Annotated in this window: 54 protein-coding genes and 4 pseudogenes (2 of these 58 running past the window's edge); 36 read left to right on the top strand and 22 right to left on the bottom strand. The window is 68.7% G+C overall.

Features of this window, described 5'->3' with window-relative positions; translation table 11 throughout:
* From ABZ027_RS09630 to ABZ027_RS09615, 4 genes are all read left to right on the top strand, one after another.
* Window positions 1-1,327: the 3' portion of a HAMP domain-containing sensor histidine kinase gene (locus ABZ027_RS09630; RefSeq protein ID WP_356766110.1), read on the top strand. The gene continues 101 nt to the left of window position 1, outside the view; 1,327 of the gene's 1,428 nt are visible here — the last part of the coding sequence; the start codon falls outside the window, past its left edge; it ends in the stop codon at window positions 1,325-1,327.
* Window positions 1,328-1,544: 217 nt separating this feature from the next.
* Entirely contained in the window at window positions 1,545-2,942 is a 1,398-nt protein-coding gene (locus ABZ027_RS09625) for an MFS transporter (protein WP_356766108.1), read from the top strand.
* Complete coding sequence (locus ABZ027_RS09620; RefSeq protein ID WP_356766106.1) at window positions 2,939-4,336, top strand: alpha/beta fold hydrolase; 1,398 nt, start codon at window positions 2,939-2,941, stop codon at window positions 4,334-4,336. Before ABZ027_RS09625 ends, ABZ027_RS09620 begins: the two co-directional genes overlap by 4 nt.
* 130 nt (window positions 4,337-4,466) lie before the next feature.
* The gene (locus ABZ027_RS09615; RefSeq protein WP_356766160.1) at window positions 4,467-5,300 is read left to right on the top strand and encodes a PaaX family transcriptional regulator C-terminal domain-containing protein; all 834 of its coding nucleotides are present in this window, start codon (window positions 4,467-4,469) and stop codon (window positions 5,298-5,300) included.
* A gap of 34 nt (window positions 5,301-5,334) precedes the next feature.
* On the opposite strand, the gene ABZ027_RS09610 is transcribed toward ABZ027_RS09615, so the two are convergent.
* The 3 genes from ABZ027_RS09610 to ABZ027_RS09600 all read right to left on the bottom strand — a co-directional run bounded on the left by ABZ027_RS09610 (window position 5,335) and on the right by ABZ027_RS09600 (window position 7,162).
* The gene (locus tag ABZ027_RS09610; RefSeq protein WP_356766104.1) at window positions 5,335-5,868 is read right to left on the bottom strand and encodes a DUF4396 domain-containing protein; all 534 of its coding nucleotides are present in this window, start codon (window positions 5,866-5,868) and stop codon (window positions 5,335-5,337) included.
* Between the two features lie 70 nt (window positions 5,869-5,938).
* Complete coding sequence (locus ABZ027_RS09605) at window positions 5,939-6,241, bottom strand: heavy-metal-associated domain-containing protein (protein WP_356766102.1); 303 nt, start codon at window positions 6,239-6,241, stop codon at window positions 5,939-5,941.
* 198 nt (window positions 6,242-6,439) lie between these two features.
* Window positions 6,440-7,162: a TetR/AcrR family transcriptional regulator gene (locus tag ABZ027_RS09600; RefSeq protein ID WP_356766100.1), complete on the bottom strand. Its 723-nt coding sequence runs from the start codon at window positions 7,160-7,162 to the stop codon at window positions 6,440-6,442.
* A 146-nt stretch (window positions 7,163-7,308) separates the two neighbouring features.
* Here ABZ027_RS09600 and ABZ027_RS09595 point away from each other — a divergent pair, with 146 nt between their 5' ends.
* Window positions 7,309-8,736, top strand: coding sequence for an MFS transporter (locus tag ABZ027_RS09595; protein WP_356766098.1), 1,428 nt, complete (start codon window positions 7,309-7,311; stop codon window positions 8,734-8,736).
* Window positions 8,737-8,813: 77 nt separating this feature from the next.
* On the opposite strand, the gene ABZ027_RS09590 is transcribed toward ABZ027_RS09595, so the two are convergent.
* Together ABZ027_RS09590 and ABZ027_RS09585 are read right to left on the bottom strand one after the other, a co-directional pair.
* Complete coding sequence (locus tag ABZ027_RS09590) at window positions 8,814-9,482, bottom strand: DUF305 domain-containing protein (protein WP_356766096.1); 669 nt, start codon at window positions 9,480-9,482, stop codon at window positions 8,814-8,816.
* A gap of 91 nt (window positions 9,483-9,573) precedes the next feature.
* Entirely contained in the window at window positions 9,574-9,969 is a 396-nt protein-coding gene (locus tag ABZ027_RS09585; protein WP_356766094.1) for a DUF6153 family protein, read from the bottom strand.
* Window positions 9,970-10,469: 500 nt separating this feature from the next.
* Between ABZ027_RS09585 and ABZ027_RS09580 the strand changes: the two genes are divergently transcribed.
* From ABZ027_RS09580 to ABZ027_RS09565, 4 genes are all read left to right on the top strand, one after another.
* Window positions 10,470-11,213, top strand: a complete 744-nt coding sequence (locus ABZ027_RS09580; RefSeq protein WP_356766091.1) for an NUDIX domain-containing protein — start codon at window positions 10,470-10,472, stop codon at window positions 11,211-11,213.
* Window positions 11,214-12,377, top strand: coding sequence for a 5'-methylthioadenosine/S-adenosylhomocysteine nucleosidase (locus tag ABZ027_RS09575; protein WP_356766090.1), 1,164 nt, complete (start codon window positions 11,214-11,216; stop codon window positions 12,375-12,377).
* A complete protein-coding gene (locus ABZ027_RS09570) occupies window positions 12,374-14,359 on the top strand; it encodes a hypothetical protein (protein WP_356766089.1) in 1,986 nt (661 codons plus the stop codon). Before ABZ027_RS09575 ends, ABZ027_RS09570 begins: the two co-directional genes overlap by 4 nt.
* 81 nt (window positions 14,360-14,440) lie before the next feature.
* Window positions 14,441-14,980, top strand: coding sequence for a hypothetical protein (locus ABZ027_RS09565; protein ID WP_356766087.1), 540 nt, complete (start codon window positions 14,441-14,443; stop codon window positions 14,978-14,980).
* A 234-nt stretch (window positions 14,981-15,214) separates the two neighbouring features.
* Here the strand turns inward: ABZ027_RS09565 and ABZ027_RS09560 are convergent, their stop codons facing one another.
* The 5 genes from ABZ027_RS09560 to ABZ027_RS09540 all read right to left on the bottom strand — a co-directional run bounded on the left by ABZ027_RS09560 (window position 15,215) and on the right by ABZ027_RS09540 (window position 18,568).
* Complete coding sequence (locus ABZ027_RS09560) at window positions 15,215-16,018, bottom strand: aminoglycoside phosphotransferase (protein ID WP_356766158.1); 804 nt, start codon at window positions 16,016-16,018, stop codon at window positions 15,215-15,217.
* 120 nt (window positions 16,019-16,138) lie between these two features.
* Window positions 16,139-16,351 carry a hypothetical protein gene (locus tag ABZ027_RS09555; protein ID WP_356766085.1) on the bottom strand — a complete coding sequence of 71 codons (213 nt, stop codon included), beginning with the start codon at window positions 16,349-16,351 and terminating at the stop codon, window positions 16,139-16,141.
* Window positions 16,348-17,508, bottom strand: a complete 1,161-nt coding sequence (locus ABZ027_RS09550; RefSeq protein ID WP_356766083.1) for a radical SAM protein — start codon at window positions 17,506-17,508, stop codon at window positions 16,348-16,350. Before ABZ027_RS09550 ends, ABZ027_RS09555 begins: the two co-directional genes overlap by 4 nt.
* Before the next feature lie 230 nt (window positions 17,509-17,738).
* Window positions 17,739-18,152, bottom strand: coding sequence for a hypothetical protein (locus ABZ027_RS09545; protein WP_356766081.1), 414 nt, complete (start codon window positions 18,150-18,152; stop codon window positions 17,739-17,741).
* Entirely contained in the window at window positions 18,152-18,568 is a 417-nt protein-coding gene (locus tag ABZ027_RS09540) for a hypothetical protein (RefSeq protein ID WP_356766079.1), read from the bottom strand. Before ABZ027_RS09540 ends, ABZ027_RS09545 begins: the two co-directional genes overlap by 1 nt.
* A 119-nt stretch (window positions 18,569-18,687) precedes the next feature.
* On the opposite strand from ABZ027_RS09540, the gene ABZ027_RS09535 reads away from it, so the two are divergent.
* Together ABZ027_RS09535 and ABZ027_RS09530 are read left to right on the top strand one after the other, a co-directional pair.
* Entirely contained in the window at window positions 18,688-19,731 is a 1,044-nt protein-coding gene (locus ABZ027_RS09535) for a hypothetical protein (RefSeq protein WP_356766078.1), read from the top strand.
* Window positions 19,728-20,417 carry a YdcF family protein gene (locus ABZ027_RS09530; RefSeq protein ID WP_356766076.1) on the top strand — a complete coding sequence of 230 codons (690 nt, stop codon included), beginning with the start codon at window positions 19,728-19,730 and terminating at the stop codon, window positions 20,415-20,417. The genes ABZ027_RS09535 and ABZ027_RS09530 overlap by 4 nt, the downstream gene beginning before the upstream one ends.
* A 441-nt stretch (window positions 20,418-20,858) precedes the next feature.
* On the opposite strand, the gene ABZ027_RS09525 is transcribed toward ABZ027_RS09530, so the two are convergent.
* Window positions 20,859-21,494 (bottom strand): hypothetical protein, encoded by a 636-nt coding sequence (locus ABZ027_RS09525; RefSeq protein ID WP_356766074.1) that lies wholly within the window; start codon window positions 21,492-21,494, stop codon window positions 20,859-20,861.
* A gap of 319 nt (window positions 21,495-21,813) precedes the next feature.
* Between ABZ027_RS09525 and hemL the strand changes: the two genes are divergently transcribed.
* From hemL to ccsB, 7 genes are all read left to right on the top strand, one after another.
* Window positions 21,814-23,130: a glutamate-1-semialdehyde 2,1-aminomutase gene (gene hemL, locus ABZ027_RS09520; RefSeq protein ID WP_356766072.1), complete on the top strand. Its 1,317-nt coding sequence runs from the start codon at window positions 21,814-21,816 to the stop codon at window positions 23,128-23,130.
* A 95-nt stretch (window positions 23,131-23,225) separates the two neighbouring features.
* A complete protein-coding gene (locus ABZ027_RS09515) occupies window positions 23,226-23,885 on the top strand; it encodes a histidine phosphatase family protein (protein ID WP_356766156.1) in 660 nt (219 codons plus the stop codon).
* Window positions 23,886-23,992: 107 nt separating this feature from the next.
* A complete protein-coding gene (locus ABZ027_RS09510) occupies window positions 23,993-25,276 on the top strand; it encodes a hypothetical protein (protein WP_356766069.1) in 1,284 nt (427 codons plus the stop codon).
* Between the two features lie 66 nt (window positions 25,277-25,342).
* On the top strand, window positions 25,343-25,993 hold the full coding sequence (locus tag ABZ027_RS09505) for a TlpA disulfide reductase family protein (protein WP_356766067.1): 651 nt from the start codon (window positions 25,343-25,345) through the stop codon (window positions 25,991-25,993).
* Window position 25,994: 1 nt separating this feature from the next.
* Window positions 25,995-26,765 (top strand): cytochrome c biogenesis protein CcdA, encoded by a 771-nt coding sequence (locus ABZ027_RS09500; protein WP_356766065.1) that lies wholly within the window; start codon window positions 25,995-25,997, stop codon window positions 26,763-26,765.
* 3 nt (window positions 26,766-26,768) lie between these two features.
* The gene (locus tag ABZ027_RS09495) at window positions 26,769-28,541 is read left to right on the top strand and encodes a cytochrome c biogenesis protein ResB (RefSeq protein ID WP_356766063.1); all 1,773 of its coding nucleotides are present in this window, start codon (window positions 26,769-26,771) and stop codon (window positions 28,539-28,541) included.
* Window positions 28,538-29,638 (top strand): c-type cytochrome biogenesis protein CcsB, encoded by a 1,101-nt coding sequence (ccsB, locus tag ABZ027_RS09490; RefSeq protein ID WP_356766062.1) that lies wholly within the window; start codon window positions 28,538-28,540, stop codon window positions 29,636-29,638. The genes ABZ027_RS09495 and ccsB overlap by 4 nt, the downstream gene beginning before the upstream one ends.
* Window positions 29,639-29,678: 40 nt before the next feature.
* Here the strand turns inward: ccsB and ABZ027_RS09485 are convergent, their stop codons facing one another.
* Window positions 29,679-30,704 carry a helix-turn-helix domain-containing protein gene (locus tag ABZ027_RS09485; protein ID WP_356766060.1) on the bottom strand — a complete coding sequence of 342 codons (1,026 nt, stop codon included), beginning with the start codon at window positions 30,702-30,704 and terminating at the stop codon, window positions 29,679-29,681.
* A 122-nt stretch (window positions 30,705-30,826) separates the two neighbouring features.
* On the opposite strand from ABZ027_RS09485, the gene ABZ027_RS09480 reads away from it, so the two are divergent.
* Entirely contained in the window at window positions 30,827-31,711 is an 885-nt protein-coding gene (locus tag ABZ027_RS09480; protein ID WP_356766058.1) for an NAD(P)-binding domain-containing protein, read from the top strand.
* Between the two features lie 10 nt (window positions 31,712-31,721).
* On the opposite strand, the gene ABZ027_RS09475 is transcribed toward ABZ027_RS09480, so the two are convergent.
* Window positions 31,722-32,687, bottom strand: coding sequence for a 2-oxoglutarate and iron-dependent oxygenase domain-containing protein (locus ABZ027_RS09475; RefSeq protein WP_356766056.1), 966 nt, complete (start codon window positions 32,685-32,687; stop codon window positions 31,722-31,724).
* Window positions 32,680-33,138 carry a nucleoside deaminase gene (locus ABZ027_RS09470; protein WP_356766154.1) on the bottom strand — a complete coding sequence of 153 codons (459 nt, stop codon included), beginning with the start codon at window positions 33,136-33,138 and terminating at the stop codon, window positions 32,680-32,682. The genes ABZ027_RS09475 and ABZ027_RS09470 overlap by 8 nt, the downstream gene beginning before the upstream one ends.
* A gap of 209 nt (window positions 33,139-33,347) precedes the next feature.
* Between ABZ027_RS09470 and ABZ027_RS09465 the strand changes: the two are divergent.
* Together ABZ027_RS09465 and ABZ027_RS09460 are read left to right on the top strand one after the other, a co-directional pair.
* Window positions 33,348-34,079, top strand: a pseudogene (locus tag ABZ027_RS09465) (paraslipin); the annotation flags it as partial.
* A complete protein-coding gene (locus ABZ027_RS09460; protein ID WP_356766152.1) occupies window positions 34,062-34,904 on the top strand; it encodes a serine/threonine-protein kinase in 843 nt (280 codons plus the stop codon). The pseudogene ABZ027_RS09465 and the gene ABZ027_RS09460, both read left to right, overlap by 18 nt.
* Before the next feature lie 42 nt (window positions 34,905-34,946).
* On the opposite strand, the pseudogene ABZ027_RS09455 reads toward ABZ027_RS09460, so the two are convergent.
* From ABZ027_RS09455 to ABZ027_RS09435, 5 genes and pseudogenes are all read right to left on the bottom strand, one after another.
* Window positions 34,947-35,210 (bottom strand): annotated as a pseudogene (locus ABZ027_RS09455) (nucleoside deaminase); the annotation flags it as partial.
* Between the two features lie 83 nt (window positions 35,211-35,293).
* Window positions 35,294-36,190, bottom strand: a complete 897-nt coding sequence (locus ABZ027_RS09450) for a transglutaminase domain-containing protein (RefSeq protein ID WP_356766054.1) — start codon at window positions 36,188-36,190, stop codon at window positions 35,294-35,296.
* 53 nt (window positions 36,191-36,243) lie between these two features.
* On the bottom strand, window positions 36,244-37,704 hold the full coding sequence (locus ABZ027_RS09445; protein WP_356766052.1) for a HAMP domain-containing sensor histidine kinase: 1,461 nt from the start codon (window positions 37,702-37,704) through the stop codon (window positions 36,244-36,246).
* Entirely contained in the window at window positions 37,701-38,438 is a 738-nt protein-coding gene (locus ABZ027_RS09440; protein ID WP_356766050.1) for a response regulator transcription factor, read from the bottom strand. The genes ABZ027_RS09445 and ABZ027_RS09440 overlap by 4 nt, the downstream gene beginning before the upstream one ends.
* 78 nt (window positions 38,439-38,516) lie before the next feature.
* Window positions 38,517-38,927, bottom strand: coding sequence for a PepSY domain-containing protein (locus ABZ027_RS09435; RefSeq protein ID WP_356766048.1), 411 nt, complete (start codon window positions 38,925-38,927; stop codon window positions 38,517-38,519).
* A gap of 274 nt (window positions 38,928-39,201) precedes the next feature.
* Between ABZ027_RS09435 and ABZ027_RS09430 the strand changes: the two genes are divergently transcribed.
* A complete protein-coding gene (locus ABZ027_RS09430; RefSeq protein WP_356766046.1) occupies window positions 39,202-39,489 on the top strand; it encodes a hypothetical protein in 288 nt (95 codons plus the stop codon).
* A gap of 36 nt (window positions 39,490-39,525) precedes the next feature.
* Here ABZ027_RS09430 and ABZ027_RS09425 read toward each other — a convergent pair whose 3' ends face one another.
* Window positions 39,526-40,191, bottom strand: coding sequence for a hypothetical protein (locus ABZ027_RS09425; RefSeq protein ID WP_356766043.1), 666 nt, complete (start codon window positions 40,189-40,191; stop codon window positions 39,526-39,528).
* A gap of 110 nt (window positions 40,192-40,301) precedes the next feature.
* Between ABZ027_RS09425 and ABZ027_RS09420 the strand changes: the two genes are divergently transcribed.
* Window positions 40,302-41,252: a helix-turn-helix transcriptional regulator gene (locus ABZ027_RS09420; protein ID WP_356766042.1), complete on the top strand. Its 951-nt coding sequence runs from the start codon at window positions 40,302-40,304 to the stop codon at window positions 41,250-41,252.
* Window positions 41,209-41,328, top strand: a complete 120-nt coding sequence (locus ABZ027_RS09415; protein WP_356766150.1) for a DUF397 domain-containing protein — start codon at window positions 41,209-41,211, stop codon at window positions 41,326-41,328. Before ABZ027_RS09420 ends, ABZ027_RS09415 begins: the two co-directional genes overlap by 44 nt.
* Window positions 41,329-41,349: 21 nt before the next feature.
* Here the strand turns inward: ABZ027_RS09415 and ABZ027_RS09410 are convergent, their stop codons facing one another.
* Entirely contained in the window at window positions 41,350-41,724 is a 375-nt protein-coding gene (locus ABZ027_RS09410) for a PLD nuclease N-terminal domain-containing protein (RefSeq protein ID WP_356766040.1), read from the bottom strand.
* Window positions 41,725-41,811: 87 nt separating this feature from the next.
* Here ABZ027_RS09410 and ABZ027_RS09405 point away from each other — a divergent pair, with 87 nt between their 5' ends.
* The 5 genes from ABZ027_RS09405 (at window position 41,812) to ABZ027_RS09385 (ending at window position 51,439) form a co-directional block, all read left to right on the top strand.
* A complete protein-coding gene (locus ABZ027_RS09405; RefSeq protein ID WP_356766038.1) occupies window positions 41,812-43,269 on the top strand; it encodes a menaquinone biosynthesis decarboxylase in 1,458 nt (485 codons plus the stop codon).
* On the top strand, window positions 43,266-44,168 hold the full coding sequence (gene mqnP, locus ABZ027_RS09400) for a menaquinone biosynthesis prenyltransferase MqnP (RefSeq protein WP_356766036.1): 903 nt from the start codon (window positions 43,266-43,268) through the stop codon (window positions 44,166-44,168). The genes ABZ027_RS09405 and mqnP overlap by 4 nt, the downstream gene beginning before the upstream one ends.
* A gap of 77 nt (window positions 44,169-44,245) precedes the next feature.
* Complete coding sequence (locus ABZ027_RS09395; protein WP_356766034.1) at window positions 44,246-45,706, top strand: AAA family ATPase; 1,461 nt, start codon at window positions 44,246-44,248, stop codon at window positions 45,704-45,706.
* A gap of 65 nt (window positions 45,707-45,771) precedes the next feature.
* Window positions 45,772-46,488: an HNH endonuclease gene (locus tag ABZ027_RS09390; protein ID WP_356766032.1), complete on the top strand. Its 717-nt coding sequence runs from the start codon at window positions 45,772-45,774 to the stop codon at window positions 46,486-46,488.
* A 67-nt stretch (window positions 46,489-46,555) separates the two neighbouring features.
* A complete protein-coding gene (locus ABZ027_RS09385) occupies window positions 46,556-51,439 on the top strand; it encodes a type ISP restriction/modification enzyme (RefSeq protein WP_356766030.1) in 4,884 nt (1,627 codons plus the stop codon).
* Between the two features lie 61 nt (window positions 51,440-51,500).
* Here the strand turns inward: ABZ027_RS09385 and ABZ027_RS09380 are convergent, their stop codons facing one another.
* The gene (locus ABZ027_RS09380; protein ID WP_356766028.1) at window positions 51,501-51,770 is read right to left on the bottom strand and encodes a GntR family transcriptional regulator; all 270 of its coding nucleotides are present in this window, start codon (window positions 51,768-51,770) and stop codon (window positions 51,501-51,503) included.
* A 207-nt stretch (window positions 51,771-51,977) separates the two neighbouring features.
* Between ABZ027_RS09380 and ABZ027_RS09375 the strand changes: the two genes are divergently transcribed.
* The 7 genes and pseudogenes from ABZ027_RS09375 to ABZ027_RS09345 all read left to right on the top strand — a co-directional run.
* Entirely contained in the window at window positions 51,978-52,238 is a 261-nt protein-coding gene (locus ABZ027_RS09375; RefSeq protein ID WP_356766026.1) for a hypothetical protein, read from the top strand.
* Entirely contained in the window at window positions 52,235-52,510 is a 276-nt protein-coding gene (locus ABZ027_RS09370) for a hypothetical protein (RefSeq protein WP_356766024.1), read from the top strand. Before ABZ027_RS09375 ends, ABZ027_RS09370 begins: the two co-directional genes overlap by 4 nt.
* A gap of 230 nt (window positions 52,511-52,740) precedes the next feature.
* Window positions 52,741-53,070 (top strand): annotated as a pseudogene (locus tag ABZ027_RS09365) (flavoprotein); the annotation flags it as partial.
* A pseudogene (ubiA, locus tag ABZ027_RS09360) lies at window positions 53,069-53,191 on the top strand (4-hydroxybenzoate octaprenyltransferase); the annotation flags it as partial. The pseudogenes ABZ027_RS09365 and ubiA, both read left to right, overlap by 2 nt.
* A 364-nt stretch (window positions 53,192-53,555) precedes the next feature.
* Window positions 53,556-53,702 carry a hypothetical protein gene (locus tag ABZ027_RS09355; RefSeq protein ID WP_356766022.1) on the top strand — a complete coding sequence of 49 codons (147 nt, stop codon included), beginning with the start codon at window positions 53,556-53,558 and terminating at the stop codon, window positions 53,700-53,702.
* Between the two features lie 194 nt (window positions 53,703-53,896).
* Window positions 53,897-54,865 (top strand): ABC transporter permease subunit, encoded by a 969-nt coding sequence (locus ABZ027_RS09350; RefSeq protein ID WP_356766020.1) that lies wholly within the window; start codon window positions 53,897-53,899, stop codon window positions 54,863-54,865.
* On the top strand, window positions 54,862-55,819 hold the 5' portion of the coding sequence (locus tag ABZ027_RS09345; protein WP_356766018.1) for a carbohydrate ABC transporter permease. Its footprint extends 47 nt past the window's final position; 958 of the gene's 1,005 nt are visible here — the first part of the coding sequence; its start codon is at window positions 54,862-54,864; the stop codon falls past the right edge of the window. The genes ABZ027_RS09350 and ABZ027_RS09345 overlap by 4 nt, the downstream gene beginning before the upstream one ends.

Genomic DNA, 55,819 nt, shown 5'->3' with positions numbered 1-55,819 from the left:
CGTCCTGGTCGGGGTGCTGTCGTACAGCGCGGCCGCGCGGCTGGTCCGGGTGGACCAGGAGTCCGTGTTCGACGAGGTCGTGCAGGATCTGCGGGCCGAGGTGCGGCAGCACCGGATGACGCCGGAGGACTTCTCCTCCTCGGAGCCCGGTCACGACCTGGTACGCCCGGCCCGGACCGACGTCCAGGTACTGGGGCCGGACGGCGCGGTCATCGACCCGGGGCGCCCGGGCCTGCCCGTGACCGGCGGCGACCGGGAGATCGCGACCGTCGTCCTGGCCGGTCGGGCGGTCGAGCACAAGGACGTCCACGTCGGCAGCGACGTCTACCGCATCGCGACCGTGTCCCTCGGCGGCGGCCGGGGCGCGGTGCAGGTCGCGCAGGAGTTCAGCGACACCGAGGACCTGCTGCGGGCGCTCCAGCAGCGGACCCTGATCCTGATGGCCGCGGTGGTGGTCGGGGCGGGCCTGTTCGGCTGGTGGCTGGCCCGGCGCATCACCCGCCGCCTGGTGATCCTCACCTCGGCGGCCGAGGACGTGGCCCGCACCCGTCGGCTCGGCATCCAGGTGCCCGTCACCGGCTACGACGAGGTCGGCCGCCTCGGTCGCGCCTTCGACCGCATGCTCGGCCGCCTCGCCCAGTCCGAGGAGGACCAGCGGCGTCTCGTGCAGGACGCCGGTCACGAACTGCGTACGCCGCTGACGTCCCTTCGTACGAACATCTCGCTGCTCCGCAGGATCGACGAGCTGCCCCCCGGCACCCGCGAGGAGCTGGTCGCGGACCTCGGTCAGGAGGCGCGTGAGCTCACCGACCTGGTCAACGAGCTGGTGGAGCTCGCGGCCGGGCAGTCCGACACCGAGCCGCCGCGGCGGGTCGACCTCGCCGACATCGCGGAGGACGTCGCCGGGCTCGCCCGCCGCCGCACCGGCCGTCAGATCCTGCTCCGGGCGAGCGGCGACACCACGACCGACGGACGGCCCGGCATGCTGACCCGCGCTCTGTCCAACCTCGTCGACAACGCGGCGAAGTTCGACCGTGACGGTACCGCGCCCATCGAGATCAACATCGCTGGTCCGGCCCGCCCGGGGACCGTCCGGGTCGAGGTCCTCGACCGCGGGCCGGGCATCGCCGACGCCGACCTCGTCCGCGTCTTCGACCGCTTCTACCGGGCCGCCGACGCCCGCTCCCTGCCCGGCTCCGGCCTGGGCCTGTCCATCGTGCGGGAGGTGGCGCTCGCGCACGGGGGAACGCCGTTCGCGATCCGGCGGGACGGGGGCGGGGCGGTGATCGGGTTCACGGTGGGGGGTGGGCTGAGCGGGGAGGGGTGACGCGTCCGTCGGGCGCGGGTTCTCGGTCTTGCGGGGCTCGTTGCTGCGTGACGCCACCAGTACTTGACCCCGCCGCCCTCACCTGATGAAGCCGGTACGGCCCGAGCTAGGGGGTTTCGTCCCGGGCTACCGTCGGCTAATGTTGTGCACTTTCTTGACGGAGGTGACTCAAGCGCCTAACTTCGCGGTGTCCTTCCTCCGCTCAAGGGAGAGCGCGATGCCCTCGTCCCCCATCGCATCACCGCCCGTGCCCCCGTCCCCGGAACGCGCCCGCCAGCTCCGCCGGGTCGCCCTGTCCGGACTGCTCGGCACCGCCGTCGAGTTCTACGACTTCCTGGTCTACGGAACCGTCGCCGCCCTCGTCTTCGGCGAACTGTTCTTCCCGGGTGCCGACCCGGCCGTCGGCACGATCGCCGCCTTCGGCACCTTCGCCGCCGGTTATGTCGCCCGCCCGCTCGGCGGCATCCTCTTCGGTCACTTCGGCGACCGGCTCGGCCGCAAGTCGATGCTGCTGCTCACCATGGGCCTGATGGGCGGCGCGAGTTTCCTCGTCGGCCTGCTGCCCACGTACGACACCATCGGTGTCTGGGCGCCGGTCCTGCTGATCGCGCTGCGCGTGGTGCAGGGCGTCGCCATCGGCGGTGAGTGGGGTGGCGCCACCCTGATGGTCGTCGAGCACGCGGGTGAGCGGCGGCGTGGACTGTGGTCCAGCTTCACGCAGTTGGGAGCCCCGCTCGGCTCCCTGCTGTCGACCGCCGTCGTCACGTTCGTCGTCGCCCTCCCCAAGGACGAGTTCGCGGCCTGGGGATGGCGCGTGCCGTTCCTGCTGAGCGTGGTGCTGCTCGGCGTCGGCCTCTTCGTCCGGCTCAAGGTCGTCGAGAGCCCGCTGTTCGCCGAGGTGAAGAAGGACCGTGCCGAGTCACGGCTGCCGATCGTCGACGTACTGCGTCGCCCCCGCCCCCTGGTGCTGGCCTGCTGCGTCGGCATCGGCGCCTTCACCGCCCAGTCGCTGCTGACCAGTTACCTCATCGCGTACGCCACCGGCATCGGCTACGCCCGCCCGCAGGTGCTCACCGCGCTCACGGTCTCCGCCTGCGTCGCCCTGGTCGTGCTGCCCTGCGCGTCCGCGCTCTCCGACCGGATCGGCCGCCGCCCGGTCGTCCTCGCCGGAGCCGTCGCCTCGGCGGCGCTCGCCTTCCCCGTCCTCGCGCTGGTCGACTCGAAGTCGCCCGGCCTGCTGATCCTCGCCGTCGTCCTCGGTCACGGCATCGCCCAGTCCACGATGTACGGCCCGCTGGGCGCCCTGCTCACCGAGATGTTCGGCACCAAGGTCCGCTACACCGGCGCCTCCCTCGGCTACCAGGGCGCCACCCTCATCGGCGCCGGCTTCTCCCCGATGATCGCCGGCAGCCTGGTGGCCGGGAACGGCGGCTCCAGCACCCCGGTGGCGCTGCTGCTGTGCGGGGGCGCCGTCGTCACCGCGCTGACCGTCGGGTTCCTGCGGGAGACCAGCGGGACGTCGCTCACCGAGACCGACGGACACTCCACCACCCCCCACCGGGACTCCCACAAGGGCTCCCGCCCGGACTCCACCACGGAGGAGATCTCCGCATGACGACCCGCACCCCCACTGCTCGTCGTACCGCCTGCGCCGCCGCCCTCCTGCTCGCCGTCACCGCCCTGCCCACCGCGGCCGCGGCGGCCCCCGCCACCACCACGAGCCACGTCGAGGGCCAACTACCCTCCGGCGCGACGTACATGATGGACGTCCCCGCCGACTGGAACGGCACCGTCCTGCTCTTCAGCCACGGATACAACGAGGCAGGCCGGCCCAACCCGGCGCAGGACGCCCCGGACGAGGCCACGAAGGCCCTGTTGCTCAAGGAGGGCTACGCAGTCGTCGGCTCCTCGTACGCCACCGCGGGCTGGGCGGTGACCGACGCGGTACCCGACCAGCTCGCCGCCCTCTCCACCTTCACCGACCGCTTCGGCACCGCCCACCGCACCCTCGCCTGGGGCAGGTCGTACGGCGGGCTCGTCACCACCGCCCTCGCCGAGCGCCACCCGGACCGGATCGACGGCTCCCTCTCCATGTGCGGCCTGGTCCACGGAGGCGTGGCCAACTGGAACAACACCCTCGACCCCGTCTTCGCCCTCAAGACGCTCCTCGCACCCGGCTCCGACACCCCCCTTACCGGGCTGCCGGATCAGGCGGCCGCCACCGACGCGGCGAACGCCCTGACCACCGTGGTCGACTCGGCACAGTCGACGCCCGCCGGACGGGCCCGCATCGCCCTGGCCGCGGCCCTGCACAACATCCCGGTCTGGAACCAGCCGACGCAGACCCGCCCCGCCGCGACCGACTGGGACGGGCAGCAGGCCAACCAGTACGAGGCCGTCAAGGGTCTGCTGAAGATCGCCGCCTTCAACCGGCGGCAGGAGGCCGAGGTGCGTGCCGGCGGCAACATGTCCTGGAACACCGGCGTCGACTACGCGGCGATGCTCGGCCGCTCCTCCGTCTCCAAGGAGGTCACCGAGCTGTACAAGAAGGCCGGCCTCTCCCTGCGCGCCGACCTCGCCACCCTCAACCGGGCCCCGCGCATCAGCGCCGACCCGGCCGCCGTCGCCTGGATGAGCCGGACCAGTTCCTTCACCGGCCGGCTGGCCAAACCGCAGTTCGACATCCACACCACCGGCGACGCCCTGGTGCCCGTCCAGACCGAGAGCGCCCTGCGCCGCGCCGTCACCGCCGCCGGTTCGGCACCACTGCTTCGACAGGCGTACGTCGGGAACGCCGGGCACTGTACCTTCAGCGCCGCCGAGCAGCTCGCCGCCCTGCACACCCTGGAGGACCGCGTCGCCACCGGCAGCTGGCACGACACCGACCCCGACTCCCTCAACACCAGGGCCGCCGCGGCCGACCCGACCTCGCCCGCCCGTTACGTCGCCTACCGTCCCGCCCCGTACCCGCGGCCGTACGACCTTGCCCATCCGGCCGACCGCCGCTGACGCGGCACGACCGCCCGCCGCACCGCCGGCGGGCGGTCGTACCCTTGCCAGCGTGGAGGACGACGACATCCTGGACACCTCGGGCAGCGACATCGCGGGTGGCGACATCTTGGGCGGCGAGGGCGGCGACATCTCAGGCAGCGACCCTTCGGGCAGCCCGCAGCTACGCCCGCAGTCGCTGATGCTGGCCTTCTTCGGCAACCACGTCCTCGACGCGGGCGACCTGGGGGTCTACTCGGGCAGCATCATCGAGGTGCTCGGCCGCGTCGGCGTCGGCGAACAGGCCGTACGGTCCACCCTGACCCGCATGGTCAACCGGGGCCTGCTGCGGCGTCAGCGCGAGGGCCGCAGGATGTACTTCGGCCTGACCCCGCAGGCGACCCGCGTCCTGGAGGACGGCCGGATCCGTATCTGGCAGAAGGGCGCCGTCAACGACGACTGGGACGGAGCCTGGACGCTCCTGGGCTTCTCGTTCCCCGAGTCCTGGCAGCGTCAGCGCCACGATCTGCGCTCGCAGCTCGCCTGGTCCGGATTCGGCGCGCTGTACAGCGGGCTGTGGGTCGCTCCCGGGAGGGTCGACGTCGCCGGCGTCGTCGCGGACCTCGGGCTCGCCGCCCACGTCAAGATCTTCCATGCCCAGGCCGACGAGGCCACCGACATCGGGCTGATGATCCGGGACACCTGGGACCTGGAGAACATCGCCGCCCGCTACGTCTCCTTCGACAAGCGCTGGACGGCCCATCTGGACGCCGGATCCGGAGGCGACCCGATCGGCACCCGGCTGCGGCTGGTCAGCGAATGGCTCTGGACCATCCGCACGGACCCCCGGCTCCCGGCCCGCCACCTGCCCGCCGAATGGCCGGCCCGCCCCGCCCAGGAGACCTTCCGCCGCATCGCCGAACAGACCGAGGCGCCCGCGGAACGGATGGCCGGCGAACTGCTGGACACGGCACCGCTGCGGTAGCCGAGGGGGCGAGGGGGGCCGGCGGCGTGGGTCCTCAGTGGTAGCCGTGGACGACGGCGTGGCCCTTGCCGCGGCCGATCATCCACTTGTTCACCGGGGTCGTGATCAGGAAGGCGACCGCGAACCCGCCCAGGAGTGCCGACCAGAACAGCCCGTCCGACAGCTGGGCATCCATCGCGCCCGGGACGAGGGCGATGATGGCGTTGTCCACCAGCTCCATCACGGCGATGGAAACGGTGTCGGCGGCCAGAGCCACCTTGATCGCGGACTTGAGGTCCAGACCGGCCCCGCGTACCGCGAACAGGGTGAAGGAGTACCCGAACAGGAACGCCAGGGCGATCGCGGCGACCATGGTGGGCACGTTGCCCCAGCCGAGGGCGGTACCGATGGCCATACCGAGGATCTCGCCGATCGCGCACCCGGTCAGGCAGTGCAGCGTCGCCTTCACCGCCATTGCCCAGGAGGCACCCGCGTGCCCCGCGTGGGAGGCGTGACCGGCGTGACCGCCGTGGGAGTCCTGCTCGTACTGGTCGTGCGGGGTGTCGGTGTGGTGATCGCCGTGGTTCATGAATCAGCTCCGTTCCCGTCGGGTTGCCTGATCTCGTCACCCGGGTCCCGGTGATGTGGGGGAGTGCGGGTCAGGCCCTGCCGGTCAGCTCGTAGCCGGCCTCGTCGACGACCTCGGCGATCACCGCGTCGTCCGGCTCGGCGGCGCTCGTGACGGTGACCCGGCCGGTGTCGAGGTCGACATCGACACCGGTCACGCCGTCCAGCGCACCGATGACCTTGGTGAGCGTTGCCTTGCAGTGGCCGCAGGTCATACCGGAGACGGCGTACGTCGTGGTGGCGCTTTCCGTGGCCGTCGCGGTCGCGGTAGCTGTGGCCTGGTCCGCGGTGCCGGTCGAGCAGGTGCCGTCCGTGGAGCAGCAAGACGAAGACATGGGTTCCTCCTGGTCGGTTCGGTCACAGCCGCATGGGCACGGGTACGGGGTAGGGGTACCCGTGCACGACACTTGAAACTGTATACCCCAGGAGGGTATCCGCGACACCCAATAAAAGACCCAAATCTCACACCCCCTGGGGGTATCTGAAGTGCGCGCGTCTCCCTTCCTTCCGATCCGCGCCGATCGCGCGAGCCGTTACCGCAGCCTGTCGGCCCGCGGACCGTACTGACCGAGGAACATGTCGACGCCGCCGGCGATCAGGCGGTCGGTGAGGTCGTCGTCGATGGTCGTGCCGTAGGTGCTGAACACCAGGTGCGGGAAGAGCAGGAGTGAGTACAGCTGGAGGGTGGCGACCTCGGTGTCGGGGATGTCGAGGCGGCCCTCGTCCGCAAGTCGCCGCAGCGTGTCGGCCACGGCGGGGTGATGTCCTTCCGGTCCCGCCTGGTGCCAGGCGGCGCCGAGTTCCGGGAAGCGGTGCAGTTCACGGCTGACGACATTGCGCAGGGCGAGGATGTCGGGGTTGGAGCGGGTGCCGTGAACCCAGGCGCGCGCCGTGTCGGTGAGGGCCTCACGCAGATCGTCGGCCTCGGCCAGACGGTCCATGGCGCTGACCAGGGCGCCCTCCAGGGGAGCGTCGAGCGAGTCCTTGATGACCCCGATGAACAGCGCTTCCTTGCTGCCGAAGTGGTTGTAGACCGTCACCTTCGACACGCCTGCCGCTGCCGCGATCGCGTCCACGCTCGCCTCGAACCCCTCGCGCAGGAACAGCTCGCGGGCCGCCGTCACGATCGCTCGCCGTTTCGCCTCGGCGCGCGGTCCGGTGGGCGGCTGCTTTGCGGCCCGTGCGGCGTGTGCGCCTGCGGCGGGAGCGGCGGACGTGGCCTGCGTGGCCGGCCGTGCGGCATTCGCTGAGCTCATGGCGTCAGTCTACCCAGCACCTGAACTGAACGGTTGAGTTCATGTGAACTGCCCCGTACAGTTCAGTTCAGGTCGCAGAGAGCCGCCTGCCCTGGCACGGTCCTGCCCCGGCCGCATCCGTCACGGGCTGTTTCGAGGGAGCCGTCATGAGTCACGCCCATCCCACCCTCCACACGGAGCGCAATCCCGCACCGCCCGTACCCCGCCGCGGGCTGATGCTGGCGCTGCTCTGCGTGGCCCAGTTCATGCTCATCCTGGACGTCACCGTCGTGAACGTCGCCCTGCCCGACATGGCCGCCGACCTCCACCTCGGCCGCGAGGCCCTCACCTGGGTCGTCGCCGCGTACACCCTGTGCTTCGGCGGGCTGATGCTGCTCGGCGGCCGTCTCGCCGACGTGTTCGGCGCCCATCGCACCGCACTCGCCGGACTCGCGGTGTTCACGGCCGCCTCGCTCGTCACCGGACTCGCCACCGGCGCCCCGATGCTGATGACCGGACGCGCTCTGCAGGGCGTCGGCGCCGCACTGCTCTCCCCGGCCGCCCTGTCGATCGTCACCACCACCTTCCACGGCCCCGAGCGCAACAAGGCCCTCGGCGTGTGGGCGGCCCTCGGCGGCACCGGATCAGCCGCCGGTGTCCTGCTCGGCGGAGCCCTGACCGACGGGCCCGGCTGGCAGTGGGTGTTCTTCGTCAACGTCCCCGTCGGCGTCGTCACGCTGGCAGCCCTGCCCACGCTGCTGCCGCGCCGCGCCCCGCAGCCGGCCCGGCTCGACCTGCCCGGCGCCGTGCTGGTCACCGCGGGCACGGCCGCGCTCATCTACGGTCTGGTGCGGGCGGGGGACGCGGGCTGGTCCGCCCCGACGGCCGTCCTGCCGCTGCTCGCCGCCCTCGTCCTGTACGCCGCATTCGGTGCCGTGGAGCGGGCGAGCCGGGCCCCGCTCATGGACGTACGGATGTTCACGCGGCGCCCCGTGCTGGCGGGAGCGTTCTTGATGCTCGTGGCCACCGCGCTGCTCATCGGGTTCTTCTTCCTCGGCTCGGTGTACCTCCAGCACCTGCGCGGCTACAGCCCGCTGGAGACCGGCCTCGTCTTCCTGCCGGTCGCCGTGTCCACCGGTGTCGGCGCCCACCTGGGATCGCGGCTGGTCGGCCGGATCGGCAGCCGTACCACCGCGGTGGCCGGGCTCGCGGTCGCGGCGGCCGGAACGGTGCCCCTGGCCATGCTCCCGGCGGACGGCGGCGTGTACGTGAGGCTGCTGCCCGGCCTGGTCATCGCCACGCTCGGCATCGGCGCCGTCTTCGTCACCGCCACCACCACCGCGCTCGCCCTAGTCGCCCCCGGGGAGGCGGGGCTCGCCTCCGGGGTGGTCAACACGTTCCACGAGGTGGGCGGTTCGATCGGTGTCGCCGTGCTGTCCACCGTTGCCGCGTCCGGAATCGAACACGGAACGGCGGGCGGCTTCACCGACGCCTTCACCCTCACGGCCGTCATCGCCGCGGCCGGCGCGTTGATCGCCCTCGTCCTCGTACCGCACACCAAGCCGCAGGCAATCGGCGGCCCGCACGTGCACTGAAGGCGCGGACGCGATCGGAGGCAGAGAGGAGGGACCGGCGCGGACACCGGCCCCTCCCCGTGCACTCCCTCTGACCGTCAGTTCTTGCCGAGGATCTTGTTCATCTCGGTGATCTCGGCGGTCTGCGCGGTGACGATGTCGCCGGCCATGGACGTGGCGGCACCGTACTTGCCCTTGCTCTGCTCGGTGTTGGCCATCTCGACGGCGCCCTTGTGGTGGTCGATCATCATGGTCAGGAACATGGTGTCGAAGTCCGCGCCGGACGCCTTCTCCAGCTTGCCCATGTCAGCGGGATCCATCATCCCGGCCATCCCGGATCCGTCCGAGTGGTCCATGCCGGGCATCGACTCCATGCTGTCGCCGGACGCCGGGACGTCCTCGCCCCAGGACGTCAGCCAGCCGCTCATGGTCTTGATCTCCGGGTCCTGCGCCTTCTCGATGCGCGCGGCGAGGTCCTTCACCTTGGGGGAGGAGGCCCGGCCGGCGGCGAGCTTCGCCATCTCCAGGGCCTGCTGGTGGTGGGGGATCATGCCCTGCGCGAAGGACACGTCCTGGGCGTTGTGCGCGCCGGCCGCGGCATCGGCCCCGGCGCTCGCGGACGACGACGCGGACTTGTCGCTGCCCGCGCTACCGGTGCTCTCGCTGTCACTGCCGCTGTCGCCGCCGCAGGCGGTGAGGACGAGGGCGGCGGTGACGGTGGCGGCCGTGAGGACGGCGCGGCGGGTCAGGGTACGGGTGTTGCGCATGCGGAAACTCCTGTGGTGCTGTACGAAATTGGATGTGGACATGCCGAGGCGCACCGTGTCGCCGTACCGGTGACGTGGTGCCTCGTGGTGTCTAGATCCGCAGCAGTTGGAGTTCCGCCAGAGACGGTGGAGCCCGTGCGCTGTCCGGGGCTTCAGCCGCGTACGCGCAGACGGCGTCGCCCCGTTCGGGGACGGCCACCGGGTCGGGAAGGAGGGCGGGCAGCGACGGTGTACCGCGTACCGCGGCCGCCGCGCAGGTCGGGTCGGCGTGCTGGAGGTGTCCTCCGCCGCAGTCCCCGGCACACTCGCCGTGAGCGCTGACCGAGACGGACGTCATGCGCTGCATGTCGGCGGCCCGTTCATGGCCGCCCATGCCGCCGGGAGCCATGGCGTGCATGGCCAGTAGCCCCGCCAGCAGCCCGAGCACGAGCAGCGCACGCCACGGCCGCACGGGCGGTGGCGCGAGGTGCTGCTCGGGACTCTTCATCGGGATCATCCTAGGCGGAGCCTGTGACACAGGCTCATCGGAGCTGTCCGTGTGGGTACGGGCGCGACGGCGCTCGCGTTCACCGCGATCGCGCTGATCCCGCGCACACGACGAGGGCGGGACCCGAAAGCCCCGCCCACACACCATGAACCGCCCGGCTCACGGCCAGACAAGGCAGTACGGCTGATGCCCCGCCTCATGTAGTTCTCACGGGTCAACGCCGTTTCCCAGGCTCATGCGTCCTGGCTCTCGCTCGTGGGCTGGGCTGCACACGTCCCCGTCCGCCCGAGCCCAGGCAGCCCTCCACACCTACCTGGAGCGCAAGCACCGTTCCCGAGGCTCTTCGAGGCAACACCGAACCAGCAAACCATGATCGGCACACGCTTGGCTGCGGAGCTGACGACGCGTTGACCGCTCGGAGCACCTCCGTCATACAGCACCAGCGGCCTCAGCGGCACACTTATTGTTAAAGTGACAGGAACTGAAGTACCGTAAGAGGCATGCAAGCTGACGTGTGGTCACCCACGCCTGTGCTACTGACGGTCGATCTCGTGATCCTGACGCTGCGTGAGGGGCGACTGTGTGTCCTGCTCGTCGAGCGGGGTGAAGATCCTTTTCAGGGCATGTCGGCTCTGCCTGGTGGATTCCTCAATCACGCTGGCGAGGAGATCCTGGACGCCGCCCACCGTGAGCTGAGTGAGGAAACCGCTCTGGTTGCCGGGTGCGTGCACCTTGAACAGTTGGCCATCTATGGAGACGTAGGCCGTGATCCACGAGGACGAGTCGTTTCCGTGGCCCACTTGGCAATCGCGCCCGGACTCCCCGAACCGGTCGCGGGAACGGATGCTGTGGATGCTGCGTGGGTTCCCGCGGAAGCCGTCCTGTCCGGTGAGGTGGAACTGGCCTTCGATCACCGCCGGATCGTGACCGACGGAATCGAACGCGCGCGTACCAAGCTCGAATTCTCGGCGCTGGCCACGGCTTTTTGTGGAGAAACTTTCACCATAACCGAGTTGCAGCAGGTGTACGAGGCAGTTTGGGGTACCGAACTCGACATCCGTAATTTCTACCGGAAAGTCCAGGCGGCAAAGGGATTCATCGTCCCTGTCGGCTCGGGACGCAGGACGACGGGAGGGCGGCCCGCGCGGCTGTACCGGGCAGGGTCGAAGACGGTGTTGTTCCCGCCACTGATCCGACCTGTGCCGTCCACGACGAAAGAGGACACGAACGAGGAAGGGGAATAGATGTCGAAAGACCTGGTGGTGATTCTCACCGCCCTCAATCTCGAGTACGAAGCCGTGCGTCGGAGCCTTGCCGGTCCACAAATGCACCGTCATGAGCGCGGAACGCTGTTCGAGGTGGGAACCGTGCAGGGCACTTCATGTCGTGTCGCGCTCGGTCTGACCAACAAAGGAAATCATTCCGCCGCAGTGATCGCTGAGCGCGCGATACAGGAGTTTTCGCCGGTGGCCGTGTTGTTCGTCGGCGTCGCCGGTGCGCTCTGGGACACCGCCAGACTGGGTGACGTGGTGATGGCGACGCACGTGTACGCCTACCACGGCGGGACCAGCGAGGACGACGGGCTCAAGGCCCGTCCCCGGGTGTGGGAGACGGCGCACGGTATCAGCCAACTCGGCTCGCACCTGGCTCGCGTGAACGATTGGGCCGACCACATGCCCGGTCGTGGGCGCGCGCCGCAGGTGCGCTTCGGCGCGATCGCAGCCGGCGAGGTCGTACAGAACTCAAAGATCTCGGCCGAGGCGCGGTGGATTCGGCAGCACTACAACGATGCGCTCGCGATCGAGATGGAGGCCGCCGGTGTGGCGCAGGCCGGTCATCTCAACGGGGCACCGGTGGCCATCATCCGAGGAATCAGCGACCGAGCGGACGGTACGAAAAACAGCGCGGAGGACCGCAACTGGCAACCACGGGCCGCGGCGAACGCGGCGGCATTCGCCACACGGCTGGCGGTGGAACTGGTGGGAGAACAGGAGCAGATCGCAATGTCCCAGGCAGACAGGGCCCATACGGCCGACAGACTCAAAGAGCACGTCAGCAATACCGCCCATAACAGCACCATTGGCATCATGGCCGGCTCGGTTAACGAGAGCAGCGTCTACCTGAACACGGACCCGAAGGTGACCGGTCCGGTGGACCTGGTCGCGGAGCTGGACGGTTTCCGTGAGCACCTGAAGCGTTACCACGCCGAGGGTGCGATCGATGACGACACCTATCGAGAGGCACTTGGCGAGCTGGGCTTTGCCCGCCGGGCGGCAAGGGAGACCACTCCCGAGCCGTCCAAGAGGGCGACCATGGCACTCAAGAGGTTACGTGGTCTGATCGCGGAGTTTCCCGAGCTGCTGGCCAGGCTGGCACCATTGGTTGTCGCGGCGGGTGACTTGTCATGAACGACGGCAGCAGTGTCACGCACAATTCGGCCGCATACGACTCCACCGTCGGAATCCAGGCCGAGACCGTACACAATTCCAACGTGTACTTCGTCCACCCGGACGCATCGCCTCTGGAAAAGTACAAGGTTGGTATTCGGTTCCTGGAGGATGGTATCTCCAGCCGTGCTCGCGACATGATCAGTGACGCGATCGCCCACGGGCACGACAACGCGGAGGTCCGTTTCCACTGGGTGCTCGCCATGCTCAGTGCACGCGCCTACCACGACCTAAGCAAAGAAGAACTCCAGCGGCTGCACCACGCCTCCGGGCTCGTACGGACCTACGCCGAGGGAGAGTGGAAAGACGCTCTGCGCGTCGCTTTCGAACTGCTGGCCATGCTCAGCACCGCGGACGGCGAGTCAGGACGCGTACTGGAGCGGTTGCGAGCCCTGTCGCCTCGCCAGCGGGACCTGATCCTCCATCACTTCGACCTCGTACTTACCGGAGGGCTGAAGGACAGCCTGTGGGCCGAGAACCGCGAGGGGGCCGAGACAGCTCGCTTCGGCAACGACCGGGTCCAACGGGTCTGGGCCTACTTCGAACCCGACCCCATCGGGCCACGGGCCCTGCCGCCCTGTCCGAGCACCGCTGCTGCCGCCCGGGCAGCCCTCCCAGTCCGAGTTGGCCTGTTCGTCGTCGTCACCGCATTCCTATGGATCTTGGCGCTGGTCGCGGATCCGGCTGAGGCAGTCATCGAGTTACTGGTGGCGATCGGTGCGGGCCTGACCGCGGCTCACTTCGGCGGCCGTTGGTCGTACCAGGTACATCACCTGAGGGTCAAGAACCGTGAGTTCCACAACCCGTACGTGGGCCATCCCGCCTCGGCCGGGGACGGGTTCACCAACCGCGTCCGTCATTCGTTCGACCACTACTTCAGTACCCGCGTGCCCCACGGATTCGCTCCGTACGAATGGCTCGGTCATACCGTTCACATCCGCAACAGCCTCATTGCCGAGGTCGCGCTTCTCTATCGCGAGAGCCGAATCAGCGTGGACCGGGTTAACTGGCTGATCCGCTATCTCGCTGAGGATGCCCGAGACCGCCACAGCAAAGGGACTCTGTTCGTTCACCGTCACCAGAACCAGATGCCGGCGGTGGCGAAGGTGCTGTGCGTGGTCGCCCTCATCGCTCTCGGCAGCACGACTCTGGCCCTGCTCGGAACAGTGGCCTCAGGTTCCGACGCGTCGCAGATGCTGCTGGCCATCCTGGCCGTAGCCGGTGCAGTCTGGTCCGGACACGCGGCTGCATCCTCGTGGCTGGAGGCCCGGGGTGAAGAGCACCGACTGGCCGAGGAAAACCAGGAATATCAAGAGCGGCTGACCGCGCGGCAAGTCGCGTACCAGAACTGGAAGTCGTTCCTGGACACCACGCGACCCAGTGAGCTGGAAATGGAGACCTGGCTCACCTGCGACAAGACGCTATTCGTTGACGAAGCCCTCCGCCACTACCAGCTCACGTGGCGCGACCTGATCACCCATACCATCCTGATGACACCCGCGCGCCCCTACAAGCGAGGGCGTGTGAAAGGCGGTCCTTGGCGATACTCGCGCTACAGTTTCCGTCTTTTCCTGGTCACACAGGATGGCGTTCGTGAAATCAGCACGGAATTCGATTTCACTGACGCAAAACGTGGGAACGAGCAGCGAAGTAACTATCGGTTCGACGCATTGTCTTCCGTGCAAGTCACGGAACGCACCAATGTCGGCTACGACCTGGAGCTCGTCCTTACCAACGGGCCGGCCAGGAATATTCGCGTCAAAGACGCCGACACCCACCAATTGGCGCCGGACGAAAACGCCCAGGAAATATCCGAAGTCAACCTCAATGCGGCTGGTTTCATCCACACCTTCCGCCTCCTGGAAGGAATCGCGGCGGACGGAAAGGGTTGGATCGAGCGCAACAACCCCAACAACCTGCCGTCCTTCCGTGCTGCCGACTGAGTCTCCTGGGCCTTTCGGGCGAGCAGGAGTCGGAGCGCCGGAGTCCTGCCCACCCAGCCCAGCCGCAACCCGAGCTTAGGAATGTCCGTGGCCGCCACAGAAGACGTCACCGAGAGCAGGCTGCTGCTGACCGAGTACGACCGCATCAAGGAGGAGCAGAAAACCCGCATAGGATTCCGTGACAACTTGCTCTACTTCACGCTCGCCGCATCCACTGCGGTCCTGGCGATCACCGTCCAGAGCAGGCAGGCTCAACTGCTGCTCGCAGTCCCCGTGATCTGCCTCGTCCTGGGCTGGACCTACCTGGTCAACGACGAGAAGATCTCGGCAGTTGGCTGCTACATTCGCGATCAGCTGGGGCCGCGGCTGGCCGAACTCAGCGGCGCCCGCGGCGCAGTGTTCGGCTGGGAGATCTACCACCGCGGCGATGCGAGCCACACCACGCGCAAGCGAATACAGACCGCTGTGGATCTGTTCACGTACTTGGCCTTGCCGATGATCTGCGTGACCGCGTTCTGGTGCTCTCCCGCCGTCCAGCCTTTACTCGTGATCGTCTCCCTCGCCCAGACACTTGCCCTGGCAGTATTGGGCTGGCAGTTCCTGCGCTATGCGGGGCGGTAGTGCTGCTTTTCCGCCCCGCTTCATGTTCAATTCGCCGTCCCGACCGGCACGGTGGAATAACCGCCTCCGCAGCGCTGGGCTGCCCGCCGTGCAGCTCGGACAGTGAACCGGCTGCCGCCACCTGAGACGGCGCAATTACGTACGCCGAAGGGCCACAACGTGACCGGTGTGCCCTTCGGCATCGTGCCCGATGATGCACTGGTGGAGGTTAGGACAGGTCAATACACCTAGCGCCTACAAGTTCCCGTCTTCGATGCTCGCGAGGGTCGCCGCCTGCTCCGCCATCCCCAACTTCCATGGTGTCCGCTCCACTTCAGCAATCTCCCGCCACAGTGCCGCCGTGGCCGAGCTGAACGCTGCGAGCGCCTCGGTCTTTGCCTCCCGCCAGGATGGAAACCGACGAGCGAAGGCGAGCGCCTCCTCCACGGAATGCCCGGCGTCCATGAGCTGAAGGAGAAGGGCGCCAGGGTCGATCCAGGCCGCCCCTCGGGTCGGCCAGGCCCAATCGATGAGTCGCGCACGGTCACCGGTGACCAGAACGTTGTCCGGGGCGAAATCGGTGTGCAGGAGAGTGTCGCCCTCGAAGTAGTGCAGGGAGCCCGGCGGTGCATAGTCCGCCCACCGGTCGACGGCGTCCTTGAGACCGATGCCCGGGGGTGCTGTGACGTCCTGCAGCTCGACAAGCGCGGCTTCCACGAGCGGCAGGTCGGGCGAGCCTGGCGCGTAGTCGGCGTGGCGTCCGTCGACCACCTCGTAGCCGAGCAAGCTCCAGCCGCCGCACTCCAGGTGCCAGTAGAGGCGCGGACAGGATGCCGGCAGGTACGGAGCGACAGCCGCCTCGCGGCGTTGGGCAGCGACCTGGGGATGGTCGGCAGGAATGCCCTTCACGAAGACCCTGCCGCTGTTCGTCTCCAGGACGGAGGCGATGCCGGAGTTCACGCCGCCCGGCGCGGTGGCCGCCTGATGGACGGTGCCGGTTTTGTCGGCGATGGCCCGGTGGATGCTGGCCGGAAGCTGCTCGTAGGGGATGCGGGACATGGACACGCGCGGTTCCTCAGGAGTGCTCGGATACGGGCAGTGCCGCCCCGGCCAGGGTACGGCCGAGGCGGCACTGAGGGATGGAACGAGAGGGTGGCACTGGCGCCACCCGTGGTGGATCTAGTACGGCTGGTCGTCACCGGCCGAGCAGCTGCACTCGGCGCCCTCGGCAGCCTCGTCCAGGTCGGCGATGATCTGGAACTCGTCGTCCTCGATCGACACGGCGATCAGCGGCACCGGCAGGGCACCGGTCGGGGTTTCCATCGGTCGTCGGCCGATGGTGAGCATGACCGGTTCGCGGGGCGGGGTCAGGATTGCGGTGGACGGAGTCATGATCCGTAACCTCCATGTTGGCAGTAGAGCTCTCGTCGGTCCCCCGCCTCCTGGTAGAGCCTGGCCAGCGGTCGGCACGTGCGGCACGTGCCGACCTTCGTGCAGCCGGAGCATCCACCGGTGCGGAGCTGTAGGGACTCGGCGACCGCGCCGAGTCGGGGGAGGGCTTCGACGCCCTCGGTGATGAGGTTCACGCTCGGGTCACGGCCGACCTTGCAGATCGACGCGATGCCATGCGGGTTGACGTGGAAGAACGTGTGGCCGGCGTTGCAGCCGGTGAAGACGCTGCGGGCCTTGAGATGGCTCAGTGCCTGCGTCGCCAGTGGGTTCGACGCTCCGTCGATCGTGGGCGACATGTTCGTGAAGACCTGGTGCGGGAAGCCGTACGACTTCGCGAGGCGCACCATCGCGTCTGTCTCGTGCGCGTTGCCGTCCGAGACGATCACGTTCAGGCGGACCGGCAGTCTGTCCTCGCGGGCGGCGTCCAGGCCCTGCAGGAACCGGCTGAACGCCCCACGGTTCCGCGTCACCTTGTCGTACGTCTCGGCGGTGGCTCCGTAGACGCTCAGGGTCAGTCGGTACGGCCGGTGGCGGGCGAACAGGTCTCGGATCGGCCGTTTCCGCAGCGAGGAGCCGTTGGACGAAACCTGGACCATCATCCCGAGCTGATGGGCGAGCTCGTAAGCCGCGCCGAACTCGCGGTCGATCAGCGCCTCACCGCCTGTGATCTGCAACCACAGGACACCGGCGTCCTTCAGGGTCTGGAGCAGCGACTGCTTACCGGCCCAGTCCAGGCCATCGAACCGCTTCTCCCCGAGATAGCAGAACTCGCAGTCGTAGTCGCAGCCGAGGTTGATCTCCCACGACGCCTTGCCGTACCCGAAAGGGGACCGCTCGCGGACGAGGACGACGTCGCCGACTGGCGACGAGGGCAGTTCGGTCCTCCACGCCTCCCTCGCCGCGTCGGCCAGCCAGTCCGGGACGGATCGGCCTTCCCCGCCCGCGACCCACAGCTCCTCGTAGCGAGCCTCCGGGATGCGCACGCCGGCCGCCCGGCCGGGCTGGACGAGGAGGTATTGGGCAAGAAATGGGCTGGCCACGAGCCGCGGAGCATTTTTGGTCCCCGGTCTCTCGGCGCTGGTGTTCGTCTCGGTCATGGAACCTCCACAGGTTGCATATGCGCGGTCGGTTGGGCCTGGTAGTGGGCGGCGATCGGGTTGGCCGCCAGCTCAGCCGGTGGATCCCTGGTCAAGCGCGGGTCAGGGTGTGATCCGTGCGTGTCGATGCGGTCACGTCGATCGCGAATCCGTACGAGGTGGACACGAGCACGATCAGCAGTGGTCCGGCATAGCGGGCAGCCTGCGCGACCTGGCGGCGAGACGGCCGTTTACGGCTTTCCCTCCAGAGCTGTGGCGACGTAGGGGTGCTGGAGAGCAGCGCGGAGGGCCTCGGCGTCGGTGAGGGTGTCGTCGTCAGGCAGCTCGCACCACCCGCCGAACCAGTCGTCGAGCAGCTCAAGGCCGGGTGCGACGAGCCAGGAGTTGGTGGAGAGGTGCCGTACCGGCAGACCGTCCCAGCTGGCTGCGGTGCCGGTCGGGACGGCGTAATAGAGACGCTGGTGGGGCCTGTCGTAGAGCACGGGGCCGACGGAAGTACCGATGAAGCGCAGGTAGGCCAGGGCGAGGAGGCCGATCCCGGCGGAGGTGCGCACGACGTCCCAGCCGTCACCGACCTTCAGCAGCCGCAACCCCGGCACGTCGTTCACCAGGGGAGCCCTTCGCAACGCGTCACGCACGGACATCACGCATCCCCCAGCAGTCGGAAGCTGTGGCTCGCGCCGAGCGAAGAGGTGGATTCCGGGGTCGGCGTGAGGTGGCGGACCACGATCAGGCGAGCGCCTGCTGCTGTTATCTGCCGCTTGCGCTCGGTGCCGAGGCTCTTCGGGCCGAGGTGGCTGAGAGCCGGAACCACGGCACCGTAGGCATCGGGGAGTTCGAGGGCGTCGAGCAGACCGACGAAGGCGGGGGAGCGGATGATCACCGTGGAATCGCGTTCGGTGAAGACGCCGCACAGGGCCAGTTCGTGCCGGTCGCAATACTCGGTGAGGCAGTGGACGAGCGCCAAGTGGCGGCGCAGTCCCCCGGCGACGTGGCGCAGGTAGCCGAAGACCTGGGGGAAGGCGACGCGGCGGCGTTCGGTGATGAGGTCGTCGTCCATGCCCACAGCGTCGGCCGTCGTGAACGGCCTCGAAATGACCTGCTGTTGTACTTCCGTTGCACTTCCCACCCCAAGCCGTCACCGACAGTGCTTCCATACGTGACGGAGGGAGGTCATCCGTGGTCAGCGTGCAGCAGTGGACCGGTCGGGAGGCGAGCGCCCTGCGCGCCGCGCTGCGCATGAGCACGCGCGCCTTCGCCGAGCACCTCGGTGTCGCGCTGCGCACGGTTGCGAAGTGGGAGGGCCTCAGTACCGCAACCCGGCCCCGCCCGGATACCCAGGCAATCCTTGACACCGCGCTGGCCCGCGCGGACTCCGGTGCGCAGGCCAGGTTCGAGGCGCTGATCGTCCCCGACAGGAAGAGCACGCGGCCAGCGGACTACGAGACCTGGACCGAGGACCTCGAGCGGGCTGTGGTCTGTGTCAGCCGCCAGAATTTCCCCTTTGCCACCTCACTGTTGAACCGCTGGTTGACTCGCCACGACCCGCATCACCTGGATGACAAGGGCCTTTACCTCTACGGCCGTTCCCTCGTGCTTCTCGGCGACCTCCAACGTGACCAGGGCGCTATCCTCGGTCCGCTCTCCGCACGGCACTCCTACCTGACCGCTCGCGGCATGTTCACCGAGCTCGACATCCCTCGCCGGGTGGCCCAGATCGAGCTCTCGCTCGCCGTCGTCCAGGAGATGTCCGGCCAGCTGGAAGCCTCCGCCCGCCAGTACGAAGTTCTCGCCGGGGATGAGCGCTTGAGTTCCCGCGATCGTGCCAGGGCCCGGCTCTGGGTGGGCACGGCGCTGAGTAAGGAGGGCAACAACGAGTACGCCACCGCCGTCATGGCCGACGCCACCCATGCTTTCGAGGACCTGGGCGAGCCGGAGGACTGGTCGGTCGCCCACCAGAAGCTGGCCCTGGCCCACCGAGGCGCTGGTGACCTGAAGCAGGCCCTGCACTTCATCGACATCGCACGCACCACCGGCACGGTCGACTCCCCGATGCAGCGGGTGCGGTTGGACACCGCATACGGGCACATCCTTCTGTCGGATGCGGCGACCCGGAATGATGGGCTGTCCGTCCTCGATCAGGCGGCACAGGTGGCCCTCGAGTACGGGCTGAGCCACCAGCTGCGCAGTATCGAGGGCATCCGGAAGGACCAGCAGGGATGAGCCAGGGAGTGCCAGTGCCGGAGCACGAGCAGCGCCAGATCACCGAGGAGCAGTTCCACGACGCGACGCTGATCTGGAACTACCACCAGATGGGCCATGCGCAGCGGCCCTGCTCGGCGGCGATCGGCCTGGGCAGTCACGACCTCGGAGTAGCCACCACGGCCGCCGACCTCTACCGCGCCGGCCTCTTCCCGGTCGTGGTGTTCAGCGGAGGCAACAGCCCCACCACCCGAGTCCGCTTCCCGCGTGGAGAAGCGGTCCATTACCGTGAGCACGCACTGACCCTGGGTGTGCCGGACGAGGCGATTCTGGTCGACACGAAGGCAGCGAACACCGGCCAGAACATCACCCTCTCCCGCGAGCTGCTGGCCGAGGGTGGCATCGCGGTCGAGTCGCTGCTGCTGATTTCGAAGCCGTATATGGAGCGCCGCTCGTACGCGACGTGCCGCAAGCTGTGGCCCGAGGCTGAAGTCGTGTGCGCTTCGGAGCCGCTGGAATTGGACGACTACATCAAGTCGATCGGCGACGAGAAGCTCGTCGTCGACATGCTTGTCGGTGACCTTCAACGGGTGATCGAGTACCCGAAGCTCGGCTTCGCCGTCGAGCAGGATGTACCGGGGGATGTGTACGACGCTTACGAGCGCCTTCTGCGCGGCGGATTCGACAGCCGCCTCATCGGCACCTGACCCGTTCCACGCTGGTTCGCGGGCGGGGTGGGTGCGATCCCCCAGCCGAACCTCTTCCCACGGCTGTCCGCGCTGGCCCGAGTGTACGGCGCGACTACCAGCACCGGACCCGCCTCGCGGCACTGGACAGCCCTGCCGGGCAGCAGTGGCTCACGCTCCCCGCGCACCTGCCCGACGGGCGCCCGACAATTGATCAGCCAGGTGCGGCTCGCCGACCCATCCGCTCCGGCAGTACTGCTAGCCCGCAGTGCGTGAAGTCCTGGCGTCGACGATTGCCCTGCTCGCCGCCCTTGGTTGCAGCGGCGACGTACTGAACAGCAGCATGATCCCGGCGGTGCGGCGCGTAGCGTTAGGAGCCTTGCCGAGGATGATCTCCGGGATCAATGGCTCACCGCCCCTCTGTGATCTGGGCGAGGCGGTGTCCAACTCCGAAACCCCAGCTCAGGGCCACACCAGGCAATAAGGCTGATGCCCCGCCTCATGCAACCGATGGCTGAAGTCCTGCCACTCATGCAGCAGTTGGTACACATTGAACGCGTCCCGTGGTCCACCCCGGTCCGGGACCGTCGACCAGATGAACGCCGCCGCGCCGACCGCTTCCTCGCCGATGCCGCGCAGCGGGTCGACGACCGTCATGGGGAGCTTGACCACCGCGTAGTCGGGGTGGAGGACGACGAGTTCCAGCGGGGGCACCCTGTTGAGGGGGACGCCTTCGATGCCCGTGAGGACCATCGCCGCCATCGTCTCCGGCTTGATCTTGGTGAACATGCCGTTCATCCCGAGCTCGTCGCCGCCGAGTTCCTCGGGGCGCATCGAGATCGGGACGCGGGCCGCAGTCGCGCCGTCGGGCGCGCCGAAATACTTGTACGTCACCCCCACCCGACCACCATTCCTGCTCCCCGCCCTCAGCTGTTCGACTCGTCGGTCGATCAGCTCCGACTCGTTCGGTCCACCCGGTACAACGTGTCCCTGACGTGGTTCGTTCGATTCCTCCACCTCGCGTCGGTGCCTTCCCCGCCGGGCACGTCGAGGACCCAGGTCGTCAGTCCCCTCGCCCAGTCCGCCACCGCGATGCATATCTCCACCCGACTGCTGTTCTAGGACGCGTGGCCCCCGCCGCGCAACCCGATCATCGTGTCAGTGACCTCCCCCACGGCCGCCTGACGAAACGTGCGTTGAAACACCTGTCCGCAGGATCTTCGCAGCCCCTGAACAAGCTTCCGTACACCTATACGTACGCCGGGGCCATGTGAGCTGTGTGTATCAGTGGCCAGTTTCGCAGATCGTCGGGGACGGGCGGCTGCCCCGCGGTCGCATGTGCCCCCTGGCCTACCCTGAGGAGGTCACAGACAACCGGAGTCCGAGAAGTCGGGGAAGGTCGGAGAAGTCGCAGGTCATGAGCGAATATCCCTATGCATACGACGCGCCTGCCTCGCAGGCCCTGTTCGACCGAGCGGCCGACGTCACGCCGGGCGGCGTGAACTCCCCGGTGCGTGCCTTCCGTGCCGTGGGCGGAACGCCCCGGTTCATGGTGTCCGGCACCGGCCCGTATCTGACGGACGCGGACGGCAGGGAGTACGTCGACCTCGTCTGCTCCTGGGGGCCCATGATCCTCGGGCACTCGCACCCCGAGGTCATCGCCGCCGTCCAGGACGCCGTCTCCCGCGGGACCTCGTTCGGCACCCCCGGTGAGGGCGAGGTCGCGCTCGCCGAGGAGATGGTCGACCGGATCGAGCCCCTGGAGCAGGTGCGGCTGGTGTCCAGCGGCACCGAGGCCACCATGTCGGCCATCCGGCTCGCCCGCGGCTTCACCCGGCGCTCCAAGGTGATCAAGTTCGCCGGGTGTTACCACGGTCACGTCGACTCCCTGCTCGCGGCGGCGGGCAGTGGCGTGGCGACCTTCGCGCTCCCCGACACCCCCGGCGTCACGGGTGCCCAGGCCGGCGACACCATCGTCCTTCCGTACAACGACCTCGACGCCGTGCACGCCGCCTTCCGCGCCCACCCCGGCGAGATCGCCTGCCTGATCACCGAGGCCTCCCCGGGCAACATGGGCGTCGTACCGCCGATGCCCGGCTTCAACCAGGGGCTGAAGGACGCGTGTGCCGCGGGCGGCGCGCTCTACATCTCCGACGAGGTCATGACCGGTTTCCGCACCAGCCGGAGCGGGTGGTTCGGCATCGACGGGGTGCGGCCCGACCTGATGACCTTCGGCAAGGTCATGGGCGGCGGGTTCCCGGCGGCGGCCTTCGGCGGTCGCGCCGACGTCATGGAGCACCTCGCCCCGGCCGGCCCGGTCTACCAGGCCGGCACCCTCTCCGGGAACCCGATCGCCACCGCCGCCGGCCTCGCCCAGCTGCGGCTCCTCGACGACGCGGCGTACGCCAAGGTCGGCGCCGTGTCGACGCGGATCCAGGCGCTGGTCTCGGACGCGCTCGCCAAGGAGGGCGTCGCGCACACCGTGCAGAACGCCTCCAACATGTTCTCCGTCTTCTTCACGGACCGCCCGGTCCGCGACTACGAGGACGCCAAGGCGCAGGAGTCGTACCGCTTCACCGCCTTCTTCCACTCGATGCTGGCGAACGGTGTCTATCTGCCGCCGTCGTCCTTCGAGTCCTGGTTCGTGTCCACGGCCCACGACGAGCGGGCCATCCAGCGGATCGCCGACGCCCTTCCGGCGGCGGCCCGAGCGGCTGCGGAGGCCACCGCGTGAGCGAGAACGGCAACAGCAAGATCGGCGACAGCAAGAACGGCAGCGGCCACAGCGGCGGCGACGACGGCACCAGCGAGTTCACCGTCGTGCACGTCATGCGGCACGGCGAGGTCGCCAACCCCGACGGTGTCCTCTACGGCCGTCTCGCGGGCTACCACCTCTCCGAGCTCGGCCGGCAGATGGCCGACCGGGTCGCCGAGCACCTCGCCGCCCGCGATGTCACCTATGTCTGCGCGTCCCCTCTGGAGCGCGCGCAGGAGACGGCCACACCGATCGCCAAGGCGCACGGGCTGGACCTCGCCACCGACGAGCGGCTCATCGAGGCCGAGAACGTCTTCCAGGGCAAGACGTTCGGCGTCGGCGACGGGGCGCTGCGGCGGCCGGAGAACTGGAAGCACCTGGTCAACCCGCTCCGGCCGTCATGGGGGGAGCCGTACGTCGACCAGGTGGTGCGCATGATGGGCGCGCTGAACGCGGCGAAGGACCAGGCGCGGGGGCACGAGGCGGTGCTCGTCAGTCACCAGCTGCCGATCTGGATCGTGCGGTCGTACGTCGAGAAGCGGCGGCTGTGGCACGACCCGCGCAAGCGGCAGTGCACGCTGGCCTCGCTGACGTCCTTCACCTACCGGGGTGACAAGATCGTCTCCGTCGGTTACACCGAGCCCGCCCGCGACCTCGTCCCCGCCCACCTCCTCGCCGGCGCCAAGCCGAACAGGGGCAAGGGCCAGGGCAACGGCAAGGCCTTCGGGGCCTGAGCGCGGGGTCTCCTCTGTTACGAGAACCGTAAGAATCTGAGGAACCTCCCCGTTCGTCGCCTCCTCTGACTGGGTGACCACCAGAGAACGCGATGAACGGGGATGCCATGCGCACTCTCACCCGCAGGGGAGCACTCGGACTCGGCGCCGGGGCCGCGGCGGCGGCCGGACTCGCCGGCTGCGCCAGTCCCACCGCCTCAGGCCGAGCCAGTGGCCCCGGCCGTTCCAAGAGTGATCGCCCCAGTGGCAGCCCCAGGCCCACCGCCCGCCCCATCGGCGACGGCTCCACCTCGTTCACCGGCAAGCAGCCCCACCAGCCGGGGAAACCCGAACCGTTGGAGCCGGGCCAGGCCCCGCCGCAGTTCGTCGTCTTCTCCTGGGACGGCGCCGGCGAGGTCGGCAACGGGCTCTTCCCCCGCTTCCTGGACCTCGCCAAGGAACACGGCGCGAGCATGACCTTCTTCCTGTCGGGGCTCTATCTGCTCCCCGAGTCGAAGAAACGTCTCTACGACCCGCCGAACAACCGTCGCGGCGCCTCCGACATCGGCTACCTCACCGACGACCACGTCAAGGCGACGCTGACGAACGTCCGCCGCGCATGGCTCGAGGGGCACGAGATAGGTACCCACTTCAACGGCCACTTCTGCTCCGGCTCCGGCACGGTCGGCAACTGGACGCCCCAGCAGTGGCGCAGCGAGATAGACCAGGCGAAGGGCTTCGTCAAGGAGTGGCGGACCAACACCGGCTGGAGCGAGCTGCCCGCGCTGCCCTTCGACTACGACAAGGAACTCGTCGGCGCTCGCACGCCCTGTCTGCTCGGTCAGGACAACCTGCTGCCCACCGCCCGTGAGCTCGGCTGGCGCTACGACGCCTCCTCGCCGGGCGGGCGTCAGATGTGGCCGGAGAAGACGCTGGGGATCTGGAACCTGCCGTTGCAGCAGATACCTTTCCCCGGACACAGTTTCGAAGTGCTCTCCATGGACTACAACATCCTGGCGAACCAGTCGATCAACTCGACCAAGGCTCCGGCGTACAACTACCCGGGCTGGCGGACGCAGGCGTCCCAGGCGTACATCCAGGGATTCAAGCGGGCATACGAGACAAACCGGGCGCCTTTCTTCGTCGGCAACCACTTCGAGCAGTGGAACGGCGGCATCTACATGGACGCCGTCGAGGCGGCGTTCAAGCACATCGCGCGCGAGAAGGAGAAGGGCGGGGACGTACGCCTGGTCTCTTTCCGGCAGTTCGTGGACTGGATGGACGCGCAGAAGCCCGAGGTGCTCACCAAGCTCCGTTCGCTGGAGGTCGGCCAGGAACCCGCCGGCGGCTGGAAGGAGTTCCTGAAGAAGACGCCCGCGACCGGCTCCACGGCCTCCGGGGAAGCCGCCTGAAATGCGGGTTTCCGCCCGCAAGGGGGGTGGGCAAGATCCCCAGAACGGGCATGCGAAACTTTTCACATGAGTGCCGCCCACCGCGCCCCCCAGCGTTCCGACGACCCGTCCACCGCGCAGCGCACCAACCGCACCCGTAGCCGCGCCGTCCTGCTCACCGCCGGTGCCGCGGCCGCCGCGCTGACCCTCTCGGCGTGCGGCTCGGGCGGCACCTCGGGCGGCGGCGGCAACACCAACTTCGTCACCGGGGCCAACGGCATCTCCACCGCCGCCAAGGGCGAGCGGGCCGACCTCCCCGACCTGTCCGGCGAGACCGTCGACGGCGGTCAGTTGGACGTCGCCGACTACAAGGGCAAGGTCGTCGTCCTCAACCTGTGGGGCTCCTGGTGCCCGCCCTGTCGTGCCGAGGCGACGAACTTCGAGACCGTCTACAAGGACGTCAAGGACCAGGGCGTCCAGTTCGTCGGCATCAACACCCGCGACGCAAAGATCAGTCTGGCCAGGGCCTTCGAGAAGGAGTTCGACGTCAGCTACCCGAGTCTCTACGACCCGACGGGCAAGCTGATGCTCCGCTTCAAGAAGGGCACCCTCAACCCGCAGGCCATCCCCACGACGCTGATCATCGACCGACAGGGCAAGATCGCCGCGCGGACGCTGCAGGCGCTCAGCGAGGACAAGCTGCGGGCCATGCTCAAGCCGGTCCTCGCGGAGAAGTGACGTGACCGCAGCGTTCACGCTCGCCGCCACGGGTTACAACGGCACGGTGCTCAACGGCGCCCTGCTGGTGGCCCTGCCCGTCGCGCTGCTCGGCGGCCTCGTCTCCTTCTTCTCCCCGTGTGTGCTGCCCCTCGTCCCCGGCTACCTCTCCTATGTCACCGGGGTCGCCGGGACCGACCTGGCCGAGGCCCGGCGCGGCCGGATGGTCGCCGGTGCCTCGCTGTTCGTCCTCGGCTTCACCGCCGTGTTCGTCTCCAGCGGAGCCCTCTTCGGGTACTTCGGCGACACGCTCCAGCAGCACAAGGACGTCACCTCCAAGATGCTGGGCGTGTTCATGATCCTCATGGGTGTCTTCTTCATGGGGCTGATGCCCTGGATGACCCAGCGGGAGTTCCGCTTCCACCAGCGGCCCTCCACCGGACTGGTCGGTGCCCCCGTGGTCGGCGCGCTGTTCGGCATCGGCTGGACGCCGTGCATCGGCCCGACCCTCTCCTCCGTGCTGATCCTCTCCCAGGAGCAGGGCAGCGCGGGCCGCGGCGCCCTGCTGACCGTCGCCTACTGCCTCGGCCTCGGCGTACCGTTCGTGCTGGCCGCGGTCGCCTTCCGCAAGGCGCTCGGCGCCTTCGGCTGGGTCAAGCGCCACTACGTATGGGTCATGCGAGTCGGCGGCGGCATGATGATCGCGACCGGGCTGCTGCTGCTGACCGGCGCGTGGGACAGCATCGTGCAGGAGATGCAGACCTGGTCCAACGGCTTCACTGTGGGGATCTGAACGATGAGCGCGACTTCCGACACCGCCTCCGACACCGCCACCGAGCGGTCGGACGACCAGGACCTGGGCGCGGCCGGCTCCCAGCTGTCCACCGCCCCCCAGGAGGACGCCCCCAACCTGCCCGCCCTGGGCGTCATCGGCTGGGCCCGCTGGTTCTGGCGACAGCTCACCTCCATGCGGGTCGCGCTGCTGCTGCTCCTGCTGCTGTCGCTCGGCGCGATCCCCGGCTCGCTGATCCCGCAGAGCGGGACCGACGAGACGAAGGTCGCCGACTTCCAGCAGAAGCACTCCGTCCTCGGCCCGATCTACGACAAGCTCGGCCTCTTCCACGTCTACAGCTCGGTGTGGTTCTCGGCGATCTACATCCTGCTGTTCATCTCCCTCATCGGCTGCATCGTGCCCCGCAGCTGGCAGTTCGTGGGCCAGCTGCGCGGCCGCCCACCGGGCGCGCCCCGGCGTCTGACCCGGCTGCCCGCCTACACGACCTGGCGCACCGAGGCCGAGCCCGAGCAGATCCGTGAAGCCGCGCTCGCCCTGCTGAAGAAGCGCCGCTTCCGCGCGCACGCGGCCGGTGACGCGGTCGCCGCCGAGAAGGGCTACCTGCGGGAGTTCGGCAACCTCGCCTTCCACATCGCGCTGGTCGTGATGCTGGTCGCCTTCGCCTGGGGCCAGCTCTTCAAGTCCGAGGGCAACAAGCTGATCGTCGAGGGCGACGGCGGCTTCTCCAACACCCTCACCCAGTACGACGACTTCAAGTCCGGGACCCTGTTCACCCAGGACGACCTGGACCCCTTCAGCTTCACCCTCGACAAGTTCACCGGCACCTACGAGACGTCCGGCCCGAACCGGGGTACGCCGCGCACCTACCAGGCGGCCATCGACTACAGCATCGGCGCCTACGGCAAGGACAAGAAGACCACCATCAAGGTCAACGAGCCGCTGCGGGTGGGCGACTCGAAGGTCTACCTCACCGCCCACGGCTACGCGCCCGTCATCACCGTGCGCGACGGCAAGGGCAAGGTCGTCTTCAACGACGCCGTACCGCTGCTGCCGCTCGACTCCAACGTCACCTCCACCGGCGCGATCAAGGTCATGGACGGCTACCGCGACGCCAACGGGAAGAAGGACCAGCTCGGCTTCCAGGCCGCCTTCCTGCCGACCTACGGCGGCGGCACCTCGGTGGTCTCACAGTTCCCGGCGCTGATGAACCCGGTGCTGAACCTGGCGGCGTACCACGGCGACCTCGGCGTCAACGCGGGCATCCCGCAGAGCGTGTACCAGCTCAACAAGACCAACATGAAGGGGTTCAAGGACTCCAAGGGCCAGCAGCTGCGGAAGAACCTGAGGCCCGGCCAGACCATGCAACTCCCGAACGGCGCCGGCTCGGTCACCTTCGACAAGGGGATCAAGGAGTGGGCGAACTTCCAGGTCACCCGGCAGCCCGGGGCCGGCTGGGCGCTCGGCGGTGCCGTGGTCGCCATCTTCGGTCTCGCCGCGTCTCTGTTCATCCAGCGCCGCCGCGTGTGGGTACGCGCCACGCGCAGTGCTGACGGGGTGACGGTCGTTGAAATGGCGGGCCTCGGCCGCAGCGAGTCCGCCAAGGTGCCCCAGGAACTCGGCGACCTCGCCGGGATCCTGTACGACCAGGCACCGGGCGCCCCCGACCCACAGGACCCGTCAGACGCCGCCGAGGCCTTGGACCCCTCCGACGACACCCCCACCCCCGACACCCCCGACTCCGACGTCGTACCTGCCGAAGGGGCTGAGACGAAATGACTCTCGCCGCCGCTACCGATCTGGCCGCCGCAACCAACGAAAACCTCGCGAACCTCAGCAACACGCTGATCTACTCCTCGATGGCCGTCTACACCCTGGCCTTCTTCGCGTACATCACCGAATGGATCTTCGGCAGCCGCAGCAAGATCGGCCGCACCGCGGCGGCGCTCACCAGCGGTGCCGGCGCCGGGGCGAAGGCGCCGGAAGTGACGGTGAAGAACGCCGGCGGGACCGCCGTACTGGAGCGGCCCAAGGTCGTCGTACGGGCCGCGGCCGGGGCGCGGGACGTGCCGGACGGGCCCGGGGCGCACGGCGGGAACGAGCAGGGCGACCTCTACGGGCGCATCGCCGTCTCGCTCACCGTGCTCGCGTTCCTCGTCGAAGCCGGCGGTGTGCTCATGCGGGCCCTCTCGGTGCAGCGGGCGCCGTGGGGCAACATGTACGAGTTCAACATCACCTTCTCCACCGTGGCCGTCGGGGTGTACCTGACGCTGCTCGCGCTGCGGAAGAACGTGCGCTGGCTCGGGCTGTTCCTGATCACGACGGTCCTCCTCGACCTCGGCATCGCCGTGACCGTCCTGTACACCGCCAGTGACCAGCTGGTTCCCGCCCTCCACTCGTACTGGCTGTACATCCACGTCTCGACCGCGATCCTGTGCGGCGCGGTCTTCTACATGGCGGCCGTCAGCACGATCCTGTACCTGTTCAAGGACTCGTACGAGAACAAGCTCGCGAGCGGCGGCAAGCCCGGCACCTTCGCCACGTCCTTCCTGGAGCGGCTGCCGTCCTCCGCGTCCCTGGACAAGTTCTCCTACCGCGTCAACGCGGCCGTCTTCCCGCTGTGGACGTTCACGATCATCGCGGGCGCGATCTGGGCGGGCGACGCCTGGGGCCGCTACTGGGGCTGGGACCCCAAGGAGACCTGGGCGTTCATCACCTGGGTCGCCTACGCCTGCTACCTGCACGCCCGCGCCACGGCCGGCTGGAAGGGCCGCAAGGCCGCCTACCTGGCCCTGATCGCGTTCGCCTGCTGGCTGTTCAACTACTACGGCGTGAACATCTTCGTCGGCGGCATGCACTCGTACGCGGGCGTGTAGACCCGCGACGCGCGTACGGAGAAGGCCGGTTCCCGGTGACTCAGGTCACCGGGAACCGGCCTTCCTGGTCACCGGGGACGGTCCGGGGGAACGCCCGCCGGTAGGTGCTCGGCGACACCCCGATCTGCTTGAGGAAGTGGTGGCGCACGTTGTTCGCCGTGCCGAGGCCACTCAGCTCCCCGATCCTCTCGACGGGCAGGTCCGTCGATTCCAGCAGGCTCTGGGCCCGGGCCAGGCGCTGGTTGAGGAGCCACTGGAGCGGAGTCGTCCCGGTCGCCGCCTGGACGCGCCGGTGGAGGGTCCGCGTGCTCATCGCGGCGCGCTGCGCCAGGTCCTCGACCGTCAGGGGCTGGTCCAGGTGGGCGCGGGCCCAGTCCAGTACGGGCCCCAGGCCCTCGTCGTCGGAGGTGGGCACGGACAGGTCGATGAACTGCGCCTGTCCGCCGGGTCGGTGGGCGGGCACCACCATCCGGCGGGCCAGCTGATTGGCGACATGGGCGCCCAGGTCACGGCGTACCAGATGGAGGCAGAGGTCGAGTCCGGCGGTCAGCCCGGCACTGGTGAGCACGTCGCCGTCGTCCACGTACAGCACCGAGTCGTCGACCCGCACCTTCGGGTAGCGCTCGGCCAGTTGAGCCGTGTGCATCCAGTGGGCGGTGGCCCGGCGTCCGTCGAGCAGCCCCGCCTCGGCGAGCGCGAAGGCGCCGGTGCACAGGGACACCATGCGGGCGCCCGCGTCGGAGGCCTCGCGCAGGGCCGTGATCAGTGCCGGGGGCAGCGGCCGGCCCTCGTCGACGCACGGGTCGGGCACCGACGGCACGATGACCGTGTCGGCGGCGGCGAGGTCGGCGAGCCCGTGCCGGGTGCGCAGAGACAGCGCCGCCCCCGTTGGCGAATCGCCCTGCGGGCCCTCTCCGGTACCGCACAGCCGCAGGTCGTACCAGGGATCGGCCAGGTCGGGCTGCGGCGTGCCGAAGACGGTGCACGGGATGCTCAACTCGTACAGGTCCCAGGAGGGGACCTGGATGTCCTCGGTCACGACCACCGCGACGGAGCCAGGATGCATGCCTCGAAGGGTATGGCAGGAATTTGGTGGTCACCGTCACCAGCGTCACTGTTTCCGGTCGCCGCGCGCTGCGATCTTGGTCCTACGTGACCAACGCACGCAGACGTAGAGGGAGTTGTGGCATGCACGCTGATCGCACGGCGGTGACCGTCATCGGACTGGGCTCGATGGGCTCGGCACTGGCCGCCGTCTTACTGGAGCGGGGGCACGAGACCACCGTGTGGAACCGCTCCGCGCACAAGGCCCGGTCACTGGTCGACCGAGGAGCCCACCTGGCCGCGACACCCGAGGAAGCCATCGCGGCCAGCCCGCTGATCATCGCCTGCGTGGCGGACCACCAGGCGCTGCACGCCGTTCTGGACCCGGCCGCCGACCGCCTCGCCGGCAAGGCCCTGGTCAACCTCACCTCCGGCACCCCGGAGCAGGCCCACGAGGCCGTCGCCTGGGCTCGGTCCCACGCCGCGGACTACCTGGACGGCGCGATCATGACCACCCCGCCGGGGGTCGGCAGCCCCGACATGATGTTCCTCTACAGCGGCTCACCCGAGGTCTTCGAAGCCCATCGTCCGACCCTCGCTCTGCTGGGCGACCCCCTGCACCTGGGCACCGACCCGGGCCTGGCCTCCCTCTACGACGCCGCCCTGCTGGGCCTGATGTGGTCCACCATGACCGGCTGGCTGCACGGCACCGCGCTGGTCGGCGCGGAGAAGACACCGGCCACGGCCTTCACTCCCGTCGCGGTTCGCTGGCTGACCGCCGTGGCCGGCTTCCTGACCACCTACGCGCCCCAGGTGGACGCCGGTCACTACCCCGGCGACGACGCCACCGTCGACGTACAGATCGCGGCCATCGACCATCTCCTGCACGCCGCGTCCGCCCGCGGCATCGACAACTCCCTGCCCGAACTCCTCAAGTCCGCGATGGAACGGACCCGGGCCGCGGGCCACGGCGCGGACAGCTTCGCGAGTGTGATCGAGGTTCTGAGGAACCCGGCGAAGGACGCATGACCCCGGCGGGTCAGTCCACGGTGATGGAGTCCAGCTTCGCCCGCAGATACACGTGGGAGTCGACGGGTTCGTACGCCACCCGGCCCACCGGCGTCGGGACGGACTCCACCCGGGTGCCCGGTGTGCACTCGCCGAAGTAGACCAGGGACATCAGCTCCTCGGCGGGCGCGTCGGGCGGCGGGGGAAGGACCCGGTGGCGTCCGGACCGCCAGCGGTCGCCGGTCCAACGGGCCAGCAGGTCACCGACGTTGATGGTGAACGCGTCCGGGTCGTAGGGCGCGTCCTCCCAGCCGCCCTCGTCGGTGTACACCTGGAGACCGCCCTTGCCGGCCTGCCGGTCGAGGATCGTCACCGTCCCGAAGTCGGTGTGCGGGCCGATGCGGAACTGGCCCGGCTGCGGGGTGCCGACGACCTCGGTGCCCGGGTACCAGTTGATGTTGAAGCCGTACGTCGGATGGTCCATGTGCCGGGAGAAGAAGTCGGGTTCAAGGCCGAGCGCTTCGCCGAGCAGGGACAGCAACTCCTTCTCCAGTTCGGCCATCCGCGCCAGGTACTCCTCGCACAGCGGCCGGAGCTCCGGCGCCTGAGCCGGCCAGACGTTCGGCGCGTACCACTCCGCGTTGACGACCGGGTCGTCGAACGGCTCGTGCGTCGCGAAGGTCAGCGACTCCTTGAGGTCCGGCGGCGTCTCGGTCCCCTCCGCGTACCCGTTGGCCTCCGCGCCCGGCCCCAGCCAGCCGCGCCCGCCGACCCTCGCCGCGTACGGCTGCTTCGCCTCGGCGGGCAGCCGGAAGAACGTCCTCGCGGCCTCCCGGATCCCGGAGCGCAGGGACGGGTCCACCCCGTGCCCGGTGACCAGCAGGAACCCGGCGGTCTGGAGGGCCTCGTCCACGGTCCGGGCGATGCGGGCGCGGACGTCCGGGGAACCGTTGAGCCAGGGCTCCAGATCGATCGTGGGGATGCGGGGGCTACTCACCGATGTCCTCGTTCCACAGAGCAGGGTTCTCGCCGATGAACTCACGCATCATCCCGACGCACTCGGGATCGTCGAGCAGCACGATCTCCACGCCGTGCTCCGCCAGCCAGTCGTGCCCGCCGTGGAAGGTGACCGCCTCGCCGACGACGACCCGTGAGATGCCGAACTGGCGGACCAGACCGGAGCAGTACCAGCACGGGGAGAGGGTGGTCACCATCGTCGTACCGCGATACGACTTCTGCCGTCCCGCGGCCCGGAAGGCCGCCGTCTCCGCGTGCATGGACGGGTCGTCGTCCTGGACGCGCCGGTTGTGGCCGCGCCCGAGGAGCGTGCCGTCGCGGGAGTAGAGGGCGGCGCCGATCGGGATGCCGCCCTCGGCGAGCCCGGCGCGGGCCTCATCGACGGCGGTGGCGAGCCATGCGCGGGCCGTCGCTCGATCAATGGGGTCAATGGGGTTCACGTCCTCGCCCTCCTGTGACCACTCTCCCGTGACCGAACCCTGAGGACAACGAGCTTGGACCGGGCGAGGACACCGGGGGGTGACTTCGACGGTCGGGCTTCGGACGGTGGCCCGATAGTGGGAGAGTCTGGGACACTCCGCACAGCGGCAGCCGAGAAGGGCACAGCACAGAGGTGCCTCGGGGGAGCAGGGGGGTCGCGATGACCGTGGGCTGGGTGTCACTGATCGTCGGCGGGGTGGTGGTGGTCGTCGGACTTCCGGCGAGCTGCCTGCAGGTGATCCCGCAGGCGAGCGCGGCCATTGTCGAGCGCTTCGGCCGCTACAGGCGGACACTCAACGCGGGACTCAACATCGTCGTCCCGTTCATGGACACCGTCCGCAACCGCATCGACCTGCGTGAACAGGTGGTGCCGTTACCGCCCCAGCCGGTGATCACCCAGGACAACGTGGTCGTCAACATCGACACCGTCTTCTACTACGAGGTGACCGACGCCAGGGCCGCGACCTACGAAGTCGCCAGCTACATCCAGGCGATCGAGCAGCTCACCGTCACCACGCTCCGCAACATCGTCGGCGGGATGGACCTGGAGCGGACCCTGGCCTCCCGCGAGGAGATCAACGCGGCCCTGCGCCATGTCCTCGACAAGGCCACCGGCAAGTGGGGCATCCGGGTCAACCGCGTGGAACTGAAGGCCATCGAGCCGCCCACCTCCATCCAGACCGCGATGGAGGAGCAGATGCGCGCCGAGAGCGAAAGGCGTGCCGCCATCCTCCGCGCCGAGGCTGACCGGCAGGCCGCGTTGATCCAGCTGGAGACGGAGCGGGCCGTGGCCGCGGCGCGCGGCGCTCAGGTCAGCGCACGTGAGCGCGCGTCGGCGTACGTCCCGGCCGACTACTCCCCCGTACACCAGCCACTGCACCGCGAAGACCCGCGCCGACTGGGCCACTACCGGCTGACGGCACGGCTGGGACAGGGCGGGATGGGGACGGTGTATCTCGGGGTGACCCCGGGGGAGCGTCTGGTCGCGGTCAAGGTGATCAAGAAGGACTTCACCGAGGACCCCATGTTCCGCAAGCGGTTCCGCCGCGAGGTCGACTCCGTGCAGCGGGTCGGCGGATTCCACACCGCACCGGTGGTGGCCGCGGCCCCCGAGGGCGACCCGCCCTGGCTGGCCACCGAGTACATTCCCGGCCCCTCACTGCACGACCTGCTCAGACAGGTCGGCGCGCTGCCCATCCGGACGCTGTACACCCTCGCGCTCGGGATCGCCGAGGCGCTCGACGGGATCCATGCCTGCGGCATCGTCCACCGCGACCTCAAGCCCAGCAACATCATCGTCTCCGGCATGGGGCCGCGCGTCATCGACTTCGGTCTGGCCCGCGCCCTGGACGGCAGCAAACTCACCCGCTCCGGTCATGTCGCCGGGACTCTGGGGTTCCTCGCACCCGAGCAGCTCACCGGGGTGACGGTCACCCCGGCGGCCGACCTGTACGCGTTCGGCATGGTGCTGTGTCACGCCGCGGGTGCCGCGCCCCTCAAGGACGGTGAGACCCTGGAGTCGGCCCTCGAGTTGCTGCCGACCCGGCTGGTCCGTGTCATCACCCGTTGCCTCGATCACGATCCGGCACACCGGCCGACGCCCACACAGGTCCTCGCGGAGCTCTCCCCGAGCCCGGCCCCCTCCGAGGACTGGCTGCCGCCCCACATCCGCGCGATGGTCGACCTGCACAACCGCCCCACCGCGTCCGCGTCCTGAGCGTCCGTCCGCCGCACCTGCGGCAGTTGGGCCCCGGGTGTATGGCGAGAGGGTCGTGACCATCGTCGTACCGCGATACGACCTCTGCTGTCCCGCCGCCCGGAAGGCCGCCGTCTCCGCGTGCACGGAGGGGTCGTCGTCCTGGACGCGCCGGTTGTGTCCGCAGCCGAACGGGGTGCCCTCGGCGCCGTACAGAGCAGCGTCGATCGGGATGCCGCCCTCGGCGAGCCCGGCGCGGGCCCCCTCGACCGCGGTGGCGAGCCAGGTACGGGCCCGGTCCTTGTCGAGCCGGTCGATGTGCTGCATGCCTTCACTCCCCTGTGGCCGCATCACGAGGGCAACGTGCGGCACCAGGACAGGTCCTGGGCCCGGCGTGGCCTGACGCCCGCTCAGCGCAGCGTGACCCGGCTGGTCCCGTTGTACGGCGCCATGCACAGGACCGTCTCAGGGGTACGCAGGAGGTCGTCCTCGGTGAAGAGTGTGCGCGCCGCGTCGAAGGGTACGTCGTCGCCCGCGACCAGGGACACGCGGTCGTAGAGCTGGCGGGACGCTTCGGGCAGGGGTTCGCCGAACTCGCCGTCCTCTCCCCATACGTCCCACAGCAGTGTCTCCACCTTGTTCAGGGCGGCCAGGTCGAGCCGGATGTTCCCGGCGACGAACCGTTCCCCGAACAGCGGCCCCTGCTCCGGCGGATGAAGCCCGAAGGTCCTCGGGTCCGCCCCGCCCTCGCGGATGGCCCGCCACGCCTTGCCGGCGACGAGGAAGCGGTCGCGCGGAACGTCCATGGGGTCGAAGTCGGCGTTCCAGTGCCGGGTGATGTCCGGGTCGGTGAGCTGGGCGTCGGCGAGCAGCCAACCGCGTTCGGTGTCCCAGTACTCCGTGACCACGTGGTCACCGTGGAAGCCGTCCGTCCCGAAATAGTCGGCGAAGCCGGACCGCAGCCGGGCCGGGACGCCCACGTGGCGCAGGAACGAGCAGTGCAGCAGCGCGAAGTCGCGGCACACCCCGACGAACCGGTCGCCCACCTCACGGCGCCGGGTCAGCAGGGCGTCGTCGCGGGCGACGATGATGCGCAGGATGTCGTCGGTGTAGCGGGTCTCGGCGTCGTTGTGAAGCCGGTCGGCGGGGTGGGCGTACGCGAAGAGTTCGCCCTCCAGGCGGTGGATGAGCAGATCGCGGACCACACGGGCCAGTTGTGCGGGGTCGCGGGGCAGGCCGCGGTAGCGGTGGGAGAGGTCACCCGGGTCGGAGAAGGCGCTCTGGGCCGCGTAGAAGTCGAGGGGCATGATCGGCCTCCGAAGGCGTCATCGACCACGTGTTCGATTCGGGTCGGTGCACCTCACCGTGCCAAAATCTCCCCGGAAATGTCCAGAGACCTCGACGAGCCGCCCGTCGCACGTCTCCTTCCGCCTCCGCCTCCGCCACTACGGAACTCGCCGTTCGGCGAGGCGGGCCGGAGGCGCACGCGGGCGTCGAGGCCGCCGCCGGGGGCGGAGTGCAGGGTGATCTCGCCGCCGGAGGCACGGACCAGGTGGCGCACGATGGGCAGGCCGAGGCCGGTGCCGTCGTGGTGGGAGTCGGAGGCACGCCAGAACCGGTCGAAGGCCCGTTCCCGGTCGGCCGCCGGCAGGCCGGGGCCCTGGTCGACGACGTGCAGCTCGGCGCCGGGAGCGCGGGTGAGGGTGAGGGTGGTGCCGGGCGGGGAGACCCGCAACGCGTTGGCGACCAGGTTGTCGACGACCTGCTCCAACGCCCCCGGGATGGCCCAGACCCGGCCCGCCGACGTCCCGGTGACGGCGACGGCGACGTGCTGTTCGGCGGCGAGCGGCTCCCACATCGCCGCGCGGTCGGCCAGTACGGCGTCCAGGTCGGTCGGCTCCGCGGTGGTGGCGGTGTTCTCCAGGCGGGCCAGGGCGAGCAGCCCGTGCACCATACGGCCCAGCCGTTCGACCTCCGCCACGGCCTCGTCCAGGCTGTCCAGGGCCCGCGGGTCGAGATAGGGCTCGAAGTTCTCCAGCCGCAGCCGCAGCGCGGTCAGCGGGGTTTTGAGCTGGTGGGAGGCTTCTCCCGCGAACGCCTGCTGGGCGTCGAGCAGTTGCCGCAGCCGGGTGGCGGTGTGGGTGAACGAGGCGGCCAGTTCGCGCAGTTCGGGCGGGCCCCGGGTGGCGTCGGGCGGGTTGGTCAGGCGGCCCTCGGCCAGCTGGGTGGTGGCGCGGTGCAGGGTGCGCAGCGGGCGGGTGATCCAGCGGGCCAGCGTGAAGGCGACCAGCGCGACCGCCGCCAGGATGCAGGCGCCGACCAGGGCGAGGACGAGCCAGATCCGGTGCACCCGCTCGGTGACCGTCGTCATCGGGTACGTCAGCCGCAGCGCCCCGCGGATCGTGGTGCCGGAGGCGCCGGGCTGCGTGGAGTACAGGACCTCGTCGCCGTCACCCCCGTCGTCGGTGCCGGTGGTGGGCCGGTTGTCCAGCGCGGCGGCGATGTCCGGCTCGGCGGACAGGTTCGTGCCGGTGCGGACGGCGGAGCCGGAGGCGGCCAGTACGACGCCCGTCCTGTCGACCACGACGGCTCCGCCGCCGGTACGGGCGGTGTAGTCGCCGATCACGTCGGGCAGTTCCCCGGTGTTTCCCTCCTCGATGTTCTCCTCGGTGACCTCGGCGAGCATCGTGGCGTCCCGCTCGACGGTCTGGGCGAAGCGGGAAGTCTCGCCGCGGGCGTAGAGGTAACCGAGCGGGATCTCCAGCCCGGCCAGGACGAGCAGGGCCAGGGCGAGGTAGCTGTACAGCAGTCGCCGGGTCATCGGGGTGTCTCCGGCGGTATCGCGGACGCGGGCTCCCCGGGCACGGTCAGCCGGAAGCCGACGCCGCGCGCGGTCGTGATCCAGCCAGGGTCGCCCAACTTGCGGCGCAGGGCGGCGACATGGGCGTCGAGGGTCTTGGTGGGTCCGAAGAAGTGCGGGTCCCACACCGCGTCCATGATCTGCTGCCGGGAGTGCACCGCCCCCGGGTCCTGGGCGAGGAAGGCGAGCAGATCGAACTCCCTCGGGGACAGGGCGACTTCGCGGCCCGCGACATGGATCTGCCGGGTGCGCCGGTCGATCCGCAGCGGCCCGAGCTGCTGCGGGGCGGGAGCCGCGGGCGCCGCGGCGGGGGCGCCCGGTCCCGGCGGCCCGGCCGGGAGGGCGCCGGTGCGGCGGGTGACCGCGCGGATGCGGGCCACCAACTCCCGTACCCCGAAGGGCTTGGCCATGTAGTCGTCCGCGCCGAGTTCCAGGCCCGCCACCCGGTCGGCCTCCTCGCCCCGCGCGGTGATCATGATGATCGGGATGGGCGAACGGGCCCGCAGGCTGCGGCACACGTCCAGGCCGTCCATGTCCGGCAGCCCGAGGCCGAGCAGCACCAGGTCGGGCGAGCTGTCGGAGGTGAGCCCGGCGGCACCCGTGCGGACCCGGTCCACAGTGAACCCGTACCGGCCCAGCCCCTCGGTGAGGGGTTGGGCGATCCGGTCGTCGTCCTCGATCAAGAGCAGCCGCATGGCGACAGGCTCGCACAGCGGTGTCACGGGAGTCGTGGTGTTCACGAGAAGCTGCCTGGTCCGCGGTCCGGCCAGGGATCAGTTGGCCTCTCCCGCTTCCTCCGTCCCCTCCTCCTTGGTCTTGACGACCTTGTACGTCGCGGGGTCGAGATAGACCTCGATCTCGCTGCCGTCCGCCTTCTTGACCTCCACGGCGTACGTCCCGGGATTCTCCGCGTCCTCCTCGGACTTGAGCACCGTTCCCGGGTGGGCCGCCAGCGCCGCCGCCTCGGCCTTCTGCTTGGCCTCGCCGGTGAGCGGCTTCTCCGCGGCGTCGCCGCCCTCCGCCGCCTCGTTCCCGGCGCCGCCCTCGGCGGGAGCGGCCGCCTGGGTGTTGCCCGCGCCGGCGGCCGAGTCACCGGAGTCGGATCCGCCGCCACAGGCGGTCAGGGCGAACAACAGGACAGCGGCGGGAACGGCGGCCAGGGCACGACGGGGCATTGCACGCATGGGGTCTCTCCAGAGCGGTAGGGACGCGGGGTCCGGGGGCCGGACTTCCGGGGGGAACGTCAACGACCCTAGGAACCCGCCGTCGAGAGCAAGCCCAGAGAACGGACAGCGGCAGACCAGCAAACTGCCAACCTTCGTCGGCGGACACGCCCGGCGACCTGTCCCGATCACCGCGGCACGTGCGGCAGTTGGGCCCCGGGTGCGCCGACCTTCCTGACAACGCCGTCGCGGTGGTGGCGGCTGCCTGCGGCGAGTCGCGTGAGATCATCCGTCCATGAGCAGCGACCTGGAAGTGAGTGCTCTGGCGATCAACGTCACGATTCCGCAGGCGCTCCGCTGGACGGACACTCGACGCGATGAAGTGTTCCAACTGACCACACTCAACATCCGGCTTCTCCCGGACGGTCACCTCGCGGCAAAGGCCTATGGACGACCAGTCGGCGGTGGTCGGGGTGCATACGTCTCGTTCCCTGTCCCGGACACACCCGAACTGGCGACGCTGGTCGTCGACGCTGCCGGCCGCGCCGGGGCGTTGTGGGCCGCCCATCGTGGTCTCGGCTGAGCTGGGTTCGACCCGAAGGCGGACGGGCGGGTTCCGTCACCTCTGCCTCTCCAGCACCGCGTAGTCCGCGAAGCTGCGGCGGTAGCGCAGGTGCCGGGTCTCCTGGGTGTGTCGGCGCTGCCACTCCTCGACCTCGGCCGGCGCCTGGCGCGGGCCCGAACTCGCCCCGCAGTCCGCCTCCTCGCCCGACACGCAGGACGCATCGTACTCCGGCTGCGCCGAGGCGTCCTGCACGATGGAGTACGGCACGTACCGGAAGATCCGACGCCCGGCGGTCGGAGCCTCTCCGTATTCCCGCCCGGCGGCCTGAGCACCTCCGTGGTCCCGGCCCTGGTGCTGACGCAGCAGCACGTTCGCGTCCGTCTCCGCGCTCCCCTCGAACGCGGCCCGCGCCTCGTCCCGGCGGGTCGCCAACTCCTCGCAGGTCCCGCAGCCGGGGACCGGTACGGGCGGACGGGACACGTCAGTCACCTCGCGCGGCGCCGCCAGGCCCTCCCGGAAGCGGTCGTTGAGCGCCTTCACCCCTGCACTCAGCCGTTCGTCCTGCGTCGCCGTGCGGATCCGCGCCGGGTCCGCCTGCCACTCCCGGCCACCGCCGACGGGGCGCAGCATCACGTACGGGCCCACCCTGTCCTGGTACTCGCCGACCCTGCGCGTACACGGGTCATAGACGAGCGTTCCCGGTTCCAACCGCTCAGGCATGTGCAACTCCGACACCTTTCGTAACTCTGGGTGTATCGAGCGTCGCTCACGGGAACGGGGCGTTCAATGCCTGGCGTGTGCCAGTGGGGCACTGTCACGGAGGGGGAGTGGTGAGCCGACGCAACGCCGACGCGGGGTCGGGGAGCGGTACGAGTTCGGCCGCCGTGTTCGGCGAGGTGCTGAAGCATTTCCGCGAGGCGGCCCTGCTCACGCAGGAGGGGCTGGCCAAGGAGATCCCGTGCGACCGGTCGCACGTCGCCCGCGTGGAGTCCGGCACGCGAGTTCCGCAGGACACGTTCGCGAAGAAGTGCGACGAAGTGCTGGGCACGGGTGGGGTGTTGGCGCGGCTGTGGGGGAGGATCGACTGGTATCCGCAGGTGGAGCATCCGGACTGGTTCCGGCGGCGGGCCGAGATGGATGAGGTGGCGATTGCTCTACGGGAGTACCAGGAGCGCGTAATTCCCGGCCTGTTGCAGACGGAGGAGTACGCGCGCGCCCTGTTCTCGCGCCTCGTGAGCGGTGAAGATCTGGAGGAACGCGTCCGAGCCCGACTGAGCCGCCAGAGGCGCTTCCTCGCGGACGACGGTCCGTTCTACGCCGTTGTCCTGGACGAGAGTTGTCTCCGCAACGTGATGGGCAGCTCGGCCATCATGCAAGACCAGTGCGAGCACCTGATCAGTGTTGGCCGGAGTCCCAACGTCCATATCCAGGTGGCCCCCTCCGACCGGCTGGGATTGGCCCGCCCCAGTGGCTCCATGTCGTTGATCAAACTGCCCGACGGGCATGAGTGGGTGTACTCCGAATCGTTGGACCGGGGCCATTTCAACGACGATCCAGCCGTCTACGCCCGCCATAGCCAGACCTATGATGTGCTCAGGGCCGACTCTCCGTCAGCCCCCGAGTCTGCCGCTCTGATCAGCGACGCGATGGAGAGGTACGAGCATCATGGACAGGCCCGAGCTCAGCGCGGCGATCTGGATCAGGAGCAGCTACAGCGACGCCAACGGCGGCAACTGCATCGAAGTCGCCCCCGGATTCCCCACCGTCGTCCCCGTCCGTGACAGCAAGACCCCTGACGGCCCTGTCCTGGTCGTCGGCCGCGCCGCCTGGGCCGCGTTCATCTCGCGTCTGCGCTGACCCCAAGTAGCCGCGGCTCCCTCACTCGTCCCCGGGATCCTCGCCGCGCTTCTTCCGGTCCTCGTCGCCGTCCTCGCCCTTGCCGCCACGGTCGCCCTTCTCGTCCCTCAGGGACTTGAGGAACTCGGGGTTGTCGTCGGGCGCCACCCACTGCCGTCCGCCGCCCCGGCTCCACGGCGATCCGGCGGAGCCCGTGAGACCGCCCGTGCCGCCCGGGTGCCGCTTCCTGCCCGCGATCAGCCAGGAGATCGAACCGGCCAGCGGGAACACCAGCACGAGGATCGCCCACAGCGGCTTGGGCATGTGGCGGACGTCCTCGTCCTTCGTGCTGATGCAGTCGATGAACGCGTACACGCTCAGCGCCAGTGGCACGAGGAACATCAGTACCCGGAGCATGGGGCCTCTCGGTTGAACGGTCGTCGGGGCCGCCGGCAAGGACCCCAGGTACCGGGCCAGCCTAGTCGCTCGGGGATACTTGACCGCATGGCTTACGACGATCTTCGTTCCCTGCTCAGGGCCCTGGAACGCGAGGGCGACCTCAAGCGGATCAAGGCCGAGGTGGACCCGTACCTGGAGGTCGGGGAGATTGTCGACCGGGTGCAGAAGTCCGGCGGCCCCGCGCTGCTCTTCGAGAACGTGAAGGGCTCCGACATGCCCCTCGCGATGAACGTCTTCGGGACCGACCGACGGCTGCTGAAGGCGCTCGGCCTGAAGTCGTACGGCGAGATCTCGGAGAAGATCGGCGGGTTGCTGCGGCCCGAGCTGCCGCAGGGGTTCATCGGTGTGCGGGAGGCCTTCGGGAAGCTCGGCGCGATGACGCACGTACCGCCGAAGAAGGTGAAGGCCGGGGACGCGCCGGTGCAGGAGGTCGTGCTCCAGGGCGACGACGTGGACCTCGACCGGCTGCCCGCCCTGTTCACCTGGCCGAAGGACGGCGGCTCCTTCTTCAACCTGGGGCTCACCCACACCAAGGACCCGGAGAGCGGGATCCGCAACCTCGGGCTCTACCGCCTCCAGCGGCATGACAAGCGCACCATCGGCATGCACTGGCAGATCCACAAGGACAGCCGCAACCACTACCAGGTGGCGGCGAGGCGGGGCGAACGCCTGCCGGTCGCGATCGCCTTCGGGTGCCCGCCTGCCGTGACGTACGCCTCCACCGCCCCGCTCCCCGGGGACATCGACGAGTACCTCTTCGCCGGGTTCCTCGCCGGCAAGCGGATCGAGATGGTCGACTGCAAGACCGTCCCGCTCCAGGTGCCCGCGCAGGCGGAAGTCGTGATCGAGGGCTGGCTGGAGCCCGGAGAGATGCTGCCCGAGGGCCCCTTCGGCGACCACACCGGCTTCTACACCCCGCAGGAACCCTTCCCTGCGCTGAAGATCGACTGCGTGACGATGCGGAAGCGGCCGCTGCTCCAGTCCATCGTCGTGGGCCGCCCGCCGACGGAGGACGGACCGCTCGGCCGCGCCACGGAACGGTTCTTCCTGCCGCTCCTCAAGATCATCATCCCGGACATCGTGGACTACCACCTGCCCGAGGCGGGCGGCTTCCACAACTGCGCGATCGTCTCGATCGACAAGAAGTACCCGAAGCACGCCCAGAAGGTGATGCACGCCGTCTGGGGCGCCCACATGATGTCCCTGACCAAACTGATCGTGGTCGTCGACGCGGACTGTGACGTCCACGACCTGCACGAAGTCGCGTGGCGGGCGCTCGGCAACACCGACTACGCCCGTGACCTGTCCCTGGTCGAGGGCCCCGTCGACCATCTCGACCACGCCTCCTACCAGCAGTTCTGGGGCGGCAAGGCGGGCATCGACGCGACCAGGAAATGGCCCGAGGAGGGCTACACCCGCGACGGCGGCTGGCCCGACATGGTGGAGTCGGACCCGGATACGGCGGCGAAGGTCGACCGCCGCTGGAAGGAGTACGGCCTGTGAGCAGCGCGTCAGCCGCACTTCCGCAACCAGGACGCACCAAGGCGTTCCTGCGCTTGGTGATGATCGAGCACTCGGTCTTCGCCCTGCCCTTCGCGTACATCGCCGCACTGACGGCCATGTTCCAGTGGGACAGGAACATCCACTGGGGCCGCCTGCTGCTGGTCACCGTCTGCATGGTGGGCCTGCGCACCTTCGCCATGGCGGTCAACCGGATCATCGACCGCGAGATCGACGCGAGGAACCCGCGTACGGCACACCGCGAACTCGTGACCGGCGCAATGTCGGTCCGCCACGCCTGGACGGGCGCGCTGATCGCGCTGGTGGTCTTCCTGGGCTCGGCGGCCCTGCTGAACCCGCTGTGCCTGGCGCTCGCCCCCATCGCGGTGATCCCGATGGTGGTGTACCCGTACGGCAAGCGGTTCACGAACTTCCCGCAGGCCATCCTCGGTCTCGCGCAGGCGATGGGCCCGGTCGGCGGCTGGCTCGCCATCACCGGCGAGTGGTCCTGGGACGCGGTGATCCTGGGCCTGGCCGTCGGTATCTGGATCGGCGGCTTCGACCTGATCTACGCCTGCCAGGACGTGGAGACCGACCGGGAGATCGGCGTGCTGTCGGTCCCGGCCCGCTTCGGCATCCCGGCGGCCATCTGGGGAGCGCGGGTCTGCCACGCGCTCACCACGGCGTTGTTCGTCTGGTACGCGGTGGCGACGGACGCGGGCACGTTCTTCTGGCTGGGCCTGATGATCGTGGCGGGCGCCTTCGTCTACGAGCACTCGATCGTGCGCCCGCATGACCTGTCCCGGCTGAACAGGGCGTTCTTCAGCGTCAACGGCTTCATCGGCATCGCCCTGTTCGGGTGCGCGCTGCTGGATCTGCTGGTGCGGGGTCTGACGGTGTAGGCACCGGCGCGTGGGGCCGCCGCCCCGTAGAGTGCGCTCGACGACAGCGGGTCCCCGACCTCCAGGAAGACGCCCCGATGTATGTGAGCCAGATCCTCGTGCGGGACGTCAGATCGTTCCACGACGATCGCCGCGCTGTGCTGGACCTCGCACGGCCCGACGGCTCCTATGCCGGCTGGACCGTCCTCGCGGGCCGGAACGGATCCGGCAAGACGACACTGCTGCGGGCCATCGCCCTGGCGCTCGCGGGACCGGACAACGCGCGACGACTGGTGCCGGGCTTTGAGGCGTGGGTCAGTGACGGCGCACGTTGGGGTGACTCGTGTGTACGGGTCGTGCCGGATCCGGAGCTGGACGCTCGGGGTAACTGGCCTGAGGGATCACTCCTCGCGGAAGCCTCCGACAGCCCGTTCTGGTCGGAGCTTCGCTGGGAGCAACGGACGCCACGGCAGCCGCACGAGGCACGACCCGGTGGCCGCGGAGCGGGTGCTGCCCGGATGGAACCCGCGCTCTCGGCGAGCAACGGCCTGGACACCCAGGGCGGTGACGCGTTCGCCCCTGGGGGCATGTGGGACTCACAGCCGACCGGATGGCTGATGGCGGGGTACGGAGCCTTCCGGCGGCTGTCAGGAGGCGAGGCCCGTCCGCGCAACAAGCCCCGTGCACTCGCGCTGACCCGCCTGGACACTCTCTTCGACGAGGATGTGTCCCTGGCCGATGCCGTCAGTTGGCTGGTCGGCTTGCACCTGCGTGCCTTGGAGGGCGATGAGGCCGCCCGCGAGTTGAAGTCCACGGCGCTCGCGATCCTGGGCGACGGACTGCTGCCCGACGACTGCCAGGTGGTGGACGTCGACTCGGAGGGGCTCTGGGTCGAACGTGAGGGCCGACGCTATCCCCTGCGCGAGATGAGCGACGGACTGCGGACGGTCACCGCGCTGGTTGTGGACCTGCTCCGACAGATCTACGAGACCTACGCCGCCGCACGCGAAGCGGGTGTCACCCTGGCCGCGTTTCGGGACGGCCGCGTCGTGCTGCCGGTTCCGGGCGTCGTGCTGATCGACGAGGTCGACACCCATCTGCATGTGTCCTGGCAGCGTCGCATCGGCCCTTGGCTGACCGCGCACTTTCCCCGCATCCAGTTTCTGGTAACGACGCACAGCCCGTACATCTGCCAGTCCGCGGATCCTGGTGGTCTCATCCGACTGCCCGGCCCCGGTGAGCGGGTGGGGCCGCAAGTGGTGGACGAGGATCTGTACGAACGCGTGGTGTACGGCAGCGGGGACGACGCCGCTCTGTCCGAGTTGTTCGGGCTGGACAGTGCCTACTCGGAGAGGGCGGAGGAACTGCGCGCAGAGCTGGTGGCGCTGGAAGGAGCCGTTCTGCGTGGCACGGCCGACCAGGCGGCGCTGGCACGTTATGCCCGTCTGAAGGGGCTCCTGACCAGCTCGCCGTCCGCTCGGCTCGATGAGATGTCCGCTCGCCTGTCGTTGCTGGCTGAGGAAGGGGCACGCCCGACGAACGGGGGACGCGGCGAGTGATCAGACTGGTGCGGATCCCCCTGCCGCGGCGGACAGAGGAGTATCTGGAGCGGTACGGCGCCCGAGTGGAGGCCGCGACCGATCCCAGGACGGTGGCCGACGCCTTGTGGAGCCGCAACACCACCGTGCGCACCAGGGTGCACCCGCAGTTGAAGCAGACCCTTGGGCGGATGGCTCCGGGCCACGAGAGGTGCATGTACTGCGGTGACAACCAGGGCTGCGCCATCGACCACTTCGAACCGCTGGCGGTCAACCCGCTGCGTGCCTTCGACTGGGCCAACCACCTCCTCGCCTGCACGATCTGCAACAGCCACTTCAAACGAGGTGAGTTTCCTCGTGACGAACACGACGGCAGCCCTCTTCTGCTTGACCCGACCGGTGATGAGCCCTTGCACCATTTGCATCTGAACCTGGCGGCAGGTTCGTACAGCGAACTGAGCGCCAGAGGAGCCGCCAGTATCGAGGTCCTGGGCCTGAACCGGCCCCTTCTGGTCAAGGGCCGCAGGGATGCCTACACGCGAGCGGTCCTGTTCCTCGGCCAGTGGCATCGTGCATGGCGGAGCCGCGACGGGCGCAGGGCCGAGGAGATTGTCCGGCTGGCCTGGAACCAGCCCTTGGCGGATGTGCTGGCGTCGATGTTCCACCAGGCGGCACACCCCGCGGCCGCCGCGCTCTTCGTGGGGGAGGAGGAGCTGCTCACCTTCCTGACCGACCCGGAAGTCCGTGCGGGCTTCGGCTCCGTTCCTCCCGCCGACGCCGAAGCGGACGGGGCAATGCCTTAGCGTTGCGTGGTACGTCTGTCGTTGGGGTGCACCGGCACACCGGTGTGGGACAAGGAAACGGGGCACAGTGTCAACGTCCGTGTACGAGGTGTTCGAAGCAATCCGAACCCGTGAGGACAATAACCGCGACCGCGGAACCCGCTTCGAGCAGCTGATGGTCGAGTATCTGCGCAAGGACCCGCAGTGGACCGACCAGTTCTCCCAGGTGTGGATGTACGCGGATTGGCCGGGCGCAGCCGATGACCGGCGGGATCTGGGGGTCGACCTGGTCGCCCAGGATCGCGCCACCGGCGGCTACTGCGCGATTCAGTGCAAGTTCCACGAGCCGGACCACCGCGTGGAGAAGCGGGACATCGACTCCTTCTTCGCGGCCTCCGGGAAGGGGGTCTTCACTCGACGCCTGATCATCGCCACGGCGGACCACTGGAGCCGTAACGCCGAGGAGATGCTCGACGACCAGCAGATCCCGGTCCAGCGCATTGGCCTCCCTGACATCGAAGCCAGCCCCATAGAGTGGCACCTCCCCCCGTCGGGCACGAAAGGTGTACAGCTTGCTCTAAGCCCCCGTAAGCAGCTCCGCCCGCATCAACAGGAAGCGGTGGATGCCGTCTTCCAAGGGTTCTCCTCCGGCCACGACCGCGGCAAGCTGATCATGGCCTGTGGCACGGGCAAGACCTTCACCAGCCTGAAGATCGCCGAGCGGCTGCATGAGGAACGCCGTGGCGCCGGGCAGGGCGAGCGCACAACGGTCCTCTTCCTCGTCCCGTCGATCGCGCTGCTGTCGCAGTCCCTGCGTGAATGGACCGCACAGGCCGAGGTGCCGCTCCATCCGTTTGCCGTCTGCTCGGACTCGAAGGTCGGGAAGGCGGTGGGTGGCCCGCAGAGGCAAGGCGACGATGACGACCGGGACATGGCCGTCCATGACCTGTCCCTCCCGGCCACCACCAATCCCGCCCGCCTGATCGCTCAACTCGAGAAGGCAGGCGGCAAAGACGGTCTGACGGTCGTGTTCTCCACGTATCAGTCCATCGGTGCCGTGTCCGAGGCGCAGAAGCTCGGGCTGGACCGGTTCGACCTGGTGCTGTGCGACGAGGCCCATCGCACCACTGGGGCAACCGTGGCGGACCGGGACGAGTCTGCGTTCTTGCGCGTACACGACGACACCTTCCTGGGCGCCGACCGCCGCCTCTACATGACGGCGACGCCCCGCGTGTACGGCGAGGAGGCAAAGGCCGACGCCGACCTCGGCACTGTCACGCTCGCCTCGATGGACAACGAGAGCCTCTTCGGACCCGAGTTGCACCGCCTCGGTTTCGGCCGTGCCGTGGAGCGCGGGCTGCTTACCGACTACAAGGTCCTCGTGCTCACCGTCGAGGAGAGCGCTGCCGCGGCGGCGCTCCAGCAGTCCCTCGCAACCAGCGACCACGAACTGTCCATCGACGACGCGGCGAAGATCATCGGCTGCTGGAACGCCCTCGCCAAGCGCACCGGCTCCTTCGCCGACGGTACGGAGTTCGGAGCGGACGAGGCGCCGATGCAGCGTGCCGTCGCCTTCGCCCGGTCCATCGCAGACTCCAAGGCAGTCACCGAGCACTTCTCCGCCATCGTCGACGCGTACGAGGGCGCCGACGAGGACATGCTGCACTGCGATGTCGGGCACGTCGACGGCACCATGAACACCCTTGAGCGCAACCGGCTCCTGGACTGGCTCAGGCAGGACCCCGGCCAAGGGCGAGCCCGCATCCTGTCCAACGCCCGCTGCCTCACCGAGGGCGTCGACGTCCCCAGCCTGGACGCGGTGCTCTTCCTCAACCCTCGCAACTCCCAGGTGGACGTCGTGCAGTCGGTGGGTCGCGTCATGCGCACGGCCCCCGGCAAGAAGTACGGCTACATAATCCTTCCGGTCGCCGTCCCAGCAGGCAGCACGCCCGAACAGGCCCTCGCCGACAACAAGCGTTTCAAGACGGTCTGGCAGGTCCTCAACGCTCTGCGTGCCCACGACGACCGCTTCAACGCGATGGTCAACCAGATCCGCGTGAACGAGGCCCGCCCGGACAAGCTGGCCTTCGCGCACATCGGTGCGGCCGATTTCGAGCCGGGTGACGAGGGCGAGGACCGCAACGAGTCCGAGGCACGTGCCGCGCAGCGGGCGACCCAGTTGATGTTTGCCGTCGACGACTGGCGGGACGCGATCTTCGCGCGTCTGGTCAGGCGTGTGGGCCAGCGCCGCTACTGGGAGGACTGGGCCCGCGACATCGCCGGCATCGCCGACCGCCATGTAACTGCGATCACCACGGCACTGGGCGATCCCGGCCGGCGCACCGCGTTCGAGGAGTTCCTCGCCGAGCTGCGCCGCACGATAAATCCTGGCGTCACCGAGTCCGACGCCATCGACATGCTTGCCCAGCACATCGTCACGAAGCCGGTCTTCGACGCCCTCTTCAAGGACTACGGCTTCCTCGACCGCAACCCGGTCTCCGTGGCCATGCAGAAGATGCTCGAAGAGCTGGAGGGTCAGGGCCTGGAGGCGGAATCCAAGGACCTCCAGGGCTTCTACGACTCCGTACGCGAGCGCGCGGAAGGACTTGACGCCCACGGCCGTCAAAAGGTCATCGTCGAGCTGTACGACAAGTTCTTCCGCACCGCCCTGCCCAAGACCTCCGACCAGCTCGGCATCGTCTACACGCCCGTCGAGGTCGTCGACTTCATCCTCCGCGCCGCCGACCAGGCTCTCGCCGCGCACTTCGGCACCTCCCTGTCGGCACCGGGCATCCACGTCATCGACCCGTTCACCGGCACCGGCACCTTCCCCGTGCGCCTGCTCCAGTCGGGCCTCATCCGCCCGGAGGATCTGGACCGCAAGTACGCGACGGAACTGCACGCCAATGAGATCGTGCTGCTCGCGTACTACCTCGCGGCCGTCAACATCGAGGCCGCATACCACGACCTCGCGGGCCTCTCCGCGGAGGACGGCTACCGTCCCTTCGACGGGATCGTCCTGACGGACACCTTCCAGCTTGCGGAGTCGGGCGACGGCCAGCTCGACGGCATGGACGTCCTGCGTGCCAACAGCGCCCGTGCGCGCAAGCAGCTGGACCTGCCCATCAAGGTCCTCCTGGGTAACCCGCCGTACTCCGTCGGCCAGGACAGCGTCAACGACAACAACCAGAACGTGAAGTACGAGGCGCTCGACCGCCGCATCGCTCAGACGTACGTGGCTCGCTCAGCGGTCGGCAACAAGAACAAGCTGTACGACTCTTACATCCGAGCCATCCGCTGGGCCGCCGACCGCCTCGGCGACGAGGGCGTAATCGCGTACGTGTCCAACGGCGGCTACATCGACGGCACGTCCGCGGACGGGCTGCGCAAGTGTCTGGTCGATGAGTTCGACGCGGTGTACTGCTACAACCTGCGGGGCAATCAGCGCACTGCCGGGGAGCAGGCACGCCGCGAAGGCGGAAAGGTCTTCGGCTCAGGTAGCCGCAACACCGTCGCGATTCTTGTGCTGGTCAAGGGCGGCGCGGCGGCCCGGGAACGGGAGGCCGGCCAGGTGCCGGTCGTGCACTACTACGAGGTCGAGGACTATAAGACGCGGGAGGAAAAGCTCGACCTGCTGGCGTCCCAGGATCTGCGCACGGTGCCGTGGCGGACCATTACTCCTGACACCAACGGCGACTGGATCAACCAGCGGGACGAGAGCTATGCAGCGTTCCGGGCCATTGGGGACAAGGACAAGGTCGGCCGGGAACAAGCCGTGTTCCGGGAGTACTCCAGCGGCCTCAATTCCGCCCGCGACGCGTGGGTGTACAACTTCTCCGCCGAGAAGGTCCGCACGAACATGGAGTCGATGATCGGCTTCTACAATCGGCAGGTGCTGGGCTTCAAGAAGCACTGCCAGGACAGGGGCCTGCTCGCGCCGAACGCGAAGGACGCAGAGGCGTGGATCGACATGGACGCGACGCGGATCAGCTGGAACCGCGGGGACAAGACTCGTCTGGCGAAGGGGGAGACCTATCAGTACGCCGTTGAGCGGGTGGTGACGTCGTCGTACCGGCCCTTCACCAAGCAGTGGCTGTACTTCGACTCCAAGCTGAACGACATGACGTATCAGCTGCCTCGGATGTTTCCGGGGGAAGAGGGAGAAAACTTTGGCTTCTACAGCAACGGTGTCAACGCGACCGCCGTCCCAGCGGTCCTCGCGGTCGGTCACGTTCCGAACCTGGATGTGTTCGGCAAGGGCGGTTATTTCTTCCCCCGCTACACCTACCGGGATCTCAAAGCGGACGACGGCCTTCCCTTCGGTGATGGTGAGGTCGGCATCCAGCGGGTCGACAACATCACCGACGCAGCGCTGAAGGGCTATCAGGACGCCTATGGCTCCGGCGTGTCCAAGGACGACATCTTCTACTACACCTACGCGCTCCTGCACTCCTGGCAGTACCGCGACCGCTACGCGTCAGACCTCAAGAAGGCCCTCCCACGTATCCCCATGGTGCAAGACTTCCTCGGATTCGCCGCCGCAGGGCGGGAGCTGGCGGAACTGCACATCGGCTACGAGAACGTGCCTCCGCATCCGGGAGTGGCCGAGGAGTTCAAGGGCAACGTGAGCGGTGTTCCGGCGAGCGAGCTGTTCCGCGTGACCAAGATGAAGTTCGGCAAGGTGGGCAAGGAGACGGACCGTACGCGGATCATTTACAACGGCCGTCTCACACTCACGAACATCCCGGAAGAGGCATACCGATACCAGCTCGGGGCCCGTTCGGCGATCGAGTGGATCATCGACCGCTACCAGGTAAAGAAGGACAAGCCGTCCGAGATCACCAACGACCCTAACGACTGGTCCGCCGACCCGCGTTACATCGTCGACCTGCTCAAGCGCATCGTCACCGTCAGTCTGGAGAGCATGCGGATCGTAGACGGTCTGCCGCCCTTGGAGCTCATCGAAGGCTGAGCTGTCCGGCAACGAGGCCCCGGCGCCAGAGGTTCCCCCTCAGGCGCGGGGGCCTCGTGTTTCAGTCGGCGGCCTCGGTGCGCGCCTTTCGCAGGATCTCGCGGGCATTGCCGGAGACGAATGAACCCATGCCCACCTCGGTGTAGACGAGCCCTTCCTTCTTCAGGCCTACGTTGACTTTCCCAGCCGTGGCGGTGGCGATGCCGAACTCACCCACGAGTTGCTGCACCGATGGGACACGTCCGCCAGGGGGGTAAGTACCGTCTTCGATCCGGCTGCGGATGATGGCGGCCACCTGCCGCCAACGGGGAATGTCGGGTTGGAACTCCATCACCGTTCCATAGTGGGCCTAGCATACCTAGCTTATCGATCTATAGTTCCCCTAGGTTCCTATAGGTTTCTTCCGCTACGGTGGGGCGTAAGAGACCCCGGCGGCGATGGCACTCGCCCCGGGGCACGGCACCAGCTGCTAAGGAGCTGACGCATGTCCGACCTTATCCCTCCCCTCCTTCCTTGGTTGACCTTTAACCTCGCCGCAGTGGGAGTCCTGCTCTCCCTTCTGCACCCACCCCGGCCTGCCCTGGACGTCCCGTGCGCGCGGTTCCTCACCCGCGTGGATGTGCCACCGCGTCCCCGGCGCCGCCCCGAAACGCCACCCCTGGAAAGCGGCGCCTCCCTCCTCGTCCGCCCCTACGGCGTAGCCGCCGAACAAGCTGCTCGGCGGCACGAGTTGCTGCTGGCGGAACTCGGGTTCGACGGGCCCGGTCCCTACGTGATCCACGGGATGGAGGTCGCATGAGCGCGGACGGATTCGAAGCGGCTCGGCCACTGCCCTGGTCCGGCCTCGACGGTAGGCGGGCCTATGTCATCGCAGACCCCGAACGACCCGGGCCGGTCTCGCGCCGCGCCGACGCGTTGGAGAGCGTCCAGTTGGAGATGGCAGGTGTTCTGCTGGGGCACGCTTGGCAACTAGCGGACGAGGCGGGCCCCGAGGAGCTGCGTTACCTCGTGGTCGAGCTGACGCGCACGCTGGCCGAGACCCTGCGTATCGCCTTGCGGGTGAAGCCCTGAAGAAGTGATCTCGCTACGGCCGCACGCGTCCACAGTGTGCGGCCCACCTTTGCCTAAGCCCCCAGCTGACGGTGTACTCGCCCCTCGGCGAGCTCGTCGGACGCCTCCCCGTAGATCTGAGGCGCTTTACCCGGCCTGAGTACACCGCGTCCCATCGGTACGCTCAAGGTGTGAAGGCACGACAAGCGCAGCGTGTGCCTTGGATCGTGAGGGTGTCCGGAGCATCCCGGATGCCGTGTGCGACTGCTGGACGAGACGGGATCTCGTTCCGGGACGCGCACTGGTGGGACGACCTGCGGGCATGGCTGGGCAAGGGGGCGACGGAAAGCCGGGCACCTTCGAGGTGGACGTCGAGGGCGTGCGGTGCTGGAGCGAGGGGGGCCTGGCGGCCGGACTGTCCTCGGGGTGGACCCCGTGCAGGGATGCTCATCGTGACCGCCTCCACAGCCTGTGTGGCCGGGGGCGCGCTCGTGCTGTCGAAGGATCTGCTGCCGCGGGCCGCGAGCGTCACGCTCAAAGCGCTGAGGCTCGTCGTGGCCGTGCGGGAGACCCCGTTGAATCGTGCGCCCGCATGACCTGTCCCGGCTGAACAGGGCCTTCTTCAGCGTCAACGGCTTCATCGGCATCGCCCTGTTCGGGTGCGCGCTGCTGGATCTGCTGGTGCGTGGTCTGACGGTGTGAGCGGCGGCGGCGGTCGGTCCGCCGTCGGTCGGCCCGCCGTCGGCAGCCCCGACAGCGCGGGCTCCAAGCCCATGGCGGCCGGTCACCTGACGACGTGACATTGAGGCAATACATCCCATGACCGTGATGGTAGGGGAGGGACGCCTACGGCTGTCACGCTCAGTGGATTGAATAACCGCAGGTGGAGCGGTCGCATATATAAATTTCTGCCGCAGGTATGGACAGTGGTGTCCCGTCGGCTCTTAAATCCATCCCATGTCCGGAACCTACTGTTCCGCAGGGCCAGCCATCGAGGCGTGACGGCGGGTGGCTGCCGTGACTCCGAACCGACACCACGGCCCGCAGGCCGGGATGGCCACGCACCATGACTGAACCGATCAGCAACCACCGGCCCCGCCAGAGCCGTTCCGGCAGCGCGGCCACCGTCAACACCCGCGCCGTCGCCGCGCCCGCCTCCCACCTCTTACTCGCCGGGATCCGCGGCGACCGTTTCATTCCCCGGCACGGCTGACACGTCGTGCAGCGGGCGCCCGCCTGAGCGCGCCGCCGACCGAGGCCGCACGTCCGGCCCGCGCGCCCGCCACAGCCATGGGACGTCGGCCGCTGCCGACGAGGTGCCCCGGCCATCGCCTGCCTCGCGAGCCCGCTGTCCGCGAGCCCACTGTCCGTTCCCCTCCCCGCACGGCCCGACAAGGAGACGCAGCAATGGGCAGTTCGACCACGCTCGGCGTGCCGACGACGCTCCACGTGCCGAAGGTGAGCATGCGGCGCCGGGCCCGGCGCAGTGTCACCCGGCACTGGACGCTCTACCTGCTGCTGATGGTGCCGCTGGTACACCTGGCGATCTTCAAGTACGTCCCCATGACCAACGCGGTCATCGCCTTCAAGGACTACAACATCATCAGGGGCGTCTGGGGAAGCGACTGGGTGGGCCTGCGCAACTTCCAGCAGATCTTCAGTAATCCGGTCTTTTGGCAGTTGGTGAAGAACACCTTCCTGCTGTCGTTCTACGCGGTGATCGCGTGCTTCCCGGTGCCGGTCGTCCTGGCGCTGGCGCTGAACGAGATCCGTCAGGGGATCTTCAAGCGGACCGTCCAGATGGTGACGTACGCGCCGTACTTCATCTCCACCGTTGTCGTCGTCTCGATGACGATCATGATCCTGTCTCCCCAAACAGGCCTGATCAGCCATGTCACCGGCTTCCTCGGCGTCGGCAGGACGGACCTGCTGGCGGACGCGGACTACTTCCGGCACATCTACGTCTGGTCGGACGTCTGGCAGACCGCGGGGTACTCGGCGGTGATCTACCTGGCCACCCTCTCGGGTGTCGATCCGTCGTTGTACGAGGCGGCGCGCGTCGACGGCGCCACCCGGCTGCAGAAGATCTGGCACGTCGACCTGCCGAGCATCATGCCGACCGCGGTGATCATCCTTGTCCTCGCCGTCGGCAACATCATGACCATCGGCTTCGAGAAGGCCTACCTGCTGCAGAACCCGATGAACCTCAGCGCCTCGGAGATCATCGCCACCTACGTCTACAAGACCGGCCTGCTCAACGCCGACTTCAGCCAGGCGACCGCCATCGGGCTGCTGAACTCGGTGGTCAATCTGGCCCTGCTGGTCTGCGTGAACTTCGTCGCCAAACGACTCACCGGGAGCGGGGTATGGTCATGAGCCGGTCACAGATCACAGCGGTTGCCGGTCCGGAGAGCGATGACCGCCCGGGCTCGGCCGACACCCACCGGCGCCGACGCTCCACGCGTCCGCTCCCGCTCCGACGCTCGGGCGGCCGGCACATCCAGGAGACCCGTACCGACCGGATGTTCCTGTTCTGCACCTACCTGCTGCTGTGCACGTTTCTGGCCGTCGTTCTGCTTCCGCTGCTGAACATCGTCGCCAGTTCCCTCAGCGACCCGATAGCCGTCTCGTCCGGCCGGGTGCTCTTCTGGCCGGTCGACTTCTCCCTGCGCGGCTACGAAGTCGCCCTGAGCGACCCGCAGATCGTCACCGGGTTCCTCAACTCGCTCTTCTACACGGGGGCCGGCACGTTCGTCAGCGTCGTCCTCACGATCGCCCTGTCCTACCCCCTGTCCCGCAAGACCCTGTTCGGCCGTGGTCCGGTCATGGGGGTGGTGGTCTTCACCATGCTGTTCTCCGGCGGCCTGATACCCACCTATCTGGTGGTCCAGGCACTCGGAATGATCAACACCCCCTGGGCGCTGATCGTCCCGCAGGCCATCGGCGTCTGGCAGGTCGTCATCGCCAGCACCTACTTCCGCACCATGATCCCCGACGAGTTGTACGAGGCCGCCCAACTCGACGGATGCGGGGATCTGCGCTTCCTGTGGAAGGTCGCCCTGCCCCTGGCCAAACCGATGATCGCCGTGGTGGCGCTGATGTACGCCATCACCCAGTGGAACTCCTACTTCGACGCCCTGCTCTACCTGAAGGACGCCGACCTCTACCCGATCCAGCTGGTGCTGCGGAACATCCTCATCCTCAACACCACCTCCGGCGGCATGACGGACGCCTCCCAGATGCTGGAACGCCAGCAACTCGCCGACCTGCTCAAGTACTCCCTGATCGTCATCGCGAGCGTGCCCGTCCTGCTCATCTACCCCTTCGTCG

This window comes from Streptomyces sp. NPDC006332 (assembly GCF_040612855.1).
GTDB lineage: Bacteria > Actinomycetota > Actinomycetes > Streptomycetales > Streptomycetaceae > Streptomyces.
Note: the sequence above shows the minus strand (reverse complement) of the source record. Positions and strands in the feature narration are given on the sequence as shown.

Coding starts and splice junctions, on each gene's coding strand:
- ABZ027_RS09625 (WP_356766108.1), top strand. CDS start 1,545: ATGCCCTCGTCCCCCATCGCATCACCGCCCGTGCCCCCGTCCCCGGAA.
- ABZ027_RS09355 (WP_356766022.1), top strand. CDS start 53,556: ATGACTGAACCGATCAGCAACCACCGGCCCCGCCAGAGCCGTTCCGGC.
- ABZ027_RS09380 (WP_356766028.1), bottom strand. CDS start 51,770: ATGGAGTTCCAACCCGACATTCCCCGTTGGCGGCAGGTGGCCGCCATC.
- ABZ027_RS09485 (WP_356766060.1), bottom strand. CDS start 30,704: ATGCATCCTGGCTCCGTCGCGGTGGTCGTGACCGAGGACATCCAGGTC.
- ABZ027_RS09585 (WP_356766094.1), bottom strand. CDS start 9,969: ATGAAGAGTCCCGAGCAGCACCTCGCGCCACCGCCCGTGCGGCCGTGG.
- ABZ027_RS09565 (WP_356766087.1), top strand. CDS start 14,441: ATGTCCGTGGCCGCCACAGAAGACGTCACCGAGAGCAGGCTGCTGCTG.
- ABZ027_RS09530 (WP_356766076.1), top strand. CDS start 19,728: ATGAGCCAGGGAGTGCCAGTGCCGGAGCACGAGCAGCGCCAGATCACC.
- ABZ027_RS09370 (WP_356766024.1), top strand. CDS start 52,235: ATGAGCGCGGACGGATTCGAAGCGGCTCGGCCACTGCCCTGGTCCGGC.
- ABZ027_RS09450 (WP_356766054.1), bottom strand. CDS start 36,190: ATGCCCCTCGACTTCTACGCGGCCCAGAGCGCCTTCTCCGACCCGGGT.
- ABZ027_RS09440 (WP_356766050.1), bottom strand. CDS start 38,438: ATGCGGCTGCTCTTGATCGAGGACGACGACCGGATCGCCCAACCCCTC.
- ABZ027_RS09480 (WP_356766058.1), top strand. CDS start 30,827: ATGCACGCTGATCGCACGGCGGTGACCGTCATCGGACTGGGCTCGATG.
- ABZ027_RS09410 (WP_356766040.1), bottom strand. CDS start 41,724: ATGCTCCGGGTACTGATGTTCCTCGTGCCACTGGCGCTGAGCGTGTAC.
- ccsB (WP_356766062.1), top strand. CDS start 28,538: ATGACTCTCGCCGCCGCTACCGATCTGGCCGCCGCAACCAACGAAAAC.
- ABZ027_RS09590 (WP_356766096.1), bottom strand. CDS start 9,482: ATGCGCAACACCCGTACCCTGACCCGCCGCGCCGTCCTCACGGCCGCC.
- ABZ027_RS09550 (WP_356766083.1), bottom strand. CDS start 17,508: ATGACCGAGACGAACACCAGCGCCGAGAGACCGGGGACCAAAAATGCT.
- ABZ027_RS09435 (WP_356766048.1), bottom strand. CDS start 38,927: ATGCGTGCAATGCCCCGTCGTGCCCTGGCCGCCGTTCCCGCCGCTGTC.
- ABZ027_RS09445 (WP_356766052.1), bottom strand. CDS start 37,704: ATGACCCGGCGACTGCTGTACAGCTACCTCGCCCTGGCCCTGCTCGTC.
- ABZ027_RS09560 (WP_356766158.1), bottom strand. CDS start 16,018: ATGTCCCGCATCCCCTACGAGCAGCTTCCGGCCAGCATCCACCGGGCC.
- ABZ027_RS09515 (WP_356766156.1), top strand. CDS start 23,226: ATGCGGCACGGCGAGGTCGCCAACCCCGACGGTGTCCTCTACGGCCGT.
- ABZ027_RS09525 (WP_356766074.1), bottom strand. CDS start 21,494: ATGCATCGCGGTGGCGGACTGGGCGAGGGGACTGACGACCTGGGTCCT.
- ABZ027_RS09505 (WP_356766067.1), top strand. CDS start 25,343: ATGAGTGCCGCCCACCGCGCCCCCCAGCGTTCCGACGACCCGTCCACC.
- ABZ027_RS09430 (WP_356766046.1), top strand. CDS start 39,202: ATGAGCAGCGACCTGGAAGTGAGTGCTCTGGCGATCAACGTCACGATT.
- ABZ027_RS09620 (WP_356766106.1), top strand. CDS start 2,939: ATGACGACCCGCACCCCCACTGCTCGTCGTACCGCCTGCGCCGCCGCC.
- ABZ027_RS09495 (WP_356766063.1), top strand. CDS start 26,769: ATGAGCGCGACTTCCGACACCGCCTCCGACACCGCCACCGAGCGGTCG.
- ABZ027_RS09405 (WP_356766038.1), top strand. CDS start 41,812: ATGGCTTACGACGATCTTCGTTCCCTGCTCAGGGCCCTGGAACGCGAG.
- ABZ027_RS09545 (WP_356766081.1), bottom strand. CDS start 18,152: ATGTCCGTGCGTGACGCGTTGCGAAGGGCTCCCCTGGTGAACGACGTG.
- ABZ027_RS09600 (WP_356766100.1), bottom strand. CDS start 7,162: ATGAGCTCAGCGAATGCCGCACGGCCGGCCACGCAGGCCACGTCCGCC.
- ABZ027_RS09510 (WP_356766069.1), top strand. CDS start 23,993: ATGCGCACTCTCACCCGCAGGGGAGCACTCGGACTCGGCGCCGGGGCC.
- ABZ027_RS09605 (WP_356766102.1), bottom strand. CDS start 6,241: ATGTCTTCGTCTTGCTGCTCCACGGACGGCACCTGCTCGACCGGCACC.
- ABZ027_RS09570 (WP_356766089.1), top strand. CDS start 12,374: ATGAACGACGGCAGCAGTGTCACGCACAATTCGGCCGCATACGACTCC.
- ABZ027_RS09350 (WP_356766020.1), top strand. CDS start 53,897: ATGGGCAGTTCGACCACGCTCGGCGTGCCGACGACGCTCCACGTGCCG.
- ABZ027_RS09580 (WP_356766091.1), top strand. CDS start 10,470: ATGCAAGCTGACGTGTGGTCACCCACGCCTGTGCTACTGACGGTCGAT.
- ABZ027_RS09425 (WP_356766043.1), bottom strand. CDS start 40,191: ATGCCTGAGCGGTTGGAACCGGGAACGCTCGTCTATGACCCGTGTACG.
- ABZ027_RS09540 (WP_356766079.1), bottom strand. CDS start 18,568: ATGGACGACGACCTCATCACCGAACGCCGCCGCGTCGCCTTCCCCCAG.
- hemL (WP_356766072.1), top strand. CDS start 21,814: ATGAGCGAATATCCCTATGCATACGACGCGCCTGCCTCGCAGGCCCTG.
- ABZ027_RS09595 (WP_356766098.1), top strand. CDS start 7,309: ATGAGTCACGCCCATCCCACCCTCCACACGGAGCGCAATCCCGCACCG.
- ABZ027_RS09610 (WP_356766104.1), bottom strand. CDS start 5,868: ATGAACCACGGCGATCACCACACCGACACCCCGCACGACCAGTACGAG.
- ABZ027_RS09555 (WP_356766085.1), bottom strand. CDS start 16,351: ATGACTCCGTCCACCGCAATCCTGACCCCGCCCCGCGAACCGGTCATG.
- ABZ027_RS09575 (WP_356766090.1), top strand. CDS start 11,214: ATGTCGAAAGACCTGGTGGTGATTCTCACCGCCCTCAATCTCGAGTAC.
- ABZ027_RS09395 (WP_356766034.1), top strand. CDS start 44,246: ATGTATGTGAGCCAGATCCTCGTGCGGGACGTCAGATCGTTCCACGAC.